Source organism: Dyella sp. AD56 (assembly GCF_002878475.1).
Lineage (GTDB): Bacteria > Pseudomonadota > Gammaproteobacteria > Xanthomonadales > Rhodanobacteraceae > Dyella.
This window is the reverse complement of sequence record NZ_NRDP01000011.1, coordinates 281,751-338,980: the sequence shown is the minus strand read 5'-3', so window position 1 is coordinate 338,980 and position 57,230 is coordinate 281,751. Positions and strand designations below refer to the sequence as shown.

The 57,230-nt window shown below is 62.9% G+C and carries 51 protein-coding genes (2 of these 51 cut by a window edge); 36 read left to right on the top strand and 15 right to left on the bottom strand.

Annotated features, from left to right (window positions below):
- Positions 1–2,490, bottom strand: partial view of a TonB-dependent receptor gene (locus DyAD56_RS09815; protein WP_102302563.1) — the 5' portion only. It extends 99 nt beyond the left edge of the window; the window shows 2,490 of its 2,589 coding nt (coding positions 1–2,490); the start codon lies at positions 2,488–2,490; its stop codon lies beyond the left edge, outside the window.
- Between the two features lie 686 nt (positions 2,491–3,176).
- Here DyAD56_RS09815 and DyAD56_RS09810 point away from each other — a divergent pair.
- From DyAD56_RS09810 to DyAD56_RS09800, 3 genes are read left to right on the top strand one after another with little or no spacing between them, the layout of a single operon-like run.
- Positions 3,177–3,827: a rhomboid family intramembrane serine protease gene (locus DyAD56_RS09810; RefSeq protein ID WP_102302562.1), complete on the top strand. Its 651-nt coding sequence runs from the start codon at positions 3,177–3,179 to the stop codon at positions 3,825–3,827.
- Positions 3,828–3,852: 25 nt separating this feature from the next.
- Positions 3,853–5,238, top strand: coding sequence for an amino acid permease (locus DyAD56_RS09805; protein ID WP_102302561.1), 1,386 nt, complete (start codon positions 3,853–3,855; stop codon positions 5,236–5,238).
- Between the two features lie 52 nt (positions 5,239–5,290).
- Positions 5,291–5,992, top strand: coding sequence for an aspartate/glutamate racemase family protein (locus DyAD56_RS09800; RefSeq protein WP_102302560.1), 702 nt, complete (start codon positions 5,291–5,293; stop codon positions 5,990–5,992).
- A 27-nt stretch (positions 5,993–6,019) separates the two neighbouring features.
- Here the strand turns inward: DyAD56_RS09800 and DyAD56_RS09795 are convergent, their stop codons facing one another.
- Together DyAD56_RS09795 and rapA are read right to left on the bottom strand one after the other, a co-directional pair.
- Complete coding sequence (locus DyAD56_RS09795) at positions 6,020–6,457, bottom strand: GFA family protein (RefSeq protein WP_233202361.1); 438 nt, start codon at positions 6,455–6,457, stop codon at positions 6,020–6,022.
- 69 nt (positions 6,458–6,526) lie between these two features.
- A complete protein-coding gene (rapA, locus tag DyAD56_RS09790; protein ID WP_102302558.1) occupies positions 6,527–9,364 on the bottom strand; it encodes an RNA polymerase-associated protein RapA in 2,838 nt (945 codons plus the stop codon).
- 347 nt (positions 9,365–9,711) lie between these two features.
- Between rapA and DyAD56_RS09785 the strand changes: the two genes are divergently transcribed.
- From DyAD56_RS09785 to DyAD56_RS09760, 6 genes are all read left to right on the top strand, one after another.
- On the top strand, positions 9,712–10,275 hold the full coding sequence (locus DyAD56_RS09785; protein ID WP_102302557.1) for a GspH/FimT family pseudopilin: 564 nt from the start codon (positions 9,712–9,714) through the stop codon (positions 10,273–10,275).
- A complete protein-coding gene (gene pilV, locus DyAD56_RS09780; protein WP_233202360.1) occupies positions 10,272–10,787 on the top strand; it encodes a type IV pilus modification protein PilV in 516 nt (171 codons plus the stop codon). Before DyAD56_RS09785 ends, pilV begins: the two co-directional genes overlap by 4 nt.
- Positions 10,784–11,830 (top strand): PilW family protein, encoded by a 1,047-nt coding sequence (locus DyAD56_RS09775; protein WP_102302555.1) that lies wholly within the window; start codon positions 10,784–10,786, stop codon positions 11,828–11,830. The genes pilV and DyAD56_RS09775 overlap by 4 nt, the downstream gene beginning before the upstream one ends.
- Before the next feature lies 1 nt (position 11,831).
- Positions 11,832–12,422: a PilX N-terminal domain-containing pilus assembly protein gene (locus tag DyAD56_RS09770; RefSeq protein ID WP_233202359.1), complete on the top strand. Its 591-nt coding sequence runs from the start codon at positions 11,832–11,834 to the stop codon at positions 12,420–12,422.
- A 97-nt stretch (positions 12,423–12,519) separates the two neighbouring features.
- A complete protein-coding gene (locus DyAD56_RS09765) occupies positions 12,520–16,275 on the top strand; it encodes a PilC/PilY family type IV pilus protein (protein WP_102302554.1) in 3,756 nt (1,251 codons plus the stop codon).
- A 2-nt stretch (positions 16,276–16,277) separates the two neighbouring features.
- Positions 16,278–16,769 carry a type IV pilin protein gene (locus tag DyAD56_RS09760; protein ID WP_102302553.1) on the top strand — a complete coding sequence of 164 codons (492 nt, stop codon included), beginning with the start codon at positions 16,278–16,280 and terminating at the stop codon, positions 16,767–16,769.
- Positions 16,770–16,772: 3 nt separating this feature from the next.
- On the opposite strand, the gene DyAD56_RS09755 is transcribed toward DyAD56_RS09760, so the two are convergent.
- Together DyAD56_RS09755 and DyAD56_RS09750 are read right to left on the bottom strand one after the other, a co-directional pair.
- Positions 16,773–17,450: a Fe2+-dependent dioxygenase gene (locus DyAD56_RS09755; RefSeq protein WP_102302552.1), complete on the bottom strand. Its 678-nt coding sequence runs from the start codon at positions 17,448–17,450 to the stop codon at positions 16,773–16,775.
- A 62-nt stretch (positions 17,451–17,512) separates the two neighbouring features.
- Positions 17,513–19,831 (bottom strand): catecholate siderophore receptor Fiu, encoded by a 2,319-nt coding sequence (locus tag DyAD56_RS09750; RefSeq protein WP_102302551.1) that lies wholly within the window; start codon positions 19,829–19,831, stop codon positions 17,513–17,515.
- Between the two features lie 307 nt (positions 19,832–20,138).
- Between DyAD56_RS09750 and panE the strand changes: the two genes are divergently transcribed.
- Positions 20,139–21,068, top strand: coding sequence for a 2-dehydropantoate 2-reductase (gene panE / locus DyAD56_RS09745; protein ID WP_102302550.1), 930 nt, complete (start codon positions 20,139–20,141; stop codon positions 21,066–21,068).
- 79 nt (positions 21,069–21,147) lie between these two features.
- Here the strand turns inward: panE and DyAD56_RS09740 are convergent, their stop codons facing one another.
- Positions 21,148–23,274, bottom strand: coding sequence for a M13-type metalloendopeptidase (locus DyAD56_RS09740; RefSeq protein ID WP_102302549.1), 2,127 nt, complete (start codon positions 23,272–23,274; stop codon positions 21,148–21,150).
- 219 nt (positions 23,275–23,493) lie between these two features.
- Positions 23,494–23,712 carry a hypothetical protein gene (locus DyAD56_RS09735; protein WP_102302548.1) on the bottom strand — a complete coding sequence of 73 codons (219 nt, stop codon included), beginning with the start codon at positions 23,710–23,712 and terminating at the stop codon, positions 23,494–23,496.
- A gap of 47 nt (positions 23,713–23,759) precedes the next feature.
- Between DyAD56_RS09735 and DyAD56_RS24500 the strand changes: the two genes are divergently transcribed.
- The 3 genes from DyAD56_RS24500 to DyAD56_RS09720 all read left to right on the top strand — a co-directional run bounded on the left by DyAD56_RS24500 (position 23,760) and on the right by DyAD56_RS09720 (position 27,425).
- Positions 23,760–23,924 carry an LrgB family protein gene (locus DyAD56_RS24500; protein ID WP_343125297.1) on the top strand — a complete coding sequence of 55 codons (165 nt, stop codon included), beginning with the start codon at positions 23,760–23,762 and terminating at the stop codon, positions 23,922–23,924.
- Between the two features lie 128 nt (positions 23,925–24,052).
- Positions 24,053–25,744, top strand: coding sequence for an alkaline phosphatase family protein (locus DyAD56_RS09725; protein ID WP_102302547.1), 1,692 nt, complete (start codon positions 24,053–24,055; stop codon positions 25,742–25,744).
- A 70-nt stretch (positions 25,745–25,814) separates the two neighbouring features.
- The gene (locus DyAD56_RS09720; RefSeq protein WP_233202358.1) at positions 25,815–27,425 is read left to right on the top strand and encodes a multicopper oxidase domain-containing protein; all 1,611 of its coding nucleotides are present in this window, start codon (positions 25,815–25,817) and stop codon (positions 27,423–27,425) included.
- A 12-nt stretch (positions 27,426–27,437) separates the two neighbouring features.
- On the opposite strand, the gene DyAD56_RS09715 is transcribed toward DyAD56_RS09720, so the two are convergent.
- Positions 27,438–28,112: a DUF502 domain-containing protein gene (locus DyAD56_RS09715; protein ID WP_102302545.1), complete on the bottom strand. Its 675-nt coding sequence runs from the start codon at positions 28,110–28,112 to the stop codon at positions 27,438–27,440.
- A 123-nt stretch (positions 28,113–28,235) separates the two neighbouring features.
- On the opposite strand from DyAD56_RS09715, the gene DyAD56_RS09710 reads away from it, so the two are divergent.
- Positions 28,236–28,754, top strand: a complete 519-nt coding sequence (locus DyAD56_RS09710; RefSeq protein ID WP_102302544.1) for a sigma-70 family RNA polymerase sigma factor — start codon at positions 28,236–28,238, stop codon at positions 28,752–28,754.
- Positions 28,751–29,419 (top strand): hypothetical protein, encoded by a 669-nt coding sequence (locus DyAD56_RS09705; protein WP_233202357.1) that lies wholly within the window; start codon positions 28,751–28,753, stop codon positions 29,417–29,419. The genes DyAD56_RS09710 and DyAD56_RS09705 overlap by 4 nt, the downstream gene beginning before the upstream one ends.
- Before the next feature lie 18 nt (positions 29,420–29,437).
- On the opposite strand, the gene DyAD56_RS09700 is transcribed toward DyAD56_RS09705, so the two are convergent.
- Positions 29,438–29,890 (bottom strand): DUF4442 domain-containing protein, encoded by a 453-nt coding sequence (locus tag DyAD56_RS09700; RefSeq protein WP_102302615.1) that lies wholly within the window; start codon positions 29,888–29,890, stop codon positions 29,438–29,440.
- Positions 29,891–30,082: 192 nt separating this feature from the next.
- On the opposite strand from DyAD56_RS09700, the gene DyAD56_RS09695 reads away from it, so the two are divergent.
- A complete protein-coding gene (locus DyAD56_RS09695; protein ID WP_102302543.1) occupies positions 30,083–32,077 on the top strand; it encodes a S9 family peptidase in 1,995 nt (664 codons plus the stop codon).
- A 44-nt stretch (positions 32,078–32,121) separates the two neighbouring features.
- Here DyAD56_RS09695 and trxA read toward each other — a convergent pair whose 3' ends face one another.
- Positions 32,122–32,988, bottom strand: coding sequence for a thioredoxin (trxA, locus tag DyAD56_RS09690; RefSeq protein WP_102302542.1), 867 nt, complete (start codon positions 32,986–32,988; stop codon positions 32,122–32,124).
- A 141-nt stretch (positions 32,989–33,129) separates the two neighbouring features.
- Between trxA and DyAD56_RS09685 the strand changes: the two genes are divergently transcribed.
- The 8 genes from DyAD56_RS09685 to nadD all read left to right on the top strand — a co-directional run bounded on the left by DyAD56_RS09685 (position 33,130) and on the right by nadD (position 41,863).
- Positions 33,130–33,771 carry a paraquat-inducible protein A gene (locus DyAD56_RS09685; RefSeq protein ID WP_102302541.1) on the top strand — a complete coding sequence of 214 codons (642 nt, stop codon included), beginning with the start codon at positions 33,130–33,132 and terminating at the stop codon, positions 33,769–33,771.
- Positions 33,768–34,391, top strand: a complete 624-nt coding sequence (locus DyAD56_RS09680) for a paraquat-inducible protein A (RefSeq protein ID WP_102302540.1) — start codon at positions 33,768–33,770, stop codon at positions 34,389–34,391. The genes DyAD56_RS09685 and DyAD56_RS09680 overlap by 4 nt, the downstream gene beginning before the upstream one ends.
- Complete coding sequence (locus DyAD56_RS09675) at positions 34,384–36,063, top strand: MlaD family protein (RefSeq protein WP_102302539.1); 1,680 nt, start codon at positions 34,384–34,386, stop codon at positions 36,061–36,063. Before DyAD56_RS09680 ends, DyAD56_RS09675 begins: the two co-directional genes overlap by 8 nt.
- Positions 36,060–36,674 (top strand): PqiC family protein, encoded by a 615-nt coding sequence (locus DyAD56_RS09670; RefSeq protein WP_102302538.1) that lies wholly within the window; start codon positions 36,060–36,062, stop codon positions 36,672–36,674. Before DyAD56_RS09675 ends, DyAD56_RS09670 begins: the two co-directional genes overlap by 4 nt.
- 172 nt (positions 36,675–36,846) lie before the next feature.
- Entirely contained in the window at positions 36,847–39,606 is a 2,760-nt protein-coding gene (leuS, locus tag DyAD56_RS09665; RefSeq protein WP_102302537.1) for a leucine--tRNA ligase, read from the top strand.
- Positions 39,607–39,611: 5 nt separating this feature from the next.
- Entirely contained in the window at positions 39,612–40,196 is a 585-nt protein-coding gene (gene lptE / locus DyAD56_RS09660; protein ID WP_102302536.1) for an LPS assembly lipoprotein LptE, read from the top strand.
- 15 nt (positions 40,197–40,211) lie between these two features.
- Positions 40,212–41,222 (top strand): DNA polymerase III subunit delta, encoded by a 1,011-nt coding sequence (holA, locus tag DyAD56_RS09655; RefSeq protein WP_102302535.1) that lies wholly within the window; start codon positions 40,212–40,214, stop codon positions 41,220–41,222.
- Entirely contained in the window at positions 41,219–41,863 is a 645-nt protein-coding gene (gene nadD, locus DyAD56_RS09650; protein WP_102302534.1) for a nicotinate-nucleotide adenylyltransferase, read from the top strand. Before holA ends, nadD begins: the two co-directional genes overlap by 4 nt.
- A gap of 78 nt (positions 41,864–41,941) precedes the next feature.
- Here nadD and msrB read toward each other — a convergent pair whose 3' ends face one another.
- Positions 41,942–42,559 (bottom strand): peptide-methionine (R)-S-oxide reductase MsrB, encoded by a 618-nt coding sequence (gene msrB, locus DyAD56_RS09645; protein WP_102302533.1) that lies wholly within the window; start codon positions 42,557–42,559, stop codon positions 41,942–41,944.
- A 29-nt stretch (positions 42,560–42,588) separates the two neighbouring features.
- Positions 42,589–44,307 (bottom strand): cytochrome c biogenesis protein DipZ, encoded by a 1,719-nt coding sequence (locus DyAD56_RS09640; RefSeq protein ID WP_102302532.1) that lies wholly within the window; start codon positions 44,305–44,307, stop codon positions 42,589–42,591.
- A 904-nt stretch (positions 44,308–45,211) separates the two neighbouring features.
- Between DyAD56_RS09640 and DyAD56_RS09635 the strand changes: the two genes are divergently transcribed.
- Positions 45,212–45,832, top strand: coding sequence for a porin family protein (locus DyAD56_RS09635; protein WP_102302531.1), 621 nt, complete (start codon positions 45,212–45,214; stop codon positions 45,830–45,832).
- A 133-nt stretch (positions 45,833–45,965) separates the two neighbouring features.
- Here the strand turns inward: DyAD56_RS09635 and DyAD56_RS09630 are convergent, their stop codons facing one another.
- The gene (locus DyAD56_RS09630) at positions 45,966–46,613 is read right to left on the bottom strand and encodes an autotransporter outer membrane beta-barrel domain-containing protein (RefSeq protein ID WP_102302530.1); all 648 of its coding nucleotides are present in this window, start codon (positions 46,611–46,613) and stop codon (positions 45,966–45,968) included.
- Between the two features lie 362 nt (positions 46,614–46,975).
- Here DyAD56_RS09630 and DyAD56_RS09625 point away from each other — a divergent pair, with 362 nt between their 5' ends.
- From DyAD56_RS09625 to DyAD56_RS09590, 8 genes are all read left to right on the top strand, one after another.
- Positions 46,976–47,500, top strand: a complete 525-nt coding sequence (locus DyAD56_RS09625) for a sigma-70 family RNA polymerase sigma factor (RefSeq protein WP_102302614.1) — start codon at positions 46,976–46,978, stop codon at positions 47,498–47,500.
- Positions 47,501–47,505: 5 nt separating this feature from the next.
- Positions 47,506–48,165 (top strand): NrsF family protein, encoded by a 660-nt coding sequence (locus DyAD56_RS09620; RefSeq protein WP_102302529.1) that lies wholly within the window; start codon positions 47,506–47,508, stop codon positions 48,163–48,165.
- A gap of 518 nt (positions 48,166–48,683) precedes the next feature.
- Positions 48,684–48,968, top strand: a complete 285-nt coding sequence (locus tag DyAD56_RS09615) for a hypothetical protein (RefSeq protein ID WP_102302528.1) — start codon at positions 48,684–48,686, stop codon at positions 48,966–48,968.
- Positions 48,969–49,246: 278 nt separating this feature from the next.
- Positions 49,247–49,591 carry a ribosome silencing factor gene (rsfS, locus tag DyAD56_RS09610; protein WP_233202367.1) on the top strand — a complete coding sequence of 115 codons (345 nt, stop codon included), beginning with the start codon at positions 49,247–49,249 and terminating at the stop codon, positions 49,589–49,591.
- Between the two features lie 83 nt (positions 49,592–49,674).
- Positions 49,675–50,145, top strand: coding sequence for a 23S rRNA (pseudouridine(1915)-N(3))-methyltransferase RlmH (gene rlmH / locus DyAD56_RS09605; RefSeq protein WP_102302526.1), 471 nt, complete (start codon positions 49,675–49,677; stop codon positions 50,143–50,145).
- Positions 50,146–50,291: 146 nt separating this feature from the next.
- Positions 50,292–50,741, top strand: coding sequence for a GNAT family N-acetyltransferase (locus DyAD56_RS09600; RefSeq protein WP_102302525.1), 450 nt, complete (start codon positions 50,292–50,294; stop codon positions 50,739–50,741).
- Between the two features lie 78 nt (positions 50,742–50,819).
- On the top strand, positions 50,820–52,337 hold the full coding sequence (locus DyAD56_RS09595; protein WP_199178933.1) for an acetyl-CoA hydrolase/transferase family protein: 1,518 nt from the start codon (positions 50,820–50,822) through the stop codon (positions 52,335–52,337).
- Between the two features lie 28 nt (positions 52,338–52,365).
- Complete coding sequence (locus DyAD56_RS09590) at positions 52,366–52,935, top strand: Maf family protein (RefSeq protein WP_102302524.1); 570 nt, start codon at positions 52,366–52,368, stop codon at positions 52,933–52,935.
- A 24-nt stretch (positions 52,936–52,959) separates the two neighbouring features.
- Here the strand turns inward: DyAD56_RS09590 and DyAD56_RS09585 are convergent, their stop codons facing one another.
- Positions 52,960–53,769 carry a type II CAAX endopeptidase family protein gene (locus tag DyAD56_RS09585; protein WP_102302523.1) on the bottom strand — a complete coding sequence of 270 codons (810 nt, stop codon included), beginning with the start codon at positions 53,767–53,769 and terminating at the stop codon, positions 52,960–52,962.
- A gap of 208 nt (positions 53,770–53,977) precedes the next feature.
- On the opposite strand from DyAD56_RS09585, the gene DyAD56_RS09580 reads away from it, so the two are divergent.
- On the top strand, positions 53,978–55,534 hold the full coding sequence (locus tag DyAD56_RS09580; RefSeq protein WP_102302522.1) for a TerC family protein: 1,557 nt from the start codon (positions 53,978–53,980) through the stop codon (positions 55,532–55,534).
- 40 nt (positions 55,535–55,574) lie between these two features.
- Here the strand turns inward: DyAD56_RS09580 and DyAD56_RS09575 are convergent, their stop codons facing one another.
- Positions 55,575–55,970, bottom strand: a complete 396-nt coding sequence (locus DyAD56_RS09575; protein WP_102302521.1) for an MAPEG family protein — start codon at positions 55,968–55,970, stop codon at positions 55,575–55,577.
- A 106-nt stretch (positions 55,971–56,076) separates the two neighbouring features.
- On the opposite strand from DyAD56_RS09575, the gene DyAD56_RS09570 reads away from it, so the two are divergent.
- Positions 56,077–56,940 carry a neutral zinc metallopeptidase gene (locus tag DyAD56_RS09570; protein WP_102302520.1) on the top strand — a complete coding sequence of 288 codons (864 nt, stop codon included), beginning with the start codon at positions 56,077–56,079 and terminating at the stop codon, positions 56,938–56,940.
- A 113-nt stretch (positions 56,941–57,053) separates the two neighbouring features.
- A protein-coding gene (locus DyAD56_RS09565) for a YkgJ family cysteine cluster protein (RefSeq protein WP_102302519.1) crosses the window boundary here: on the top strand, positions 57,054–57,230 show its start. It continues 186 nt past the right edge of the window; the window shows 177 of its 363 coding nt (coding positions 1–177); the start codon lies at positions 57,054–57,056; its stop codon lies off the right edge, out of view.

Sequence of the window (57,230 nt, the reverse complement as noted above, 5' to 3'; positions counted from 1 at the left end):
GTTTTGCAGGTTCTGTACCGCGAGCGTGATCGTGGTTTTTGCAAGTCCGGTGTAAGCCACGGAAAGGTCGAACGTGCTCCAGTTCTTCACGCGGGTGGGGTAGTCGGGCGTAAGGAGGTTCTCCGGATTCTGCTTGTAGCCATCGACGTAGTACCAAGTCAGCGTGCTAGCCACGTCGCCGATCGACCAGGTGAGCCCGGTGGTGCCGCGCCACTTGGGCAACGAGCCGAAGATGTTGGTGCCCGCGCCGTTCACCGGCGCATCGCCCGCCACCAGTGGCTGGCTGTACTTGAGCAGTCGCGTGATCGAGCTGTCGAGCGAGAAGTCACCCCAGCCCTGCGTGCGCAGTGCCTGATGGAAATCGATGTCCACGCCGTCCGTGGTGAGACTCTGCTGGTTCTGATACTGGTTGTAGATGGTGATGATGCGTCCCTGCGCATCGCGTTGCACGCGCGGGTCTTTGCGCTGTACCAGTGCTGCGTCGTTGTCGGGCCCGATGATGCCGTCCTGCACGATGTGGTAGTAGTCCATGCCAATGCTGGTGTCGGCGCTTGGCGATACGACAAAGCCGGCGTTGTAGTTGGTCGATCGCTCGGGACGCAAATGTGGGTTTGCGGTAAAGACGTCCGTATAGCCACGACGCTGCCCGGGCGTGACCGGATCGTACGGGTCGATCACGGTGCTGTAGCTCACGGCGGTGCTATTGGTGATCTCCGGCAGCGACGGTGCGCGGAAACCACGCGAATACGAGCCGCGTAGCAGCAGCCAGTCCAGCGGCTGGTAGCGCAGGCTGAACTTGGGTGCGAACGCGTTGCCGAAGTCGCTGTAGTGATCCAGTCGTCCCGCAACGTTGGCTTCCAGCGTGGTCAGCACAGGAATATTGAATTCCGCATAGGCGGCATTGACGCTGCGCGAGCCTTGGATGATGTCGATGGCGGGTCGCAGTTCCGACCCGGAAAGCACCGCCTGCGACGTGCGCGAGTTCATCGCTTCATGGCGAAACTGGTAGCCCGTCGCGAAACCTACGGCGCCGGCGGGAAGATCGAACAACTGCGTACTCGCCGTGGCATCCACCGTACTCAGTCGGGAGACGGCCGGTCGAATGGTGGAAAGGCGCAGGGCATCGACCGCGGATGCTGGGTTGTCGTTGCTGGCCAGATCGTAGCCGCCATCGGCCAGTAGCGATTGGAACGCGTAGCGGTTGCCGAAGTCGGTAACGTATTCCTTGAGGCTGCTCTCGGAGTGCTGTGCCGACACATCCCAGTCCCAGGCGCCCGTTTGGCCTTTTACTCCCGCCAGGAAGCGCGTGAAGATGGTGCGGTCGCGCTTGTTGCGTTGACCAACGTCCCACAGGTTGGTGTTCACCGGCGTCGGCACGCCGTAGGGGTTGGCGGGATTGCCCACCGGCAGGGTGGTATCGATGTTCACCAGCCGCTGGTTGGTGTTGTCCCACGCGCGCAAGCCACTGCCGATGGACAGCGGCGCCCCGAAGACGAAGGACGCGTGGCTGCGGCTGTAGATCGCTTCGCCATAACCCTCGATGTTGTCTGTCAACTTCACGGTGGCGCGCAGTACAGCGTGGTATCGCTCCACGCCGGGAATCACCGAGTCGTACTGCGCGGGGTTGTATGCCCAAACCTCGCCGGTTTTGCCTGGGGTAATGGCGCCGTATGGCACTTTCTGTACCGGCCCGACAGCGTTGGCGAAGCCCTGAGTGGGGTCGTTGTTGTAGTAGTTGGTGGGAACCCAGTTGAGCTGTCCACCGGGCTTGTTACGGAAATCGTTGTTGCGCAGCCAGCTCACGTCACTGGCGTTGAGCTGGTTGCTGCGCGTGCCGTCGAGCGCGAAGAACACGTTATAGCCGTCCTTCTTCACGTCGCCGTGGCCGAGCAGCAGGTGAAAGTTGTTCTGCGTCTGCCCGGTGCCTTCCGTGCTCGTACCAAAACTGGCGCCGGCTTCGGCTCCTTGATAGTTCTGGCGCAGGATGATGTTGACCACGCCCGCGATGGCGTCGGAGCCATACACTGCCGACGCGCCGTCCTTCAGCACTTCGATGCGCTCGACCGCGGCGAGCGGAAGGGAGTTGAGGTCGACGAACGTGTCTTGCAGTTGGTAGGCCGTGGCGTAGTTGGCCACGCGTTTGCCATCGACGAGGATCAACGTGTTTTTCTGGCCGAGGCCACGCAACGACATGCCCGCCGTGCCCGCGGAGAAGCTGCCCGTGAGCTGTTCGTTGACGCTATTGCCCGTGTTGGCCGAGATGCCGCGGAGGAAATCGGGAAGCGTGGTTTTACCGCTGACCTTGATCTGGTCTGCGGTGATGACTTGTACGGGGCTGGGGCCTTCGGTGTCGGTGGTCTTGATGTTGGAGCCGGTCACTGTCACCGCTTCCAACTGGGTCGGTTTACCGTCCGTGGTTTCTTCCGCGTGTAGGGCGGGAATCGCCAGCGCTGCAGCGATGGCGAGGGGGAGCAAGCCTGGTTTGAACATGGGGAGCAGTAGTCCTTGTGCGCATGCCCGTCCCTGCTCATGGCCAGGTGGAGGTATGCAGATGAGGACAGCGGGGGAGCTGTCTTGGAATGGCCGTGGGGACGGCTAAAAGGAGAGCGTGGGGACGCTCAGAGCTGAGGGATCAGCCGATCCGACACATTCGACAGCGGCAACAGCACGTCGCGGTATGCGAGCGCGTGCGAATCGTGGTCGAAGCGAGGGTGTGGACGTTGTGCATGTGAATCACCGGAAAGACGGAGTCTTGCGGGTGCGGCGGAGCGCCGCGCGGAGTATCTGCTAGGTCGCGGTCAACAGCCGCAACACATCGCCGCGAGGCGGTGTGCGGTGTCGATGGCCATGCAGAAACTCCGGATGTTCACGATGCAATGTATCCCTGGAAGAACTCGAAGGCCGGTTGGGTTGGCCGTCTGGACGTCCATTTGTCCATCAAGTTTTCACGATGTCAACACAATCGGAGAGGGCGGATGGGGTTTCGCACCGGGTAAACCTTACGATCGGGGCGAAATCCCTTACGGTTGTGCGGCCCGCCCGTTGTCGAGGGAGGTATGCGGCGTATTGTCGCACCTTGCCGGCGTCGAGCCGATTGTCAGCCGCAAGCAAGCGTGGCGGCGCCGAGCCGGTCCAGCTAGGCTTGGGGAGATTCGCTTCGCGGAATAGCGCCCGATATGCCGTTCGACCTGCCTACCGTCACCCGTAACCTGTTGATCGCCAACGTAGCGGTGTTCCTGCTGCAGCAGTTCATGGGCGAAACTCTGTTGACCTATTTCGCGCTGTGGCCGTGGGGGCCCGACCAGGTGGCGCAGGGCGCCCAGGGTCTGGTGTCCGTCGGGTTCCGGCCCTGGCAGCTGGTGACCTACGCCTTCATGCATGGCAGCGTGCTGCACCTGTTTTCGAACATGTTGGCGCTCTATATGTTCGGCGGCCAGATCGAGCGTGTGTTCGGCACGCGCAATTTCGTCATCTATTACTTCGTCTGCCTGATCGTCGCCGCGCTGGCGCAACTGGTGGTGGTGAACTGGTTCACCGGTGGGTTCTACCCGACACTGGGCGCGTCGGGTGCCATCTTCGGCATCCTGCTGGCGTTTGGCATGTTGTTCCCGCACGACAAGATGATGCTGATCTTCCTGCCCATCCCGATCTCGGCCTGGCTGTTCGTCACCCTCTATGCGCTGGCCGAGCTCTACATGGGCGTGACCGGCACGGCAGCGGGCATCGCGCACTTCGCCCACTTGGGTGGCATGTTGGGCGGCTTTGTACTCATCCAATACTGGCGGGGCAAGCTCCCCATCAAGCCGCAGCGCCAGCTCAGGCGTTGATTCTTTCCGTTCTTCGGCTGTTCCCATGACTCAGCACCTCCAGCGCCGCCTGACGCCGCGCCATATCACCTTCATGGCGCTTGGCATGGCCATCGGCGCGGGCCTGTTCCTGGGCTCCGCCGATGCGATCAAGCTGGCCGGTCCGTCCGTGTTGTTCGCCTACATGGTTGGCGGCGTGATGATTTTCATCATCATGCGCGCGCTGGGCGAGATGACCGTACGCGACCCGGTGCCCGGTTCCTTTGCCGTGTATGCGCAGCGTTACCTGGGGTCCTTCGCCGGCTACGTCACCGGCTGGAACTACTGGCTGCTGATGGTGGGTGTGGGCATGGCCGAGGCCACGGCCGTGGGTGCCTACATGCAGGCGTGGTTCCCCGACTGGCCGCGTTGGATTTGGGTGCTCGCCAGCGTGGTGATGATCGGCGGCTTGAACCTGCTCACCGTGAAGATCTACGGCGAGATGGAATTCTGGTTCACCCTGATCAAGGTGGTCACGGTACTGGCGATGATCGCCTGTGGCTTGGCCATCATCTTTCTGGGTTGGGGCAATGGCGGCCAGCCGACGGGTCTGTCGAACCTGTGGTCGCATGGCGGATGGTTTCCGCATGGCGTGCTGGGCATGGTGATGGCGCTGCCCGTGGTGGTGTTCTCGTTCGGCGGCGTGGAAACCGTCGGCATCGCGGCGGGCGAAGCCGCCCAGCCGGAGCGCACCATCCCCCGCGCGGTGAACTCGGTGCTGTGGCGCATCCTGATCTTCTACGTCGGCGCGTTGTTCGTGATCATGGCGATCTATCCGTGGACAGGCCTGGGCGAGCATGGCAGCCCGTTCGTCACCACGTTCGCCAAGCTAGGCATTCCGCAGGCTGCGGGCTTGATCAACTTCGTGGTGATCACGGCGGCGCTGTCGGGTTTCAATAGCACCACCTTCAGCGGAAGCCGCATGCTCTATAGCCTGGCCTGCAAGGGGCAGGCGCCCGCGGGGTTGGGCGGTGTGAACGGGCAGGGCGTGCCGGTGCGCGCCATTCTCGCCACGCTGGCGGTGCTGTTGCTGGCCGTGCTGCTGAACTACCTTGTGCCGGCCAAGGTGTTTGGCATGATGATGTCCATCCTCTCGTTCAATACCGTGTGGACATGGACGATGGTGTTGCTGGCGCACTACAGCTTTCGCCGTCAGATGCGCTTGAACGGTGAGGAGCCGTCCGGCTTCCGCCTGCGCTGGTGGCCGTTCAGTGGCATCGTCTGTCTGGCGTTCTTTGCCTTCGTGGTGGTGATGCTGGGCGTGAACCCGGATACGCGCGTGGCGCTCTATGTCGGTGCGGCGTGGATCGCACTGCTCAGCATCACGTACTACCTCTGTGGCGTGCGTGATCGCATGCTGCGCGTCGAGAAGACGGTCGCCGAAGCTGCCTGACGAGTAGGTAGACTCCCATAAGTCAGGTCGGTCCGCGGCCAAGGGAGTTTGCATGCGCACGATCGGTGTCATCGGCGGCATGAGTTGGGAATCCAGCGCGCTCTACTATCAGTGGATCAACCGCGCCGTAAGGGATCGCTGTGGGCCACTGCATTCGGCGCGCTTGCTGCTCGATAGCCTGGACTTCAGTGAGATCGCCCGCTGGCAGCGCGACGGTGACTGGGATGCCGCAGGCCAGGCGCTCGCCGCATCGGCGCAAAGGCTGGAGGCAGGTGGCGCCGAGTGCATCGTTCTGGCGACGAATACCATGCACAAGGTCGCCGATGCGATAACGGCCACTACCCGCCTGCCGTTCATTCACATTGCTGATCCGACCGGTGAAGCTATTCGGCGGCAGGGCATGGGCAACGTACTGCTGCTGGGTACCGCGTTCACCATGAACGAAGATTTCTATCGGTCGCGCTTGCAGGAAAAGCATGGCGTGCACTGCCTGTTGCCCAACGAGCACGATCGGGGGCAGGTGCATCGCATCATCTACGACGAGCTGTGTGCGGGCGTGATCAACGACGCGTCGCGCGAGATCTATCAAGGCATCGTGGCGAAGGCGCATACCGAAGGCGCGCAGGGCGTGATCCTAGGCTGCACGGAAATCGGCTTGCTGCTGCGGCAGGAAGACAGCCCTTTGCCCTTGTTCGATACCGCAGCGCTGCACGCCAAGGCCGCTGTGGACTTTGCATTGGGCGACGCGGCATAACGCGTCACGCATGCAACGCGGCGGGCATTACGCGTAAAGCGGGCCGTCCCAGCCTTCCAGGTACTTCGGAAGCGCGTCGACGATATCGAATGCGCGCGACGCGTAGAACAGATGCATGGTCGGCGCCAGCCGCTCGGGTAGCTGGCCTGCGTGATGGCGGGCAAAGCGCGCGTTGGGTATGACGATCATGCCTAGCCGGTTCTGCCCATGGACCAGTTCGCCACAGTGGCGGCAGCTGTAACGATGCATGGCGCGCAGCGGATGCGGATAGTCGAGTAGCGCTTCGGGATCGCCATCATGCGTGACCCGCTCCGGCTGCCACGCGGTGGCGGTCAAGAGCGTCGAGCCGTAGAGATCGCGACAGGCGTGGCAGTGGCAGATGGCGCGGGCGACGGGGTCGCCCTGTATCGTCATCACGATGGCGCCACAGTCGCAGCGCAGTGTTTCCGTTCCGGTGTCCGGCATGACTGTTTCCTGTTCCATGGAAAACGTTGTGCTTAGGGCCGCTACGTTTCGTTAGCGGCCCTTATTGCCTTATCGCAGGGCCAGAAAGTCCGGACTCACCACAAAGCGCACGGCGTCCAGTCGCAGGCGTGCCCCTGGCAGCGCCTTCAGCATGGCGGTACGTTCGTCGGCAACAGTGGAGATCTCCGCTTCGCTGATCGCGGGGTTCACTGCGCGCAACGCCAGCAGGCGGGACAGCTCTGCATCGAGCGTGTCGGTGGCCTGCGCCACCGCCTCGTCGACGTGCACCTTGGCGCGTTCGCTGGCGATGGCTTCTGCCTTCTCAAGCATCGGCGGTACCAGCTTGCCGAGGAACTTGCGATAGCGCGCCACTTCAATGGTGCGATCAGCGGCCTTGCGCAAGCCAATGTCACTCGGACGGAAATCCGCGCGCTCGGCCAGGCGTGTGTCGATGGTCACCACGATGGGCTGCGGCGGCAGGAAGCGTTCGGCATCCAGCTTGCGGTCGGCCACGCATTCGATCAGGAACACGGCCTGCAGCAAGGCGCTGCGGGGCGGCAGCACGTCATCGACGAGGAAGGCTGCGTTGCCCTGTTCGTTGGACAACGTGAGATCCAGTGCACCCATCACCATCGGGTGATCCAGCCGCAGCAGCGGCAACTCTTCGCGGGCCAGTGCCACGTCACGCGCGAACGTGACGGCCTGCGGGCCCTCCGAGAAGCCGGGCAGGGCATCGGTGGAGAGGTATTGCGGATCGAGCAGGAGCACCTTGCCACCCAGCTCCTCGGCGTGGATGCCGAAGCGCTCCAGCAGACTCTGGATGAAGGCGTCGCGGCTCGGGTCATTGTCTTCGCGGGTAAACGCCTGCTGCAGTTCATCGGCATGCAAGTCGCGGCTGGCGGCGAGTTCCAGCAGGTGGTCGCGGCCATCGCGGATCAGTGCGGCCATTTCTTCATGGGCGCCACGCGTTTCGGCCAGCAGTACGTCCAGTTCCTGGTCGCGGTTGTCATCGCCACGTGCGTGTTCGTCGGCAAGGCGCGCCAGCGGCTCGCCGAAGCGGCGCAGCAATTCGCGGCCGTCCGCCGGGCTGACGCGGAATGCATCGATGCCCTCGTCGTACCACCGCGCCAGTACGTGTTGCGCGCTGTCCGCGATAGCCAGCACGTGGATGCTGATGTCGTGTTTCTGGCCGATGCGATCGAGGCGGCCGATGCGCTGTTCCAGCAAGTCGGGGTCGAGCGGCAAGTCCCACAACACCAAGCGGTGTGCGAACTGGAAGTTGCGACCTTCCGAGCCAATCTCCGAGCACAGCAGCAGACGCGCGCCATCGGGCTGCGCGAAATACGCCGCATTGCGGTCGCGCTGCACGATGCCCAAGCCCTCGTGGAAGCGGGCCAGACCCACGCCACTCTTGGTGCGCAGGGCCTCCTCCAGTGCGAGCACCTTGGCTTGGCTGCGACAGATCAGCAGGAATTTGTCCTGCGGATGGGCTTCGAGCAGAGCGACTAGCGTGTCGATGCGCGGATCGTTGCCGTAGTCGATTTCAATGGCCGGTGCCGGCTGCTGCATGTCTGCGTGGAACTCCGCCAGCAAGGCCTGGCGGCCGTTGTCGCTCAGCGTGTCCTTGTCGATCAGGTGCCACACCGGAATGCGCTTGGGGAAGCCGCCGATGCTGGCGCGTCGGTTGCGGAACATGGCGCGGCCGGTGCCGTGGCGGTCAATCAGTGCGGCCAGGATTTCGTGGGCGTTTTCCGGTTTGGCCGTGTCGGCGAGGCGAGCAAGCAGCGTCTCGTCGCCAGCGAAGGCGTCGCGCAGCGTGGCTCGTTGCGCGTCGTCGAGCGGCTGACTTTCCAGCAGGCGGTCGGCAATCTTCGACAGGTTATGGAAGGTGTCCGACTCGGACAGGTAGGCGTCCAGGTCGTGGTAGCGCTGCGGATCCAGCAGGCGTAGGCGTGCAAAGTGGCCGCTGCGACCCAGCTGTTCTGGCGTGGCGGTGAGCAGGATCACGCCCGGCGTAGCGGCGGCAAGCTGGTCTACCAGCGTATATCGCGGGCTGGCGGCCTCGGGTGTCCAGGCGAGGTGATGGGCTTCATCCACCACTAGCAGGTCCCAGCGAGCATCGAGCAACTGCTGCGCACGCTTGGGTGACTGCTCCAGGAAGGTGAAGTCGGCGATGACCAACTGTTCGTCTTCAAACGGGTTGGCGCCGTCGCTCTGCTCCAGCGCCTCGCAGCGCTCCTCGTCGTAGATCGCAAAGCTGAGGTTGAAGCGCCGCAGCAGCTCCACAAACCACTGGTAGACCAATGTGTCGGGCAGGAGCAGTAGCACCCGGCCAGCGCGGCCGGTGGCGAGTTGGCGGGCGATGATCATGCCCGCTTCGATGGTCTTGCCCAGACCCACTTCGTCCGCAAGCAGCACGCGGGGAGGGCGGCGCGAGGCGGCGATGCCGGCCACGCGCAGCTGGTGTGGCACCAGACCGATGCGCGCGGCGCCAAGGCCCCATGCGGGCGACCGGCGCGCCTCGGCACGGCGCTTCAGGCCTTCCAGACGCAATTCAAAGTGGGAAACGGGGTCGGTGCGGCCGCCAATCAGGCGGTCGTCGGCCTGGCTCACGCTCTGCTCGTCGTCGAGCTGGCCTTCCTCCAGTTCACGGCCTTCGCCGCGGTACACCAGCAGCTCCTCGCGAACTTCCACCCGCTCGACCAGAAAGGCGATGCCCTTGCCAGCCACGCGTTGTCCGGGGCGGAACTCCGCACGCACCAGCGGCGCCGAGTCGATCGCGTAGGGGCGCAGCACGCCGGCCTTGGCGAACAGCACTTGCACGCCGCGTCCCTCGACGCGAAGCACGGTGCCAAGGCCAAGCTCGGGCTCGGCGGTGGATATCCAACGTTGACCAGGAACAAACATCGGTAAGTGGGACCGGAGGTTACAAGGGGCGCCAATTATCCGCTCTGTGGTTGTGGATGCCTAGCGAAACCCTGGGAGACGGGCCCAATGTCAGTGATGGCCGTCACTTACGGAGGGTGAGAGCTGACCGCTTGTCGGGTAAATCCTTCCAGTAGTCGGCTGCTGACTGGTGGGGTGGAAACGGCTAGGTAGAGTTCGCCCCAAGAGGACCGGCATAGCTCAAGTCGGTCTCGTCACGTCAGCGGGTGGAGCGCTGGCGGCTCTTTAGTCAGGGGGTAACGGTGAATCAGGTGCTAGTTGGCAGCTTTGCCAGTCGATGGCGTGTGCCCCGCGGGCGGCATGTGCCCATGCGCCGTGAACAAGGGTTCACCTTGGTCGAGCTGACGATCACGCTGGCCGTGGCGGCGGTGCTGTTAGTGATTGCCGTACCGAACTTCAGCAACATGATCAACAGCAACCGGCTCACAACGGCGACCAACACCATGATCGGCGCGCTGAACACCGCACGGATGGAGGCGATCAAGCGCAACGGCTCCGTCCAGTTCTGCAGCAATGTGGCCGCTACCAATGCCACTGGCACCACCGACGTGCTGGGCACGGCCTGCGGTACGAATGCCGGAGCAGTTCTGGCGCTCACGGTCGCATCCACTAGCACGGTGCAGGCACCGCCTGTGGCGCTGTCGATTTCTTCGGTGCACGTAAAAGGAACTATCGCGGCGATCCGCTTCAACGGGAGCGGCCTTGGTTACGCCCCGGGACCGATGACCGCTCCGTTTGGTACCGGTGCGAACGGCAGTACGGTCGTGGAGCTTTGTTCGTCAGCACTCAGCAGTAACAACGACCTCCAGATCAACATGGCCGCCGGCAGCATCATCACTTCATCGGCGCCCAGCACGGTGACCTGCCCATGACGCGGCGTATGCAAATTCCCTGCACTGGTCGGCGCGTGGGTTGGCGCCCGGTGGTGGCTCGCCAATCCGGCGTGGGCCTGATCGAGGTATTGGTGGCCGTACTCGTCCTGTCCATCGGTTTTGTCGGCATTGCCGCGCTGCAGGTGCGCTCGCTGTCGATGAACAACAGTTCGATGACGCGCAGCGTGGCGACCATGGACACTTATTCGATCCTCGATGCCATGCGCGCGGATCTGGTCAACGCGCAGAGTGGCGCCTACAACACCAGCACCCCGATCACAGCCAATGCCTGCCCCACCGCCACCGGCTCGTTGGCCAATACGCAGCTCACCCAATGGTGCAACCAACTGGCTGCCGGTCTCGGCGCATCCGCCAGTACCACCGGCAATATCAACTGCGTCAGCTCCCTGGGCTCCTGCACGATCACCGTGAGCTACGACGACAGCAAGTCCAAGTCCACGGCGACTGACACCACCGGCACGCAGACCGTCACCACGCAGGCCATGCTATGAGCCGCTGCACCGCGAAAGCCGCATCCGGCTTCACCCTGATCGAACTGATGGTGGCCATGGTGCTGGGCCTGATCGTCATCGGCGGCGTCATCAGCGTGTTCCTCGCCAACCAGCAGGTCTATCGCACCAATGCCGCGTTGGGCGACGTGCAGGACGGCACGCGCATGTCGTTCGAGATGCTGGCGCAGAACATCCGCGAAGCCGGTCTGCTTGGATGCGGTAACAACGGCCAGGTGGCGAACGTGCTGCCGCAGAGCCCCAAGAACGGCGGTACCGCCTGGTGGGCCGACTGGGATCACAACACCCTGATGGGCTACGGCGCGGGCAGCGCGACGGCCAATCCGGCACTCACCACCGGCTCCGCTGTCGGCAATCAGGTGTCCAACACCGATTCGCTGATGATCCTGAGCGCGGCGGATGGCGGCCTGAGCGTCAACACCCAAACCGCTTCGAGCACCACGTTCACGCTCAATGGCAGCAGCAGCGACCTGGCCGTCAACAAGGTCATGATGGTGTGCGACCCGTGGGAAGCCGCCATCTTCCGTGCCAGCAGCTACACGGCGGGCACCACGCCTGTCATCGGTTACGCGCTGGCGTCGGGTAGCACCACGCTCAATGTCTCCACCAATCTGCGCCCCTACAACACGGTGGGCGGCTTGGCCGCCACCTACGCAGCCAACTCGCCCGTTGCGACGCTCGCAGCGGGCGTCTGGTACATCGGCAACAACCCCGTCAGCGGCAAGTCGCTGTACTTGGCCAGCGTGGACACCACCACCGGCACTGTCACGAATCAGGAGATGGTGCGCGGCGTCACCGCCATGAGCATCTCTTACAACATGCTCAACCAGGCCAGTTTCGTGTCGGCTGCCAGCGTCACCGACTGGTCTGCGGTGGCGGCGGTGCAGGTGAGCTTGACAGTTCAGCAGACCAGTACGGCGAATGCGGGTGTCAGCACGAATGCGGGCGTGGGCAGCACGGCTGCTGGCGCGCCGATTTATCGCAACTACACCGTTACTTCCACCGTGCGCAACCGGGTGAATTGAGATGAGCCGACGACTCCCCATGCGTGTTCCGTCCAACCGATTCCAGCCGAACTCCCGCCAGCGTGGCGTGGCGTTGGCCGTGGCCTTGATCCTGCTGGTGGTGGTCACACTCGTCGGCCTTGCCGCCGTCAGCGGCACGCTGATGCAGCAGAAGATGTCGGGCAATTTCTACGACCGCCAGGTCGCCTTTCAGTCCACCGAGGCGGCCATGCGCCAGGCCGCGCTGGCCATCCAGGCCACCACGACGGCGGCGCCCGCCGGGTTTTACGACTGCAGCACGGCTGCCGCCAACAACTGCCAGTCCAACCCGTTCAACGACACCAATGTGCCGGCCAGCAAAATCACGAACCTGACGAACAATTCCAATTACACCGCCGGCAGCAACATAGCCAGCCAGCCGCAGTACATCGTGCAGTACATGGGCAATTTCCCGTTGCCCGTGCCCCCGGTGAAGCAGACCAGCCACACCTCGTACGGCGGCTCGTCGACCAAGCCGACGGCGGATTTCTACCGCATCACAGCGCGCAGCGGCGACCCCACCGCCACTAATGGCCGCGCCTACGTGGTGCTGCAATCGATGTTCCGCAACTGATCGACGCAAACCATCTGCCGTGGCGGGAACCGCCTGGGCATAGCACGAACGAATCCACGCGCATCGCGCGCCGGAAAGTCTGGAAAGGGGCAAATCCGTGAACAAATCCATCAGCCTGGCCCTGCTTTCGTTGGCCGTCATGTCGGTCAGCGGCAACGCATCCGCCAGCCCCGCTCCCGCAACCACGAACTCCACCTGCGGGCAGGCGGGTGGCACGTGCAGTGAAGACTTCACGGGCGCATCGGCCAGCCTGCAATGGACGACGCTGGGGACGAGCGGCAGCTCGACCGCACAAAATGCCTGCCTCACGGCAGGTAGTGGCACTGGATCCATTCAACAGTGTCCCAGCAGTCTCAGCTACACGAGCGGAGGCACCACGACCAGCTATTCGATTCCTGCGAATGAAACGACGGCTGGCCAGGGCGCCTTGCTGCTCACGCCACCCTTGGGCTACCAAACCGGCGCCATCCTGTCGGGGTTCACTCCGTTTCCATTGAGCCAGGGCGTCAATATCACCTTCACCACCTATACCTTCGGCGGTGATAGCGGTGGTACGGCCAAGAACGGCGCGGACGGCATCACGTTTATCCTCACTGACGGCACCCAGAGCAGCCCAACCACAACGGGCGGCAATGGTGGCGCCATGGGTTACGGTTGCTCCAACGCCAATGCCGGCACTTACCAGGGTATTGCGTACGGTTATCTTGGTCTGGGCATCGATGAATTCGGCAACTTCCTCAACAGCGGCAATTGGGTTGCTGCAAATTCGGATGGTAGTGCCCCGAGCAACGCCATTGTCCCGAATTTCACCCAAAAAGTCGGTGGCACGACGTATTACTGGGTATACGGCGACAACAGCAGTGGTGGCATTTACAACTCCAACGACACCTTCAATAGCGAAGGGTCAAAAAGCAACGGCACCAACAAGTGGGGTGGGTCGGGAAGTTCGCAATACCAGCCCGAGCGCATTGGCTTGCGTGGCTCGGGCAATACGACTTGGTCGGCGCTGAAGTCGCTGAATTCAACCTACTATTCGGGGACGTCGCCCAATTCGAGCAAGATCTATGCAGCTTGCCGATCCGGGCAATACGTTTCGGCGGGCAGCTCAGGCAATTACACATACACCGCGCTTCCTGCCGGCAATTACACCGCCATTCCCGGTGGTTACGCGGTGTTGCCAACTGCGAACCTGATTGCGAACGAGGCGGCGGGTGTTACGCGCAACGCCACGACGTCGTCATCTGGAACCGCGAACCCGATGGCTTGGCCGATTACTTATCAGTTGAAGATTTCAGCCGCGGGTTTGCTTAGTCTTTCCTACAGTTACAACGGCGGTGCCATGAATCAGGTGATGAGCAATACCGACATCACCAAGAGCAATGGCGCCTTGCCTACTTCGCTGCGCTTTGGCTTCTCTGCAGGTACCGGCGGCGACAACAATGTGCACGAGATCACTTGTTTTAAGGCTTCGCCACTGACCTCCACCAGCAGCGCGGCAGCCAACACCATCCAGTCCGGCCAGTACAAGACGGGCACGCAGATCTATCTGGCGAGCTATTCCGCCAGCCCTTGGTGGGGCAGCATGAAGGCCATTCCGCTGGTGGTGACCAGCGGCAGCCTCGCGGCAGCCAGCACGGCGACCTGGGACGGCAAGTGCACGCTCACCAGTGGTCTCTGCGACAGCATGGGTACCAACAGCAGCGGCACCCCGACCACGTCGGTCACCACAACCAACGGATTCGTGACGCCCGAAAACCGTGTACTGGTAACCGCGACGGGCAACGACGTGACCACTAGCGGGTCTGGCGTGGGCTTCTCGATGCAGCAGGCGTTGACCAGTTATCCCTCGGCCGTGCAAACGGCGTTTGCCGCGGGAGGCACCACCGACAGCACTAGCACCATCACCATGACCGGCCAGAACCTGCTGGGCTGGCTGCTTGGTCAGCGCTGCAACGAGCAGTTGTTCAGCACCACGCAATCCACCAGCGGCCCGGGGGAGTACTACACCGACTGCACCAACACCACGGCCACGGGCAACCTGAACCCGCGCACCTATGTGCTGGGTGACATCGTGGACTCCAGCCCCACCTGGGTGGGTGCGCCGGTGACGGGCCAGTACAACGATGCCTTCACTGACGGCCTGTACGGCAGCACGGCTACGACACCGGAAAACAAGACCGGTGCACAAACCTACGGCACGTTCGCTAGCAACAACGCGTCCCGCCTCAACGTGGTGTACGTAGGCAGCAACGACGGCTACCTGCATGGTTTCGAGGCCGGCAGCTTCACTGCCAGCGGCGCCTTCAGCGACCCCACCGGCACCGGTGTCGGCAGCAACGATGGCAAGGAAGTGGTCGGCTACATGCCGTACAACGTGCTGCTCAATCAGGCGGCCCAGCTCACCAACCCGCTTGGCTCGCACCAGTACATGGTGGACGCCACGCCGGGCGTGGGCGACCTGTTTTATAACAACCTTTGGCACACCTGGCTTGTAGGTGGCGTGGGCACCAACGGCCAGGAGATCTATGCGCTGGACGTCACCAATCCGTCCAACTTCACCACCGCCAAGGCGGGCTCGCTGGTGATGGGCGACTGGACCGCTGCCACTCTGCCCCATCTCGGTAACACGATGGGTACGCCTGGCGTGGTGCGCATGCACAATGGCAGTTGGGCGATCATCTTCGGCAACGGCTTGAACAGCGGCATGAGCGCTGGCGTCTACATTGGCTTGGTGGACTCAAGCAAAGGTACGGTGACATTCCTGTTCCTGGATACCGGCGTAGGCTCGAACACCGTCCAAAACGGCATTGCCTATGTCACGCCGGTGGACCTGGATGATGATGGCATCATGGATTACCTCTATGCCGGCGACCTGCAGGGCAACGTGTGGCGCTTTGACGTGACTGGCAGCACCGCAGCCAGTTGGAGTGTCTCCAACTTCCCCGGCAGCACGACATCGACTTGCAGCAACAGTAAAAATATCCAGAGTGGGGCTGTAGTCACCACTACCTGCTCCCCTTTGTTCACGGCAACGACCACGACGACCACTGGCAGTACGACCACCACCATTCCGCAGCCGATCGCCACGGGCATCGTCACTGCAACCATTCAGACCAATGGGGTGAGCCGCAACATGTTGTATTTCGGCACCGGCCAGCAGACGCCGCAAACCGGTAGCTCGGCCGCAACGTACGCGCCCACGGCCAGCGGCTCCAGCGCTGCCAGCCAGCAACAGACGTTCTATGGCATCTGGGATTGGAACATGTCGAACTGGAACACTCTGTCCGGCACGCAATTCGCGGTGCAAACGGGCAGCCCGGTCATTTCGACCAGCAACCTGCAGGTGGTCACTTCCACAAACACGACGGTGACCGGTCAGGGCTCGATCATCGGGTATCGCACCTTGTCCGCCGGCACTACTATTTGCTGGGCCGGTAGCAGTACCTGTTCACCTTCTACGAGCAACACGCTCTACGGCTGGATGTACAACCTGCCGAGCACCAACGAGCAGATCATCTACAGCCCCAGCATCATCAATGGCGCGGTAGTGGTGAATACAGCCATTCCGCCTGCTACGTCCACCACCCAGTGCTTGGCGAACACTCAGACCGGCTGGACGATGGCTTTCGATGCGACCAGCGGCGGCGCCTATGGGCAGAACTTCTTCTCGAGTGTCAACAACGCCGCCAGCGGTGTGCAGGCCAACGCCGTGGGTACGCCTACCGCCGTGACCTACAACGGCCAGGTTTACCTGGTGTCGCAGACCGTCACGGGCGGCGCGTTCGTGCAACGCGTGACCCCGCCGAACGACAACAACCCGGCTCGCGTTTCGTGGCGCGAGATCAGGAATTGAATATGAGCATCCAGCGCCCCTCCAAATTGCATCGCATCGCTTCGTTCGGCTTCACTCTGATTGAGCTGATGATCGTGGTGGCGATCATCGCCATTCTCGCGGCGATCGCGATTCCCTCTTATACGAAGTACGTGGCCAAGACGAACCGCTCGGCGGCCGAGGGCTGCCTGTCCGAGTATGCGAACTACATGGAGCGCTACTACGTCACCAACCTGAGCTACGCCCAGGACACCGAAAGCACGCCAGTGGCGAATCCGGCCATCGGCTCGCCGTCGCCGCTGGTTCTGGACTGCGCGGCGAACTCGCAAACCGGCAGCAACTACCAGTACAGCGTGTCGGCATCCACTGCGACCCCCACTGCGTACACGCTCACCGCGACATCGATCAACGCGCAGCTCACACGTGACACGCAATGCGGCACGTTGACGTTGAACCAGATCGGCACGCGCACCAATTCCGGCACTGGCACGCTAGCGCAGTGCTGGGGCGGTTGATGCTCAGCTCTCCGCCCATTGCCGCAGCAGGTTGTGGTAGGTGCCGGTAAGCTGCAGTACGGCGTCGTTGTCGGCGCCGGTGGCGACAAGGCGTTGGATCGAGGTGTCGAGCTCGAATAGCAGGCGCCGCTTGCCGTCGTCGCGGATCAGGCTCTGTATCCAGAAGAACGCAGCGACGCGTGCGCCACGCGTCACCGGCGCCACGCGATGCAGGCTGCTGGAAGGGTAGAGGATGGCATCGCCAGCGGGCAGCTTCACCTCGTGCTCGCCGTAGGTGTCACTGATGATCAGTTCACCGCCGTCGTATTCCTCGGGTTCGGCAAGGAATAGCGTGCAGGAGACGTCACTGCGCAGTTGTTCGCCGCCGGGCAGGGACATCACCGCGCCATCCACGTGAAAGCCGTACTGGCCACCGCCTTCATAGCGGTTGAAGCGCGGCGTCAGCGTGCGCAGCGGCAAGGTGGCGGCGTGATAGAGCGGCTGTCGCGACAGCGCGTCGAGCACGACGCGGCCCAGTTCTTCGCGTAGCGGCGAAGCGTCGGGCAATTGCTGGTTACGCTTCACCTTGGCGCCCTGATGGCCTACGGTCTCACGCCCGTCCGTCCACATGGCCTCATCCAGCGCCTGCCGCATGGTGCGGATCTGTGTCTGGTCGAGAACATTGGGAAGGTGCAGCAGCATGGTGTGGGAGCCTTGGCCTTGGCACCGTCCCGCGGGCTAGCGGAACGGTGCCCTGTGTCGCGTCAGAAGCGAATATTCGCCGTGATCATGGCCGAGCGCGGCGTGCCTGGCGTGTAACGGTAGCCGCTCTTGTTGATCGCTGCGACATAGTCCTTGTCGAACAGGTTGTACACGTTGAGGCGCAGATCGAAGTTCTTGCTGATGGGATAGGACGCCATGGCGTCGACCACCCAGTACGCTTTCGTGTACGCGGGCGTGCCGATGGCGCTGTCGGTGCCACGTTGCATGTCGCCGTTGTAGCGCGCGCCGCCGCCGATGGTCAGGCCAAACGGCAGCAGGTAACTGGTCCAACTGGTGAAAGCCTTTTTCGGCGTATAGGCGAGATCGGAGGAGCCATCCTCGGCCACGGCCGTGCCCGAGAGCACGCTGGCATTCATGGTGGTGAAGCCTGCGCTTACCCCCCAGTTTTCGGTGAGCTTGCCGACGGCGCTCAATTCCACACCCTGCACACGCTTCTGGCCGATCTGGTAGTAGAGCAGGGTTACCGGATCCTGCACGAGATCGTTGCTTACTGTCGTCTGGTACAGCGCGCCGGTGAGCAGGAGCTTCTCATCGAGCAGTTCCCACTTGGTGCCTACTTCGTAGGTACGGGCGCGCTCAGGCTGTAGGTTGGGGTTGTCCTGGCTGTTGGCGGAGCCCGACAGCGTGAGCGTGTTACCGCCCGGCGGCTCGGCCGACACGGCGTAGTTGAGGTAGAAAGAACCGTTCGGCATCGGCTTGTAGAGCACACCGAGCTTCCAGTTCCAGAGGTTGTCTCCCGCTTTCGTATCCAGACCCTGCACGACGCTACCAGTCGGCAACGTGCCGCACACCGGTCCATTCTTCGCTCCACACTGCACCATGCTGGAGTAGTCGGTGTCGTAGTGATCCATGCGCACGCCGGCATTGACCTGCCAGTGCTCGGCGAACTTCAGCGTGTCGAACACGTACGCCGATGCGGTATTGGTCTTGGCGTTGCTGTACGCGCCGGTCTGACCGTAGTTGAGTCCGCTGACATCCCAGTTGGGGTCGTACAGGTTGGCCGCGGGCCAAGTGGTGCCGTTGAGCGCGGCGAGGCCGACGGTGGTGGCCTTCTCCTGCGTCAATTCGATGCCGGTGCTGAGGTTGTGGGTGATCGCGCCCGTCTCGAAGGTGGCAGTGAGGTTGGCCTGATCGGTGATGATGCGATTGGCCTGATGCTTGAAGGTCGGGTTGCTGCGCGCGATGGTCCAGGTCGACGGATCGGTCGGGTTCGGCGTGAGCAGGTTCGCTGCGGTGCCCATGAACGAGGTGAGCAGGTAGTCCTCAGCAGTGCGCCCCCAACGGAACGTGTTGTGGAACGCGAGCTGGTCGTTGAAGTCGTGCTCGATACGCGTGGTGAACATATCGGCGGTGACGTGATCGTGGTCCGCCGTGGTGCCGTAGAAATTCGACGAATCCACTTCCGGCGCATTGCCGAGGAAGGGGCGCTTCGGATCAGGGCTGCTGTAGCCGGGCAGGCCGATGGTGGGCACGCCGCCGTCGGGCACGTTGTTCTGCCTGACGTGCATGTAGTCGACGTACACGCGCGTGGCGGTGCCCAGGCCGAACGCAAAGCTCGGCGCGACGCCCCAGCGGTTGTTCTCCACTTGGTCGCGACCCGGTACGCCGCTGTCCTGTCCCATCACGTTGAGGCGGAACGCGGATGTGTTGGAAACGGCCTGGTTCCAGTCTGCAGTGACACGGCGTTGGTCGGCGCTGCCATACGACAACGATGCGCTGACGCTATTAGCCAGTTCCGGCTGCTTGCTCACCATGTTGATCGCGCCGGTCGGTGCGGTGCGGCCGTTATCGGTGCTGGCCGGGCCCTTGATCACTTCCACCGACTCAGTATTGAACACGTCGCGCGAAATGGTACCGAGATCGCGCGCGCCATCGACAAAGATGCTGCCCGAGGTATCGAAGCCACGCATGTAGATTGAGTCACCCGTCGAGGTGGTGCCGTTCTCACCGACGTAGAACGTGCCCACGCCCGGGCTGTTACGCAGCGCTTCGGTCAGCGTGGTGGCGCCCTGCTGCAGGAACAGATCCTTGCTGATCACGCTGATGGTCTGCGTGGTGTCGAGGATGGGCTGCGTGTACTTGGGCGAAGACAGGTTGTCGACCTTGTAGTCGCTCGTGGTGGATGCCTGCACCTGCACGCCATCCAGATTCTTTGCGTTTGTGGTGGTCGTGGTGGTGTCGGCAGGTGCATCGGCCGCCAGCGCCGGTTGCGTGAGGGCCATGCCGGTCATCAGGGTGGCAGTAGCCGCGCTCAACGCATGGCGGGTAACAGGGTGCTTGCGGCTGGAGATGTAGGCCATGAAGTGCTCGTCGTAATGGTGGAAGTCCGGTCAGCCGAAGCAACACCGGGCGATTCGACGAGTAGCGGCGGCTGGCGTCGATCGCTGCAATGACTGGAAAAGGGGTTTGGTAGGGCGTTGCCTGATCGGGTGATCCGTTACCTGTGAAAACCCGCCAGCAAGATCTTTTTTTAATGTTATTGCCAATGAGAATGAGTTGCAATTAATCGCAAGTTCTTGCTCTTATTGGCTTTCCATCTTTGGTCGATAGGGCACAGGTATCTGCTTGGCGTACGCTCTCTCGCTTGTGATCAAGGAGAGTTGAACCATGCGCATTCTGGTGATCGGTGCGGGCGCCACAGGCGGCTATTTCGGTGGAGGCCTGTTGGAAAGCGGGGGGGACGTGACTTTTCTCGTACGCGAGAAGCGCGCCGCGCAACTGGCCGAGCATGGCCTGATGATTCGCAGCAGTCTGGGCGACGTCACGTTGCCAGCTCCCTCCACCGTGCAAGCTGGCGATCTGCGCGAAACCTATGACCTGATTCTGCTGAGCTGTAAGGCTTACCACCTTCCACAGGTGATCGAAGACATGGCGCCGGCAGTGGGGTCCAGCACAGTCATCCTCCCCGTGCTCAACGGCATGCGTCATCTCGATCTGCTGGATGCCCGGTTCGGCAAGGAGCGAGTGCTGGGTGGTCAGTGCGTTATTGCCGCCACCCTGGATGCGCAGGGCACGGTGCGCCATCTCAACCAGTCGCACAGCGTCACCTTCGGCGAGCGTGACGGTTCGCGTTCGGAGCGCGTGGAAGGGATTCTCGCGTCCATGTCGAAAGCGAAGTTCGAGCCGCGCCTGAGCACCACCATCCTGCAGGACATGTGGGACAAATGGGTGTTTCTGGCCTCGCTGGCCGGTATCACCTGTCTGATGCGCGCACCGGTAGGTGACATCATGGCTGCGTCCGGTGGCGAGCAAGCCACGCTCCAACTGCTGGAGGATTGCCGCAGCGTGGCCGAACACAACGGGCATGCGCCGAGCGAGACAGTGCTGGCGCGTGCGCGCGGCGTGCTGACCGAGAAAGGCTCTGCGTTGAGTGCCTCGATGATGCGAGATCTGGAGCAGGGTGGCCTGATCGAAGCGGACCACGTGGTTGGCGATCTGCTGACGCGGTCGAAAGCGATGGCAGCCGAGCTACCGATGTTGCGCACCGCGTATGCGCATCTGAAGGCGTACGAAGCGCGCCGCGCACGAGGCAAGTAGTCACTCTCTCGCAAAAGAAAAGGGCGCTGCATGATGCAGCGCCCTTTGTCGTTACGGACGTCTAAACGTCAGCGACGTGTTACCAGATCTTCACCTGCTTGTCGCCCGAACGCACCATGGTGTCGCCCGGCTTGCACTGGTACGCCGTGGCGAAGGCTTCCATGTTGGACGGGGCGCCAATCGCACGCAGCGAGGCCGGTGCATGCGGGTCGGTGTTGAGGTACAGCAGGGCCTGCTTTTCACGCACGCTACCGCGCCACACGCGAGCCCAGCTCAGGAAGAAGCGCTGGTCTTCGGAGTAACCGTCGATCTTCTCGCCGGCTTCCTGCGGGTTCTTCTTCAGTGCATCCTGCAGGGCGTCGTACGCCACGTTCAGGCCGCCCAGGTCGGCGATGTTCTCGCCCAGGGTCAGCTTGCCGTTGACGTGCGCATCCGGCTTGTCCTTGATCGGCGCGTAGTCGTTGAACTGCGCCACCAGGCGATCGGTGCGCTGGTCGAACTTCTCGCGATCTTCCTTCGTCCACCAGTTGACGTTGTTGCCTTCGCCGTCGAACTGGCTGCCTTCGTCGTCGAAGCCGTGGCTGGCTTCGTGGCCGATCACGGCGCCGATACCGCCGTAGTTGATCGCGTCGTCACCGTTGGCATAGAAGAACGGCGGCTGCAGGATCGCGGCCGGGAAGTTGATCGTGTTGTCGGTCGGGTTGTAGTACGCGTTGACCGTCTGCGGGGTCATGCCCCACTCCTTACGGTCGGTCGGCTTGCCGATCTTGTTCAGGTCGTACTGGTAGTTGAACTTGGCGGCGGCCATCACGTTGCCGTAGTAGTCGCCCGACTTGACGTCCAGGCCCGACCAGTCACGCCACTTGTCCGGGTAGCCGATTTTGGGCAGGAAGGTGCTCCACTTGGCGATGGCCTTTTCCTTGGTGGCGTCGCTCATCCAGTCGAGGTTCTGGATGCGTGCCTTCAGCGCGTTGCGCACGTTGTCCACCAGCACCTGCGCACGTTCCTTGGCTTCCGGCGTGAACACCTTGGCCACGTACAGCTGGCCCAGTGCTTCACCCATCGACTCGTTCACGCCGCTGAGCACGCGCTTCCAGCGCGGCTTCTGCTCCGGCTGGCCGGCGAGGGTCTTGCCGTAGAAGTCGAAGCGGTTGTCCTGGAAGGTCTTGCTGAGCAACGGCGAGGCGTCGTCGATGGTGTGGAAGCGCAGGTAAGCCTGCCACTGGTCCGCCGGTGCGCTGGTGAGCAGCTTGTCAAACGCGGCGAAGAACTTCGGCTGTGACAGCGAGAAGCCCTTGTCGACGGTCACGCCCTGCGCCTTGAAGAAATCTTCCCAGCTGAAGTGCGGGGTGACCTTGTCGGCTTCCTTGATGGTGACGAAGTGATACTGGTTTTCCGGGGCGCGCAGTTCCACCGGCGCCAGCGAGGCCTTGGCCAGCTCGGTTTCGAACGAGAGCACCTGGTCGGCCTGCTTCTTCGCATCGGCTTCGGACACGCCGGTCAGCTCGAGCGTCTTGACGATGTGGGCCACGTACGCGTCGCGGATGTCCTTGTACTTCGCGTCGCTGTAGTAATCCTTGGTCGGCAGGCCCAGACCGGCCTGCTGGGTGAAGCCGATCTGCATCTTGGCGTCCTTGAAGTCGGCGCCGGAGCCGAACTGGAACACCTGCATGTCACCCGTGGTGAAGTTCTGCGTGATGTAGCTGGCGACATCCTTGCCCGACTTCAGCGCAGCGATGGCGTCAAGCTTGGGCTTGATCGGGTCGAAGCCAGCCTTCTCGATGGCGGCCTCGTCCATGCCCGAGGCGTACAGGTAGCCGATTTTCTGTTCGATCGAACCGGCCTTGGCGTTGGCGGGGTCCTTGGAGGCGGCATCGACGATGTCGTGCTGGGTGTTGAGGCTGTCCTCGGCCAGCTTGTCGAAAGCGCCCCAACGGGTGCGATCGTTCGGGATCGGGTTGGCTGCGACCCACTTGCTGTTGACGAAACCGTTGAAGTCCTGGCACGCCTGGATGTTGCTATCCAGTTCGCTGATGTCGAACACGCTCTTGGGCGCAGCGGCTGCGGTGGCAGCGGTGCTGGCGGGCGCAGGCGCGGTGCTGCTGGCGGCGGGGGCCTTCTCGGCGTCCTCATGCTTGCCGCAGGCGCTAAGCGACAGGGCGAGGCTCACGGCGAGCGCGATGGGCTTCATATACGGTTTGGTCATGGAACTCCCTCTGTGGATTCGTTGGCTGCGGGGCAGCCAGGGGTGGTAGCGACGCCTGAGGTCCCTGACGTTACCCGGCATCGCGTGAATGACTTTTCAGGCTAGGCCGCAAGTCATGGTCCAGACAGTGTCAAAGGTCAGGGGGCTTGCCTGCAACCCGGGCGAGCCAGGCGCGGGCAGCGGGGGATGGGGCGATGCCCTGCCGTCAGGCCAGCACCATCAGCGCGGGTCGTTACCGGCCAGTGGCCGCGCGGCAAGGCCAGCCAGGGAGCGCTCGTCCACCACCCGTTGCGGGAGCAGAGAGGCGCCGCCGGCATCCAGGGCCAGGACGAAATCCACCTGCGCGTAGCGCACGGTTTCCTTGGGGACTACGGCTCGGCGGGCACAAGCCTCACGGATCAGCCGGTTCAGCGCAAAGCCTTCTTCGAGCAGGATCATCGGCGAGTCGTGCAGTCATTTCAGCCGGAACCGCTTAGCACTGGCGCGTGGATGCATCAGCGGGAGCAGGGCGACCATCGGTTCGTCGCGCAGGCACAGCGAAGGCTTGCGACATCGGCTTAGGAGAGGGCAGTGTCGCCTGCCTCGCCATGGTGTTGGCGGGCTTGCTCAATGTGTTGCTCGCGCCAGCGCCTGCGGCGCTTTTGCGGTAAGCGTCTCATCGCGAAAATCGCAGGAAAATGCGATGATTTTTGTTATTCGCCTGTCACCTTGCACGCCTATCGTCCGCGGCATCAGCGCTTGAGGGGAAGCGCACCACCGCGACCGTAGGGAGCTCTTCATGCGAAACAATCTCGCAGTCTGCATTGCCGCGTGCGTTCTCAGTCTTTCCGCCGTATCCCTTGCCCAGATTCCTGTTCACGCCGAGACGCTGGCCGATGCGAGCTGGCATCACGGTGGGGACGTCCATACGTCCACGCCGATCAAGCATCTGGTCGTGATCTTCCAGGAGAACGTCTCCTTCGATCATTACTTCGCTACGTACCCGAACGCGGCGAACGGTCAGGGCGAGCCGTCCTTCTACGCGCGTCCGTTCACGCCGAAGGTCAATGGCTTGAGCAATGCGTTGCTGACCAACAACCCCAACAAGAACAACAGCGCAAACGGAACCGGTGCGATCAATCCGTTCCGCTTGTCGCGCGCGCAAGCCGCCACGGCCGACCAGGATCACGATTACGGCCCGGAACAGCAGGCATTCAATGGCGGCGCGATGGATCTGTTCCCGAAGTACACCGGTTCGGGTGAAGCCCTGCCGGGCGCGTCTGCCGACGAGGAAGGCAACGGGCAGGTGATGGGCTACTACGACGGCAACACCGTCACCGCCATGTGGAACTACGCGCAGTGGTTCGCACTGAACGACAACAGCTACGGCAGCACGTTCGGTCCGTCCACGCCGGGCGCGATCAACCTCGTTTCCGGCCAGACCAACGGCGTGACGCAGTCGCTCAATGGCAGCTCAGCGCTGGTGAACGACGGCCAGGGCGGCCAGACCCTGGTCAGCGACGCCGACCCGATCGGCGACGTGTGCTCCTCGCCCAGCGGCAGTCAAGTGCAACTCGGCGGCAAGAACGTCGGCGACCTGCTGAATAGCGCCGGCGTAACGTGGGGCTTCTTCGAGGGCGGTTTCGACCTCGCGACGGTGAACACCAACGGCACCACCGGCTGCAAGCGCAGCACGGTGTCGACCGTGACGCAAACCAACAAGGCGGATTACATCCCGCATCACCAGCCGTTCCAGTACTACCCGTCCACCGCCAACCCGACCCACGTGCGCCCGACCTCGGTCGCTATGATCGGCCACCAAGGCGATGCGGCGAACCACCAGTACGATACGAACGACTTCTACGCGGCCGTGGAAGCGGGCAACTTCCCGGCGGTGAGCTTCCTCAAGGCGCCCGGCTATCAGGACGGCCACGCTGGTTATTCCGATCCGCTGGACGAACAGCAGTTCATCGTGCACGTGATCAACTTCCTGCAGAAGAGTCCGGAATGGCGCGACACCGCGGTGGTGATCGCCTATGACGACTCCGACGGCTGGTACGACCACCAGGCTGCGCCGCGTGTGAATGCCTCGAGCACGTCATCCGATGCGCTGGATGGCACCGGCATCTGCAATGCCCGCGGTACGCTGCCGGGCGTCAACAGCAACGGCCAGCCCGTGCAGGGCCGCTGCGGCTTTGGTCCCCGCCTACCGCTGCTGGTGATCTCGCCGTGGGCGCGCAGCAATCACGTGGACCACACGCTGACGGACCAGACCTCGGTGACTCGCTTCATCGAAGACAACTGGCTGCGTGGCGAGCGTCTTGGCGGCGGTTCGTTCGATGCCGTGTCCGGTTCGCTGGAGCACATGTTCGACTTCTTCCAGCCCTTCCCGGAACACCGCAAGCTGATCCTGGACGAACAGACCGGTCAGCCGGTGAAGCAGCCCAAGCCGTGGCCCTGGGCCAGCCAGCCGCATTCGCCGCGCGGTTGATCTGATAGCTTGTTTCAACGCCCCGGACATCGGTCCGGGGCGTTTCCTTTTTCTACAGAGGCGGTGAACCTTGCATCCCTCGCGTCGTCGTTTTCTCCAGGGCATGGGGCTTGTGGCAGGTACGGGTGCGTTGCGCGCGTTCGGTGCACCCATGCACATGGCCATGCATGCCGCGAAGTCAGGCGGTCTTTGCAAGCATGCCGTGGCCGACCAGACCAGCGTGCCTAAGTTGCTCGACCCCTCGCGTCTGACACCGTTCGTCGATCCCTTGCCGGTGCCGGAAGTGCTTCGTCCCAAGGCGGGCACGCCGCTGCGCATCGCGATGCGCGAAAGCACGCAGCGCCTGCATCGCGATCTGCCGCCGACGCGGTTATGGACCTACGGCAACACCATGCCGGGACCCACCATCGAAGCGCGCAGTGGAGAAGCGGTGCATGTGGAGTGGACCAACAGCCTGCCGCAGCATCACTTCCTGCCCATCGACCACCACATCTGCGGTGCCGAGCCGGACAAGCCGGAAGTGCGAGGCGTGGTGCATGTGCACGGTGCGCGTGTTCCGCCAACGGACGATGGCTATCCCACGGACTGGTTCGTGCCAGGGCAATCGCGCAAACAGACTTATCCCAACCGCCAGGACGCGGCGACGCTGTGGTACCACGACCACACCATGGGCATCGAACGATTGAACCTCTATGCGGGTCTGTTCGGCATGTATCTGCTGCGCGACGCGCATGAGCTGTCACTGGGCCTGCCCCATGGCGAGCAGGAGTTGCCGCTGGTGCTCACGGATCGTCTGCTGACCGAGGACGGGCAGCTCTACTACCCGGTATCCGGCGTGAGCGATTCGCCATGGGTGCCCGAGGTATTTGGCAACGTGATGCTGGTGAACGGCGCGCTGATGCCGCGCCTTGACGTGCAGGCCCGTCGCTACCGCTTCCGCGTGCTCAATGCGGCGAATGGCCGCTTCTTCCGGTTGAGCCTGCACGGACAGAAACCGTTCTTGCAGATTGGTAGCGATCAGGGCTTGCTTGCCGCACCGGTGCAGCAGACCAGCCTGTTTCTCGCGCCGGGCGAGCGGGCGGATCTGGTGATGGATTTCGCCGGCATGGGCGACAGCGTCATCGAACTGATGACCGACGCCTTGCCGTTGATGCAGTTCAAAGTGGCGGCGGGGCAGGTCGATGACGACAGCCACGTGCCGCCGGTGCTGCGCGACGTGCCGCGCATGACGGAAGCGAGCGCGACGAATACCCGTGTGCTGACCATCGACGAATATGCCGATTGCGTCGCCGAGCCCATGTTGATGTTGCTGGACGGCAAGCATTGGCATGACCCGGTGAGCGAGAAGCCCCGGCTGAACAGCACGGAGATCTGGAGCTTCCTCAACCTCACCGAGGATACGCATCCGATCCATCTGCATCTGGTGCGCTTTCAGATTCTCGATCGGCGCCCGTTCGATGTGGATCAGTACCTGGAGTCGAAGACCGTCCGCTATACCGGCCCGGCGCAACCGCCGCCGCCGCACGAAGCAGGCTGGAAGGACACCGCGCAGGTCTTCCCGGGCATGGTGACGCGCTACATCATCACCTTCGAGGGCTACACGGGCCGATATGTGTGGCACTGCCATCTGCTGGAGCATGCATCGAACGAGATGATGCGGCCGTTCGAGGTGGTGGCCTGAGGCGGCGTAGATTTACTCCGCGTCCTGAGAAGCATTGCGCAATGCGGCCGGCGAAGCTGGCAAGGTATCAGGGGCAACCGCGCCGCCGGAAATGATGAAAGCCATGGCTTGATCCATGGTCCAGTCGGTGGGCGTCAGTTCGTCCACCGCCACCACTTCCAGGTATCCGCCGGTCGGGTTGGGTGTGGTGGGGATATAGACGGCGGCCATTTCGCGGCCCGTGCCTTCTTCAATCATCACTCGCGTGACAAAGCCCACCACCTTCATGCCACGGCGAGGAAAGTCGATCAGTACCACGCGCTGCACGCCCGACGGCTTCTGCTGTAGCACGGCCATGAGCTTCTTGGTGCCGCCGTAGATGGTTTGCACCAGCGGGATGCGTGCCAGCACTGCATCGAAACCGTCGATCAGTCGCTGACCGATCACACGGTTAGCCAGCCAGCCCAGCAGATACAGCACGCCCAGCGTCAGCAGTAGCGCCACCACAAAGGTGAGCCATGCATTGTTGAGCGCTATGCCCGCCCACGGCGAGGCGGACGATAAGGTGGCCAACAGCGCGGAGGCCAGTGGCGTGCCGATGCCCGCGAGCATGCTCAGCACAAACTTGAACACCACCCACGTCACCCACAGAGGGATGAACGTGAGCAGGCCGGTGAACAGATAGCGTTTGATGCGCAGGCGTTTCATGGGGGAGGGGCCAGGTGAGGGACGCCGCATTGTAGGGCAGCCCGCGCCGCCCGCCCGTTTCGCCTTGGGTGTGATTTTTTTTGCGCGCAGGCGAATCATGGAAGGACATCCGGGGGCGAGTGCATGGCAGGCGATCATCGACATCAGGCATTTGAGGCGCTGCTGCGGGAGCACCGCGGCATCGTGCTGAAGGTTGCCAGCCTCTATGCCAGGAGCGCGGACGACCGAAACGACCTGGTGCAGGAGATCTGCGTGCAGTTGTGGCGTTCGTTTGCCAGCTACGACCCTGGGCGGGCTCGGTTCTCGACTTGGCTGTATCGCATCGCACTGAACGTGGCGATCTCTAGTTTGCGCCGCATGGATGGTGCCGAGCGGCTTGAGCCGCTGCAGTCGCACCACCTGGACACCATCGGCGGCGAGCCGTCACCCGAGCCAGACGAGCGCCTGGTGTTGCTTTATCGCGTCATCGGCGAGCTGGATGCGCTGAACCGCGCGCTCATCCTCCTGTACCTGGAAGACCGCAGCTACGCCGAGATGGCCGAGATTCTCGGCATCAGTGAAACCAACGTAGCCACCAAGCTGGGCCGCATCAAGCAAACCCTGCGCAGCCATATGGCCAGCGCACCGAAGGCGAGGACATGAGCATGGAACTGGAAGAACTGAAAGCCGCCTGGCGTGAGCTGGATCGACGCGTGGTGGATCAGCAGGCGTTGCAGTGGCAGATCCTGCGCGATCAACGCATGGACCGCTTGCGCCGGGGCCTGGGTCCGATGCGCTGGTGGCAATCGGTGCAACTGGCGCTGGGCATTGCGTTGCTGTTGTGGGGCGTGAGCGTGTGGAGCTCGCATCTGCACACGCCGGTGGCTTTCGGCAGCGGCATCGCGCTGCAGGTGTTTGGCACGCTTGCGGCGATCTTCGCGGGGCGGCTGCTGGGCCTGCTGAACGGGATCGACTATGCCTCACCCGTGCTTGATATTCAGCGTCGGTTGGCGGAGCTGCGGCGCTGGCGCGTGCGGGTGGAGGCGCCGGTGTTCGCAGTGCTGGGCAGTGTCATCTGGATTCCGGTGATGCTGATCCTGATCCAGTACGACTTTGATCGCGAGGGGCATGACTATTGGGATCACGCGCACGGCTTGGTGCCATGGATGGCATTGAGCGGTGGCGTGTCCCTGGCGATTGTCGCGCTGGTCTACGTGGTGCTGCGTCGGCTGGGTAAGCGGCGCTGGATGGAAGACCAGTTTGCCGGCACCAGCGTGCGGCGCGCCGAGCGCATGCTCGAGGATATTGCTCGCTTCGAACGCGAATGAAACCGGGCGATGGGGCCCTCAGCGCGCCTTCGGCTTGAGCCTGACGTACAACTGCTTGCGCACGCGAGCCACCACTTCACCGCTACGTGTGACGACGTCCACATCGAACCAGCGCAATACCTTGTCACCGCCTGCCGCCGCCGCGCGCAGTTCGTCGACTACCGTTGGCTCCAATTTGAAGTGGGCGTAGACGTCCTCGCGCCCCGGCGCGACAAAGTCGATCGCCCCGGCCTTGTCCCACACGAAGTAGTCGTTGCCCAACTGATGCATGGCCAGCAGCATCCAGAAAGGATCGGTCATGGCGAACAGGTTGCCGCCGAACTGCGTGCGCACGTAGTTGCGGTTCCAGGGACGCAAGCGCAGCACCACGCGCAGCTCTGACCAGTCTTCCGATACGTGCTGGACGCGGATGCTGTTGAACAGGAACGGCGGCCATAGGTTCATCAGGCGGCGGAAGGTGGAGGCGCGCATGGGCATAGTGGGGCGATGACGGGAGGCTAACTATAGCCGAAACATACGCATGCGTATGGCATGCGTGAGGGTTCACTGATCAAGCCGAAGGAAAGCACGGAAATGCCGTGTTCTGCTTTCACCTCGGCGGAATTCCGTGCCTATACTTCCGCCGGCGACGCGAGGGGTGTCGCCGCACAGGAGAGGGGACAAATGAAAAACGGAATTCGGCGCGCAGCCTTCTGCGCGCTCAGTGTCTTGTCGTACCCGGTGTTTGCCTCAGGCGTCGCGTTCGAAGACCTTGCGCGCCACCTGCAATACAGCGAGGTGAAGATCTCGCCCGATGGTCATCACATCGCGGCGGCAACGGTGGTCAAGGACAAACCATTGTTGGCGCTGTTTGATCTCGACACCATGAAAGGCGGCATGGTCACGCCGCGCGAGGGTAATCAGATCGTCAACTTCTGGTGGGCTAGCGACAACCGCGTGGTCTATACAGAAGGTACCAAGGTATCCGGCTGGGATCGTCCATTCAGCACCGGCGAGATCTTCGCTGTCGACGCCGACGGCACCAATCCGAAACTCTTGTTTGGTTATCGCGCAGGGGGCGACGTTAGGGGCGGCAGCCATATCCAGCATGCGGAGTCCGAGCGTGCCAGCGCGCAGGTCATTGCTACGGTGCAGGACGATCCCAAGCACATCCTGATCGCCGTTACACCGTGGGAAACCGGTGCCGAAGGCGCTTTCGAAGACATTTACCTGCTCGATGTCAATGACGGTTCCAAGCGGCCGTTGGGCAAGGCGCCGTTACGCAACGCGAGGTTCGTCACCGACAACCATGGGAATGTGCGTTTCGCGGAAGGCTATGACAGTCACGCCTACCCGGCGGTGTATTACCGTGAGGGAGATGGCAAGCCGTGGACCCTGCTGTTCCAGGGCTCGACCGAAAAATCCGTGCCGTTGCCTATCGATTTCAGCCGCGACGATAGCAAGGTGTACATGACCTGCGCGGCCCCCGGCAAGGTGGCCGCGCTCTGTCTGTGGGATATCGCCACCCAGAAGTTGGGCGAGCCGGTATGGAGCAGCGCCACTACCGAAATGACGCGGCTCATTTATACGCTCGACGGCATGGATGTGGTCGGCGCGTATTCCGATCCGGATGCGCCAACGGCCGAGGCGTTCGTTCCCGGCTCCGACACCATGAAGGCGATGGGTTTGCTGTCCCGCTCGATGCCGGGCGAGAGTGTTCGCTTCGTGTCGCATTCGCGCGATGGCAGCAAGGCGATCGCGCTGGCGTACTCGTCCATGGATCCGGGTACGTTTTACCTATGGGACAACACCACCGGTCAGGCGAAAGCACTACTGCAGCGAGCAAGCTGGATCAAGCCCAACCAGATGGCGGCCATGCAGCCGATTGAGTTCAAGGCGCGTGACGGGCTCACCATCCACGGCTACCTCAGCATGCCGCCCGGCAAGGAAGAGGCGAAGCATCTCCCCTTGGTGATGTTTATCCATGGTGGACCTTTCGGTATTCGCGACTACTGGGAGTACGACCCCACGGTGCAGGCGCTGGCCACGCACGGTTATGCCGTGCTGCAGGTGAATTACCGGGGCTCGGGCGGCTACGGTGACGGATTCATGGCGGCTGGCTATCGCGAGTGGGGCGGCAAAATGCAGGACGACGTCACCGATGCCACGCAATGGGCGATCAAGCAGGGGATCACCACGCAAGGTCATGTCTGCATCTTTGGCGGCAGCTATGGCGGCTATGCGGCGCTCGAAGGTGTCATGAAGGAGCCCGATCTTTACCGTTGCGCGATCGGCTACGTTGGCGTGTATGACCTGCCACTGATGCTTACGCAGGGCGATGGTTCGGAAAACACATCGGCACGGAGCTTCTGGCGCTCAAGACTGGGTAACGACGAGCAGGCCTTGTCTGCCGCGTCACCGGTGAATCAGGTGGATCGCCTGAAAGCCAGCGTTCTGCTTATCGCCGGTGGCAAAGATGTACGCGTCCCACCGATACATGCCCAGCACATGCGTGCCGCACTGGATAAGCGCAGCATTGCTTATGAGTGGCTGTACAAGGCCGATGAAGGGCACGGGTTCTACGACGAAAAGAACAACGCGGAGTTGCTCCAGCGTGTCACGCAGTTCCTGGACCGCAACATTGGAACAGGTGGTTCGGTGGCCGCCGGCTCGCCGTGAGGGGAGGGGCCGGTATCACCCAGCGGTGATGCCGGCCCGGAGGTTCAGAACAACAAGGACGCCATGCGACGGCGGTAGCTACCCACCAGCTCGGCGTCATCGAGGGTAGTGAACGCAGCCAGCAGGCGCTTCTTGGCCTGGCCATCATTCCAGTCGCGTGCTTTCCCAAGGATGGCAAGGAACTGATCCAGACCGGCAGCGGCGTCACCCTCCAGCAGCAGGCGCACGCCCAGCAGATCGCGGGCGGCCCAGTCACCGGCATCGGCCTGCACACGTTGCTGCAATTCGGGCAGTGACGGTGCGCCGGCCAACGCACGGGCCAGGTCGAGCTGGCTGCGCAGGCGCACGGCGCGAGCGTCGGTGGCAAGGTTGGCAGGCAGCGAGCTCAGCTCTGCCTCGGCCGCATCCGCATGGCCCGCGCGCATCAACGCCAGCGCGAGATCCAGCTTCAGTTCGGCCTGCTCGGGTTCGGCGGCAATGGCCTGTTGCAGGCGATTGATGGCCTCTTCCGGCGATTCCGGTACAACTTCCACGTCATGGTCATTGGCCGCGCCGTCGAGCGCCTGTACATGCCGTTGCAGGAATTCACGCAACTGGCCTTCGGGCAGAGCGCCTGCAAAGCCATCGACGATCTGGCCATCTTTGACCAGCATCACCGTGGGAATGCTGCGGATGCCGAACATGGCCGCCAATTGCTGCGACTTGTCCACGTCCACCTTGGCCAGCCGGAACGCGCCGTTGAACTCGCCAGCGAGCTTCTCCAGCATCGGGCCCAATGTCTTACACGGGCCGCACCATTCCGCCCAGAAGTCCACCAGGATCGGCGTGGTCAGCGAGGCCTGCAGCACCTCGGTTTCGAAATTGTCCTCGCGCACGTCAAAAACATGCGTATCGGCGGTTGTGGCACTCACTGGGAACTCCCGTTGACGGATGCCCTCCACATCAGGGCACCGACCAGCATATCAAGGTTGCGAACCCCCGCCGCTGGCCCGCTGGAGGCCATCTGACCGAACCCTATCGGCGAAAGCTCGGATATTTGCGAAAATCACCACATGACCATGCCACCGCAAGGCATCAAGCCCGCCATCGCCCCACCCACTCTGTGGATCTGCGAGCACTGCGACACGGTATACCGTCGTCGCAAGCTGGCCCGTGGCGAAGTGGCACGTTGCGCGCGCTGCGACGCCATCCTCGCCCGGCATCACAGCCTGAATGTGAACGGCATGCTGGCACTGGTGATCACGGCGATGATCGCTTTCGTGCAGGCCAACATCTGGCCCATCGTGACGCTGGGGCTCAACGGCCAGTTGATCAGCGCCACGCTGTGGGGCTGCATCACGATGATGTGGCAGGAGCATTCGCAAGTAGTGGCGGTCATTGCCGCGCTGACCTTGTTCTTCTTTCCCATCTTGAAAATGAGCTTGTTGTTCTGGGTCTTGCTGTTTGCCCGCCAGCGACGGCGCGCGCCCGGGTTCCGTGCGGTGATGGTGCTGCTTTACCGCATCGGCCCATGGACCATGAGCGAAGTGTTCGTGCTCGGCGCTCTGGTGGCCATCGTCAAGGCCCATATGTATTTCGACGTGCTGCCCAACCCGGGCATCTTCGCCTATGGTGTGCTGATGCTCATCATCACCGCGTTCTCCAGCATCGACGTGCGCCGCCTGTGGGATCTCACTGAGGAGACGCCGGCATGACCGATTTGCCCCGCGCCAGCGACCTCGGCTTGATCGGTTGCCATGTCTGCCGGCTGGTCTGCCGGGACGTCAAGGGCGACAACGCCGTGTGTCCGCGTTGTGGCTCGGTACTGCACAAGCGCAAGTCGAGCAGCTATACCCGAACCTGGGCACTGTTGATCGCGGCCTTTATGTTCTACGTGCCCGCCAACGTGCTGCCCATCATGCGCACGGTGAGCTTGGGCGATGTCGATGACAACACCATTCTTAGCGGGATCATTGAATTGTGGGTCAAGGGATCGCCCGATCTCGCCATTATCGTCTTCACCGCAAGCATCATGGTGCCGGTGCTGAAATTCTTCGCGCTGAGCCTGCTGCTGATCAGTTCGCAGCGGGGCAGTAAGTGGGCGCAGCGTCAGCGGTCCAAGCTCTACCGGCTGGTGGAGTTCATCGGCTACTGGTCGATGTTGGACGTATTCGTGGTGGCGCTGCTTACCGCGCTGGTGCAGTTCGGTTTCTTCAGCCAGGTGGAACCCCTGCCTGGTGTAGTGTTCTTCGGCCTCACCGTGGTGATTACCATGATCGCCTCGATGACGTTCGATCCGCGTTTGATCTGGGATGGCAGAGACTTCGATGACTGATGACAAGAATATCGCCGAAGGCCTGCCCGAGCCCGTAGTACAGCGGCCGCGCATCAACGCCTCATTGGTTTGGCTGGTGCCGATCATCGCGGCGCTGGTGGGCCTTTCGCTGGTGATCCACGCATGGTCCGATGCAGGCCCCACCATCAGCGTGAGCTTCCAGAGCGCAGAGGGGCTGGACCCTGGCAAGACGCCGGTCAAATACAAAAGCGTGGTGATCGGCAAGGTCACCACTGTGCGGCTGAGCGAGGATCGCACCCACGTGGTGGCCAAGGTGGCGCTGGAAAAGAGCGCCAAGAGCTTCGCTACGGCGGATTCGCGCTTCTGGGTGGTGCGTCCGCGGATTGGCCTGGGTGGCGTCTCCGGCATCGACACGCTGCTGTCCGGTGCGTTCATCGGCGCGGACGTGGGCCAGTCACAGGAACCCAAGGACGACTTCGTCGGCCTGGAATCCCCTCCACCGGTGACGCATGGGGCGCCGGGCAAAACCTTCGACTTGCATGCCGACGACCTCGGCTCGCTGGATATCGGCTCGCCCATCTACTTCCGCCGCATCCAGGTGGGCCGGGTGTCGTCTTACCACCTCAACAAGGATGGCAAGGGCGTCACGCTGCAGATTTTCATTGATGCGCCCAGCGACCAATTCGTCACCACCTCCTCGCGCTTCTGGAACGCCAGCGGCGTGGATGTGTCGCTGGGAGCCGATGGCCTGAAGGTGAACACGCAGTCACTCGCCACCGTGCTGGCGGGCGGCGTGGCGTTCCAGGATCCGCCGGGGCCGCATGATGCCTCGCCTGCGCAGGAGAACGACGCCTTCACCTTGTTCAATAACATGGCGACGGCCATGGCACCGCCGGACGGGGAGCCGCGCTACATCCGCATGCGCTTCAGCCAATCGCTGCGCGGTCTGACCGTGGACGCGCCGGTGGAGTTCCTGGGCGTGCCGTTTGGCCGGGTGGTGTCGATCAACCTCGACTTCGACGAGAAGACCCAGACTTTCCCGACCATTGTGGGCGCGGTGGTGTACCCCGCACGCCTCGGCAAGGCGCATGACAAGTTGATGGCCTTGGCAAAGGCGCAGGGTGACGACGAGCAGATGTCGCAGATGATGGGGCGCCTGGTCGACCATGGCCTGCGTGCGCAGGCCCGCACCGGCAACCTGCTCACGGGACAGCTCTATATCGCCATGGACTTCCTGCCCAAGGCGCCGAAGGTTGAGTTCGACGGTCGCGCCAAGCCGCTGGAAATTCCGACGGCACCGGGTGACTTCGATAAGATCCAGCAGCAGATCGCCGACATCGTCAGCAAGATCCAGAAGGTGCCGTTCGACAGCATCGGCAACAACCTCAACGACACGCTGAGCGAGTTGCACAAGACGCTGCAACAGGTCAACGGCAGCGTATTGCCTGAAGTGAAAACCACGCTGCAAGGTGCGCAGAAGACCCTGGGCAATGCCAACAACGCGTTCGCGCCCGACTCGCAGTTGCAGCAGAACCTCGGCGGTAGCCTGCAGGAGCTGCAGCGCGCCGCGCGTTCGCTGCGCGTGCTGACCGATTATCTGGGCGACCACCCGGACGCGCTGCTGCGCGGCCGCCGCGCCGACGACAAGCCATTGCAGGCACCGCTGCCGCCTCCGCCGCAGGACGCGCCATCACAAGGGAGCAAGCCATGACCCGCTGGGGAACTCTGAACCTGGCCATCGCCGGACTGGCGCTGGTGCTGGGGGCCTGCGGTTCGGTGCCGCCCGTGCGCTACTACACGCTGGTGCCTCCGGCCGCTGGTGATGCTACGTCGGCGCCTTCCGCCCGGCCATTCCAGTTCGAACTGCTTCCCGTCACCGTGCCGGCGCAGGTTGATCAGCCACAAATGGTGGTGCGTCAGGGCGGGCAGGGCGTGGCCGTGTTGCAGGGGCAGCGCTGGATTGCGCCACTCGGCGACGAGGTACGCGGGGCGCTGTCCGCCGACCTCACCCGGGATTTCCGCGCCCAGGATGTCACCGGCCTGCCCAGCGAGGGCCAGTCCACCGTGCGCATCAAGCTCGATGTGCGGCGCTTCGACTCCGTGCCGGGCAGCTACGCGTATATCGATGCGGCTTGGAGCGTGCGCCCGTTGAAGGGCGGTGATCCGCTGGCCTGCACCAGCCGCATCAATGAAACGGTGGGCGAGGGGTATGACGCCTTGGTGCAAGGCCATCAGCAGGCGATCAACCGTCTCGCCAGCCAGATCGGCGCCGTGGCCGGCGCGGTTGCAGCTGGGCAGTCGGCCCGCTGCCCCGAGGGCTGAGCCTCTGCACCTGCAGGAGCGCATCCGTGCACTCCTGCAGAAGATCTTGTTCTGGCGCCGTTTTGCCACCGTTTGGCGATGAACGGACCCCAATTCTGCTAGTCTGCCCCGTTCACAGCTGACCGCCGGAAAGGCCGGTGGCAGCCCGCAAAACTTACGGCGCCGGACACACATGCAGGACATTCAGGACCAAGGCAACCAGGACCAGGCCAACGAGCACGGCTACCAGCCGCAGGCGGTGGAAACCGCCGCTCAGACGTATTGGCGCGATCACCGCGCCTACGAGGTGAAGGAAGACGCCTCGCGGCCCAAGTTCTATTGCCTTTCCATGCTCCCGTATCCGTCGGGCGCGCTGCATATGGGCCACGTGCGCAACTACACCATCGGCGACGTGATCAGTCGTTACCAGCGCATGCAGGGCAAAAACGTGCTGCAGCCGATGGGCTGGGATGCGTTCGGCCTTCCCGCCGAAAACGCCGCGATCAAGAACAAGACTGCGCCGGCCAAGTGGACCTATCAGAACATCGAACACATGCGCGCCCAGTTGCAGCGCATGGGCTTTGCGTATGACTGGACGCGCGAGTTCGCCACCTGCCGTCCTGACTACTACCGTTGGGAACAGTTGATGTTCACGCGGTTGATGAAGAAGGGTATGGCCTACCGCAAGAACGCGGTGGTGAACTGGGATCCGGTGGACCAGACCGTGCTCGCCAATGAGCAGGTGGTGGATGGCCGCGGCTGGCGCTCCGGCGCATTGGTCGAGAAGCGCGAAATCCCGCAGTGGTTCCTCAAGATCACCGACTACGCGCAGGAACTGCTCGACGGTCTGGATACGCTGCCCGGCTGGCCCGATGCAGTGAAGACCATGCAGCGCAACTGGGTGGGTCGCTCCGAGGGTCTGGAAATCCATTTCGACGTGGAAGGCGAGAGCGAACCGCTCACCGTCTTCACCACGCGCCCCGATACGCTGATGGGCGTGACCTTCGTGTCCATTGCGGGTGAGCATCCGCTGGCCATCAAGGCCGCGCAGGACAACGCGAAACTGGCTGCCTTCCTGGAAGAGCTCAAGCACGGCGGCGTGTCCGAAGCCGAGCTGGAGACGCAGGAAAAGCGCGGCATGGATACCGGCATCGAAGCCATCCATCCGCTCACCGGTGAGAAGATCCCGGTGTTCGTCGCCAACTTTGTGTTGTGGGGATACGGCACCGGCGCAGTGATGGCCGTGCCCGGTCATGACCAGCGCGACTGGGAGTTCGCCCAGAAGTACAGCCTGCCGATCCGCATGGTGGTGGTCGATCGCGCTGTGCTCGATGCGGTGGCCGAGATCCAGCACGACCTGTCCAAGGGCGTGGGCGCTGACCCGATGCGCGCAGCGCTGGGTGGCGGCAACATCGACGCCTATGAAACCTCCGCAGCGGTGCAACTGATCGAATCGTTCGAAGCGAGCATCCAGGAAGACAGCGCTTTCACCGAGCGCGGCTATTTGGTCAACTCCGGCGAATTCGATGGCATGGATTACAGCCAGGCCTTCGAAGCCATGGCCGCGCGCTTCGAGCGCGAAGGCAAGGGCGTGCGCCGCGTGAACTGGCGCCTGCGTGACTGGGGTGTGAGCCGCCAGCGTTACTGGGGCTGCCCGATTCCCGTCATCTACTGTCCTACGTGCGATGCCGTGCCGGTGCCGGAAGATCAACTGCCGGTGGTGCTGCCGGAAGATGTCGCTTTCTCCGGCGTGCAGTCGCCGATCAAGGCCGATCCGGAATGGCGCAAGACCACCTGCCCGCAGTGCGGTGGTCCGGCCGAGCGCGAAACCGACACCTTCGACACCTTCATGGAGTCGAGCTGGTACTACGCGCGCTACACCAGCCCCGGTGCAAACGATCAGGTCGACGAACGCGCCAACTACTGGCTGCCGGTCGACCAGTACATCGGTGGCATCGAGCACGCCATCCTGCACCTGCTGTACTTCCGCTTCTATCACAAGCTGATGCGTGACGCGGGCCTGGTGCAGACGGACGAGCCGGCCACCAACCTGTTGTGCCAGGGCATGGTGATTGCTGAGACGTTCTACCGCGACAACGCCGATGGCTCGAAGGACTGGATCAATCCGGCCGACGTGGAGATCGAGCGCGACGACAAGGCTCGCGTGATCGGTGCGCGCTCCAAGAGCGACGGCCAGCCGGTGAAGATCGGCGGTACCGAGAAGATGTCCAAGTCCAAGAACAATGGCATCGACCCGCAGGCGATGGTGGACAAGTTCGGTGCCGACACGGTGCGCCTGTTCTCCATGTTCGCTGCACCGCCGGAGCAATCGCTGGAATGGAGCGAAGCGGGCGTCGAGGGCATGGCGCGTTTCCTGCGTCGCTTCTGGCGCGAAGTGACCACGCATGCGTCGCAGCCGGATCATCCGGTGGTCGACCCGACAGCGCTGGACGCAGGGCAAAAGACGCTGCGCCGCCAGTTGCACGAAACCATCCAGAAGGTCAGCGACGACATCGGTCGCCGCCACTCCTTCAACACGGCCATCGCCGCGCTGATGGAACTACTCAACGCACTGAACAAGTTCAACGACCAGAGCGAGCAGGGCCGCGCCGTGCGCCATGAGGCGCTGGAAGCTATGGTGCTGCTACTCAACCCGGTGGTGCCGCACGTCAGCCACACCTTGTGGCAGGTGCTGGGCCATCCAGAGTCCGTGCTGGAAGACCAGCCGTGGCCGAAGGTGGATAGCGTCGCGCTGGTGCGCGACTCGCTCACGCTTGCGGTTCAGGTCAACGGCAAATTGCGCGGTACCATCGAAGTCGCCGCCAACGCCTCGAAGGAAGAGGCAGAGGCGCTGGCGCTGGTACAGCCGAACGTGGCGGCCTTCCTGGAAGGCCAGACCGTGTGCAAGGTGATCGTGGTGCCGGGCAAGATCGTCAACATCGTCGCAGGATGAAATCCATGAGCCGTGTGTTCAAAGCTTCGCTGCTGTTGATGTCCGTCCTCTCGCTGGCAGCGTGCGGATTCCATCTGCGCCAGAACGTGGCGTTGCCGCCTGCCATGCAGCGCGTGCATGTAACGGTGAATAACAACAACAACCTGCTGCGTGGCCTGGAGCGCACATTGGCGGCTTCCGGCATCACGGTGGAAGAGAAGGCCGGTGTCGACATTGCCGAACTCAATGTTCCCGCTGCCTACTTCAGCACCGATACGCTGACAGTGAACGGCGCCGCCCGCGTCACCGAATACACGGTGCGCTACCAGGTGCAGTTTGAAGTGCATGACGGCGCGGGCCAGCCTTTGGTGCCACGCCAGCGCATCGACCTGCAGCGTGATTTCAGCTACGACCCTACCAATACCATCGGTACGTCGGCTCAGGTCGAAGCGATCCAGGGCAGCCTTAACGACGACATGGTTACGGCCATCTTGCTCCGACTGCAGGCCGCCGGGCGCCATCCTGGCCAGACGGCCGCCGCGGCCGCTGCGCAGGAAGCCGCACCGCCCGCTCAATCCACGCAGCCGGCTTCGTCCAGCAGCACTCACTAAGTACGCCACCGGACCATGCCGCTCAACGCCACGCAATGGCAGAAATCGCTAGCCGCTGATCACCTGTTGCCGGTGTATCTGCTGGCGGGCGAGGAGCTGCTGGTGCTGGAGGCCGCGGATGCCCTCCGTGCCCAGGCGCGCAAGCTCGGCTATGCCGAGCGCGAGGTGCTGGACGTAGGCAACCACTTCGATTGGGACGACTTGGCGCGTGCTGCGGCAGGCATGTCCTTGTTCGCCACCCGTCGCCTGCTGGATCTGCGGCTGCCTACCGGCCGTCCCGGTACCGAGGGCGCCAAGGCCATCAACGAGTTCTGTGCCAACCCGCCGCCGGATGTCACCTTGCTGATCACCGCGATGGACTGGAGCAGCAAGCACGAAGGCGCCTGGACCAAGAACCTCGATGCGGCCGGTGCATTGGTGGTGTTCAATTCACCCCGGCCAAACGAATGGGCGTCATGGATTGGCGCACGCCTCACCTCGCGTGGGCTGTCGGCCACACCGGACGCAGCGATGCTGCTAGCCGAGCGCGTCGAGGGCAATTTGTTGGCGGCGGCGCAGGAAATCGACAAGCTGGTCGTGCTGCACGGCCAAGGCAAGATCGATGCGAAGGAAATGGAAAACCTTGTCGCCGATAGTGCCCGCTACGATGCGTTCAAACTCACCGATGCGGCCTTCGCGGGCGACGGCGGGCGCGCGCTGCACATTCTCGCTGGCCTGCATGCAGAGGGCGAAGAGTTGATCGGCCTGATGGGCTGGTTGGTCAACCAATTGCAGCTCGCGCTTCGGCTTGCCAACGCGCGCGATTTCGCTGCGCAGGCGCGCGCCGAGCGCCTTTGGCCCGCACGCGAGCAGTTGTTCCGCAAGGCACTGCGTCGTGCACCGCGCGAGCACTGGTTGCAGTGCCTCGCGCGCGCGGCACGTATCGACCGTATGGCAAAAGGGCGTGAGCAGGGCAATGCCTGGCTGGAAGCCGAGCGCCTGATCGCCGCCATCGCCGAACCACGGGCGGCCGGCGCGTTGGCATGAAGCCGCTCGCGCTCTTTGGTGGCACCTTTGATCCGGTGCACCTGGGCCATCTCAGCGTGGCCTGGGAGGCCTCCGAACTGCTCGATGCCGACGTGCGCCTGATGCCCGCGCACGTGCCTCCACATCGCAACGCGCCCACCGCATCGCCGGCACAGCGCGTGGCGATGCTGAAGGCGGCATTGCAAGGGCAGGACCGCCTCACCTTGGATACGCGCGAACTGCGCCGCGAAGGCCCGTCCTACACCATCGACACCTTGCGCGAGCTACGCGATGAGCTGGGCGATCGACCGCTTGTCCTGCTGCTTGGCGCCGATGCTTTCGCCGGCCTGCCGAGCTGGCAGAGCTGGCGCGATCTGTTCGACTATGCCCATATCGGCGTACTCAATCGCCCCGGTATCGATGCCAAGTGGTCCGTGGATCTGGCCGTGGAGATACTCCCTCGTCGCACGACCGATACGAGGGAGCTGCACGAATTGCCAGCAGGCAAAGTCATCGAACTGGCAGTTACGCCGCTGGAGATTTCCGCAACACGCATCCGCGAGTTGCTCGCGGAAGGTCGCGACCCACGTTATTTGCTGCCCTGCGGCTTGTTCGAGGACGCATCCGTCCTCGCCCCCTATCGGGCAAAGCCAACACAGTAAAAACGCGCTCGCGTATACCTGATGGAGAGGGCAGTGATGCTGCCCTCTAACGGCGGCTGCTCATCTCTTAAGCGCGTTCTACGATGCCCTGGGCACAAACCGCATCGCTACCGAATTCATGCAATAACGCAGCCCTGTCGGCGGCGGGCCATCGTCGAACACATGCCCGAGATGGCTATCGCAGCCCGCACACGTCACCGCGATGCGTTCCATGCCAAACGTGCTGTCGTGGATCTCGATCACATTCTGCTTGGCGATGGGCTGCCAGAAACTCGGCCAGCCTGTGCCGGAATCGAACTGAGTTGCGGCGTCGAACAACGCAGTGTCGCATGCGGGACAACGATACAGGCCGGGCCCTGTTTTTTCGTGCGGGCCGCTGAAGGCGCGCTCGGTACCCGCATGGCGCATCACGTAGTACGCGTCATCGCTTAGCCGTTCGTGCCATTGGGCATCGTTGAGCACGAGCTTGCGCACATGGCATACGCCCAGCTTGTGGCCGTCGTCGGCAAAGCAGGCCAGCAATACGTCTGCGCCGGTGGCTGCAGGTGTGGCCGCCATCGCCTCACCGCTCATCGCGCCACGCTTGAATAGCGCTGGAAGTGCAAAGCCTCCGATGGCAGCAACCGCTCCTCCTGTGAGCGCCGCGCGCAGAAAACGGCGGCGCTCCAGCTTCACGATGTCCTGTGTACGGGACATGGCAACCTCCACGAGGTGTGTGATGTCGATCAGCCAAAAGTGAAGGCGTAGGCCTGAACTCCGGGATCGAGGAAGGTGATTTCGAAAGTGCGTTCGCCGGTGCCGTTGGCCTGGCGGATCAGTTGATAAAGACGTTGCGACGTCACCGTGCCGTTGCCGTCGGTATCGATATCCATGCCGTGGTCCGCGTCTGGCGCCTTGCCATCGATGGTGACGCGGAAGCGCACCGGCTTGCCGTCCTTGCCTGGGCCCAGCACCAGATGCAGGTCGCGTCCGCGGAAGCGATACACGATGCGACCGTTTGCGTTATCCAGTCGCGCATTCTCGTCGCGCACGGTCCAGCGGCCATTCAGCGCCCACTGGTTGACCATCAACGTATCGGGCGCGTGATAGGTCCATGCATCGTCATGAGCCACCTTGCCGCCTGCGAAATTCGCCGCGCGTGCGTAGCCGACGTAGGTTTCCGGCGAGCGCATCGCGTCGCCCGATCCGACTGCTTCCGCACCCTGCGCGCCGGACTGTACGTAACCGCCCGGAAGATCTTTCTGTCCGGCTTCGGTAAGCAACTGGCGGATCACATCCTCGCTCTGCGCGTACTCACCCTCACCAAAGTGGTGATGACGGATGCGACCCTGTGTGTCGATGAAGTAGTGCGCAGGCCAGTACTCGTTGTGGAAGCCCTTCCAGATCGCGTAGTCGTTATCGAGTGCCACCGGATAATCAACGCCGAGATCCTTGATCGCCTTGCTCACGTTCTGCGGATCTTTTTCAAAGGCGAACTCCGGCGCGTGCACGCCGATCACCACCAAGCCGTGATCCTTGTACTTGTCGGCCCAGCCGCGCACGTAGGGTAGCGAGCGGATGCAGTTGATGCAGGAGTAGGTCCAGAAATCGACCAGCACCACCTTGCCGCGCAACGACTGTGCTGACAGCGGCGGCGTGTTGAACCACTGCGTGGCGCCTTCCAGCGAGGGCAGATCCCCTTCCACCGGCAAAGGCTCACCTTGTTTCACCACTGGCTGCGGTGCCGGGGGAGGGCGCGTGGCGTTGATCAGTGTTTGCTCGATGCCGCCCGTACTGGCCAGCGATACGCGCGTCAGCACGCCGGTATCCAGCCCCAGCGCAATGGCGGCCACGCCGGCGAGCACCAGCACACCCAGGGCGCGGCGTACCCACTCTCCAGCGCCGAGCGAACGCTTCATCACGGAAAAGACCTTGCCGCCGATCACCAGAGCCAGCGCCAGCGAGGTAGCAGCCCCCAGCGCATAGGTGAGCAACAGCAGCGAGGTCTGCACGCTCGCCCCGTTGAGGGCCGCGCCAGTCAGCAGAAAGCCCAAGATCGGGCCGGCACACGGTGCCCACAGGAGTCCCGTCGCCACGCCCAGCCCAGCCGCCGACCAGACGGAATCGTTCTCGTCCGAATGCCGGGATAGGCGATTACCCAGCGCCACAAACGGGCGGCTGATCCACTCTGCGAGTCGCGTCGACAACAGGGTAAGCCCCAATATCGCCAGCACCACCAAGGCCACGATACGGCCGTATTGGTTCGCCTGGATGGCCCAGCTCCCGCCCACGGCCGCCAGCGTAGCCACCAGCGCAAAGGTCAGGGCCATGCCCACCAGCATGGGCAGGCCGTTGCGCAGAAAGGGGCGATCCGCCCGGGCAAACACAAACGGCAGCACAGGCAGGATGCACGGGCTGAGGATGGTCAGTACGCCGCCAAGGTAGGCAAGGAACAGCACAAGCATGGGTGCGAGGTCCGCTGGGGTGTCAGCGGATTATTCGCCTGATAGGGCACCGAAGTTACCTTGTCTTTCGAAAAAGATTGATCAGGCGTCGAGGAGTATTGGTAGGCCGGTCCACAGGACTTTGGAGTCACGGTGGCAAGCGCCAGCCGGCGCTTGCCACCGTGACTCCATGGCCACCGCGCTGGCGGTGCTCACGCATGGGCGTAGGCGCTTCGAACGTCGGCAGTGGATGGCGATTCCTGAGGCTTACCGGGCGAGCCAGTGGCCGGGTCGTTGACCCGTGAAATGGTGGCGGTACTGGATGTCGCCGTGAACTGCATCGAGCAAGCTGCGGGTGGGGCCTTCCTACAGCCCACCGTAACCGCTTGAACGCCGTCCGATGATGGTCCCCGTGGTGCATCGGCTCACGGGTCGATGCGCCACAGTTCGACATGGAGTTCGATCGACGCTTGTACGGGCCCGGTGAGAGGGCGAGTTGTGATGTTGCTGTCGACGCGCCTGCTCTGATGCTATCGCAAAGCGAATGTCGCACCTCATCGCTGCGGTCGTGTCGGCGAAGTAAACGAGTTGCTCTCTGCGGTAGCACATGTTGCGCGCGATAAGCCGGTAGGGGATGCGTCCGAACGGATGGCTAGACATCGTGTACAGCGCGACAACGCAATGGGGCATTTGGATGGGCGCTATACGAGATCGCTCTCAATAACAATGTGCCTGCAGGGTTTCAGTTCATTCCGATAGCTACAGATGTGACTTTGCGGGCCCAATGGACGGCGGCAGGTAATTCGACGGACCACCGTCGGTGCGAAAGATTGTGAAGTGTTCTACGCACAGTGCGTGCCGATCTGCTCGATAGCGTTTGCGTCTTATCTGCGTGCCCCATTTTCACAAAAATAGGAATAGCTTCATGAAGAAACTCATTTCCATTGTCGCGTTGTCGGCAGCGCTGGTGTCTCCGTTGACGGCCGCATTGGCAGCGGATCAGAACGATGGCGGCTTTTTCGTCCGCGGTAACGCTGGTCAGTCCGATTACCGCATCAACAGCAACTACTTCTCCAACAACAATGATTTCGGATGGGGCCTCGGTGCTGGCTATCGCTGGGCTACATCGTCGGGCAACTGGGGTGTCGATGGCGGTTACGTCGATCTTGGCCAGTCCAATCCGAACAAGAATCTCCTGAGCGACCAGTTCGGTCTGAATGCGAAGATCACCGGTAAGGTGGCGAGCCACGGCTGGTCGCTCGGTGGCAACTATATCTACGAGTTCAACGACAATTGGAATGTGCAAGCGCGCACGGGCATTCTGTTCTCCACGAGCCGGTTGGACCTCAACGTTTATGGTCCCTTGGGTAGCCTGACTAGCCGAGAAAGCTCCTCGAACACGAGTTGGTATGGTGGCGTGGGCATGGGCTACGATTTCACGCGCAATATCAGCATGAACCTAAGCTACGACTACTATCGCATCGGCTTTGACGGTGGTCACGGTCATGCCAGTCTGCTGTCCCTGGGTGCGGAGTATCGCTTCTAAGAGTTGACCGCGCGGGATGGGGCAAAACACAGGTATTCAACTTTTGTCTGTTCCATCTCGCCGCTTCTCCGACAAACGGCGATAAAAAAGCCCGGCATTGGCCGGGCTTTTTTATTCTTAAGTATTCTGCCGATCAGAAGCTGGCGCGAATACCGACGTTGAAGATGTCGTTGCTGTTGTTGCTAACACGCACGCCGCCTTCCACTGCCCACATGGGGGTGAAGTTGTAAACCAGTCCGAACTGACCAAACAGGTTGCCATCGCCATGGGTGCTCACGCCGTGGTCGTAGCCGAGATAGGCGTTGGCCGTCAGCTTGTCGGTGACGCGACCCATGACGCCGGTGTTGACGGTCCAGAAATTATTGCTGCCGTTGAAGCGGACGCAGTAGTCATTCAGGCACATGTGATTGCTGTTCTTGTCGTGCTGGTAGGCGGCCTGGGTCACCCAGTCGGCGCGGCTGCCGATGCTGAAGGCATAGCCCATGCCGATGGACCAGGGCTTGACCTTCGGAGTCCAAGAGAAATGGCCGATGATCGGATCGTAATCAGATACCTTGTTGAAGTTCAGCGCGCTGTAGCTTCCGAACATCTGGAAGTTGTCGTGGAAACCATAGGAGCCGGTGAGCATGCCACCCTGCGCAACGCCTGTGTTGCCGGCCTGGGTGATGTTGACGTAGTCCAACTGCAGGTACGTGTAGTCAATGCCGTTGCTCTGCGTGGCCTGAGCTGCGATCGGGGCGACGATGGCGGCGAACGCCAATGCGATCAGAGTCTTCTTCATAGGGCTTTCCTTGCGGTAGGTAATAGAACGTCGTGCCGCTAAAGCGGACCGGTGGCGGATTAGGCCAGCCGCAAGCAAAAGGTGGCTATCGGAGCGCTCTGAAAAGTCCGGTGTAAGTGCGGTATCCGGAGAACTTCTGCGCGGTTTCGTACAAACCCGACGGCTGGTGGATGTAACCCAGACTCGATGGCTGGCGAATAGGCGAAGAGGACCTATGAGGCCCCGATATGACCGTGAGCTTGACCGCGCCCTGCACGATGGGTCTAGATAGCGTCCTTTCCCGGCGGGATTGGACCCCATCCATCGTGAGCGACACCGCAGCCCCTCTCGGCGACATGCAGGAGCGCGAGCGTGCTGCGTGGATGGCGGCGGCGCAGGGTGGCGATCGCCGGTCATATGAGCGTGTGCTGGCGGCATCGGTGCCGCTGATCCGATCCGTGGCACGGCGTCGGGGCGTGGTAGTGGATCTGCTCGATGACGTGGTGCAGGAAACGCTGCTCACGGTGCATCGGGTGCGTCATACCTACGACCCCTCACGTTCCTATGACGCTTGGCTGGCAGCCCTGGCCGGCCGGCGCGCCATTGATGCGCTGCGCAGCCAGGGGCGTCGTGGGTCCAGGGAGGTGCATGACGAGCACGCCTATGACACGCACGCGGATATCGATGACGCCACCGCGGCAACTGAGCGCGAACAAGAGGCCCGGCGTCTGCGTGAGGCTATTGCGGCACTGCCGCCGGGGCAGCGTGAGGCGGTCGAGCAACTGGGCCTGAAGGAACAATCGCTCGCTGAGGCCGCAGCGCAGACGGGGCGCCAGACCGGCGCGCTGAAGGTCAACCTGCATCGCGCGATGAAAGCATTGCGCTCGCGTTTTCACGGAGAACCCTGAGCATCATGACCGAGCCGCGACTCCCTGAGTCACTGATCCAGTCGCTGGGCGATCAGCTCACGCCGGTGCGGCGCCTGCCGCCCCCGTGGCTGCGTACGCTCGGCTGGCTGCTGGTGGTGGCGGCTATCGCGGTGGGTCTTTTTGCGCACTATGGCGTCAGCCACATGATCCAGCGCTGGGTTGCCGAGCCAGATATAGCCGTGGCCGGGGTGGGGGCGGTGATGACTGCGGTATGCGCGGCCTGGGCGGCCTTCTCGCTGGGGGTGCCGGGTCGGTCGTGGCGATGGACCCTGCTGCCGCTGCCCTGGTTGTTGGTCTGGGTGGGTGCCAGCGGGCTGGGTTGCATGCACGACTGGTTGGGTCCTTCCGCGCACGTCGCCAAGTTCAACGAGGCGAGCGACTGTCTGGTCTTCATCATCAGTTTTTCGGTGCCGTTGTCCGCCTTGCTGATCTGGCTGCTGCGACGGGCGTATCCGTTGCGCCCGGTGTTGGCGGCAATCATGGTCGGGCTGGCGTCGGCGGCGGCCTCCGCGGCGCTACTGGAGATCTGTCACGCCTTTGCCGTGGCTGCGACTGACCTGCTTACACATGCCATGGCCGTAGGCATCGTGGTGGTGCTGAATGCGCTGATGGGCGGGCGTTTGCTGCAGCCCGCGCTGAAGTGAAGCTGTCGCTTTCGTCATGGCGTTGAAGCCCCGCGTGGCTGCGTAGCTTAGAGATGCTTCACGATGGAAAGGATGTTGCGCCGCAGCGCGATGACACGGTTGGACACGCCTGCAAAGGACATCTGCGATGGCGGGCGTGCCGCAACAGCATGCTAAGGCACGGTCCACGGCGATGATCCCGGTGATGCACAGATGCAGTGCAGCAATCGCAACTTATTGCAAGCTCGCAGTCCGTATTGCAACTGAATGGACGTGTCACTACGCCACATTCCGTGTGCACGCATAGGTATAGGCTTCCCCCGAGAAGGGCGCGCGGGTTGCTGTTGCGACCCGGCGAAATGGTTTCACGGACCAGGGATGGGCCGTTCGCATCGCGCAGGAATGCTGATGCGGCGTGGCCGGTGTGGATCTATCCGCCACCGGGTTGCCGAGGTTGTCCAGGACGGGCGACGGCGGCTGTTCCATGGAAGTGCGGCACGGCCGCACGGTTACCTCACCGCTTTTGGAGATACCTGACCATGAAAGTTTCCCGTTACGCCGTACTCGCCTTTGCGACCGCCGTTGTGTTCGGTCTTGCCATGTCCCCGGTCATGGCTCAGAGCACCACGCCGCAGTCGACCCAGGACGCCAGCAAGGACGCGATGAAGTCCAGCTCGGATGCCATGCAATCCAACTCTGATGCGATGAAGTCGTCTAGCGACTCGATGAAGAGCGATGCCACCCAGCAGACGCATCACAAGAAGCAGCACAGCGGTAAGAAGAGCACCGCGCCTGCCGCTTCGTCCACCGCCGCGGGCCATTGATTCGCTGAGCGGGATGTGTCCAGAGGCCCCCTCCGGTCGGAGGGGGCCTTTTTATTTGGCCTGGGGCCTCGCCTGGCAAGGGGCTGCCTTACAGGCCAGGGCTTTCCCAGGGGCGGGCGAGATAGCCCCGCAGGTGCCGCAGAAACGCCGTTTGACATGGGCTTGAGGGTGGTCCGTTATACTGGCGCCGCGCCATCCCGCGCATCGATCCCGCATCGAGGCAAACGCACTTGAGTCAGACCGCCAAGCGCAGCACCAAATCCGCCACCACGGCGGTCATTCGTCAGCAAGTTCTCAACGCGCTAGACGAACTGAAGGCCAAGGACATTCGTGAAATCGACGTCCGCGGCAAAACCTCCATCGCCGATCTACTGGTCGTCGCCTCCGGCACCTCCGCGCGCCACGTCAAATCCATTGCCGACGAAGTCGTCAAGTTCGCCAAGCAGGCGGGCGTGATGCCTCTTGGCGTGGAAGGCGAGCGGGAAGCCGAATGGGTACTGGTGGACCTGGGTGACGTGATCGTTCACGTCATGCTGCCGCGCATCCGCGAGTTCTATGGCCTGGAGAGGCTGTGGACCGTGGGTGATCGCGAAGTCGACACCGAAGTCGCCAGCGCGGGCTAATGGCCCGCTTTCTGGCGGTACGGGCCGCGCGCTGCTTCGGCGCGCGGCGCCCCCGCTGTTTCCTCGAATTTGGGTGGTGACGCGTGCGTGCTCGCCTGATTGCCGTCGGTGAACGCATGCCGGCCTGGGTGGCGGAGGGCTTCGCGGAGTACCGCAAGCGACTCTCGCATGAGCTGCCACTGGAACTGATCGAACTGAAGCCCGGCCTGCGCGGCAAAGGGCGCGATGACGTGCGCGCGATCCAGGACGAAGGTGCCGCGATACTTGCCGCGCTGCCGCGGGATATCCACGTGGTGGCGCTCGATGGTCGCGGCAAGACATGGTCGAGTGAAGACCTCGCTGCGCAGCTGTCCAAATGGCGCATGTCCGGGCGCGATATCGCCTTCCTCATCGGTGGCCCTGACGGACACGCACCGGAGGTGCTTGCGCGGGCGGACCAGTCATGGTCGCTCGGGCCGCTGACGTTGCCGCACATGCTGGTGCGATTGGTATTGGCTGAGCAGATCTATCGCGCCACGACGTTGCTCTCGGGTCACCCGTACCATCGCGCCTGAGGCGCGCCAGCGACACGCTGCGCTGCCATCACAAAATCGCTGATGTTGCACGTGCCAGCGCGCGGCGTTTTCTCCCGGAAGTGGTCATAGGCGGAGTAGCGCCAGATACTCATACTGGCTGCAACATCACCGATGCGGGGACGCGCATGTCGATCACGGTACGTCAGGCCACCATTCACGACCTGGATCTTGTCGCGCCACTGTTCGATGCGTACCGGGTTTTCTATCGACAGCCGACCGATCTCGATGCCTCGACGCGTTTTCTGCGCGAACGATTCCAGCACCATGACTCGGTGGTGATGCTGGCGATCGATGGTGAAGGGGAGGGCGTGGGCTTCGTCCAGTTGTATCCCTTGTTTACGTCGGTGCGCCTTGCACGGCTTTATCTGCTCAACGACCTGTTTGTCGCACCGCAAGCGCGCCGGCATGGGGTGGCTGCGGCATTGATGCACGAGGCGGCAGACTTCGCGCGAGCGGTCGGTGCCGCTGGCATGGCGCTTTCCACCGCGCATACGAATGGGCCCGCGCAGCGGCTCTACGAATCGTTGGGCTGGACGCGCGATGAGGAATTCCGCGAGTACACCCTACGGTTTTGACGTACCCGACCATCGTCTACCTTGCCAAGAGTTTGACGTTTCCGCGCGCTACCATTCGTCGATTGGAGTGCAGGAGACATCCTCGTGGACAAGCGTATCGGCCATGCTGGCCTGGCCGCTAAGGTCATGACGGCCACCCGGGCAGCAGAACTCGTCGATCACGGCATGACGATCGGTATGAGTGGTTTTACCGGTGCGGGCTATCCCAAGGCCGTGCCGCAGGCGTTGGCGGCGCGCATGGTCGCCACGCACGAACGCGGCGATCCGTTCCGTGTGCGCGTGCTCACGGGGGCATCCACGGCACCCGAACTGGACGGCGCGTTGGCGCGTGCGGATGGCATCGATCTTCGCCTGCCTTACCAGTCCGACCCGGAGTTGCGCGCCCGCATCAACCGCGGCGAGATGAACTATCTGGACATCCACCTCAGCCATGTCGCGCAGTACGCGTGGTTCGGTTTTTTCGGCAAGATCGATCTTGCCGTGATCGAGGCGACGGCGATCATGCCCGATGGCAGCTTGCTGGCATCGTCTTCGGTGGGCAACAACAAGACGTGGCTGGACCTGGCCGACAAGGTGATCGTCGAGGTGAACCACTGGCAGCCGCTCGAAATGGACGGTATGCATGACATCTACTACGGCACGGCCTTGCCGCCACACCGCAAGCCGATTCCGTTGCTCAAGCCGGACGATCGCATCGGTGAGCCGTACCTTCGGCTCGATCCCGACAAGGTTATTGCGGTGGTGGAAACCAACGCGCCCGACCGCAACAGCGCCTTTGCGCCGTTGGACGATACCTCGCGGCAGATCGCCGGCAATCTCATCGACTTCTTCCGCCACGAGATCGCCAAGGGCCGTCTGGGACCGCAACTGCTGCCGCTGCAGTCCGGCGTGGGCAATATCGCAAACGCTGTGCTGGCGGGGCTGCGCGAAGGTGGCTTCAGCGGCCTGAGCGCGTTCACCGAAGTGATCCAGGACGGCATGCTCGATCTGCTGGAGCACGATGTGCTGTCGGTAGCATCCGCTACGTCGTTCTCGCTGAGCCCGGCGGGCATCGAGCGTTTCCTCGACAAGATCGATTTCTTCCGCAGGCGGATCATTCTGCGCACGCAGGAGATATCCAATCATCCGGAGCTGGTGCGCCGACTCGGCTGCATCGCGATGAACGGCATGGTGGAGGCGGATATTTACGGCAATATCAACTCCACGCATGTGGCTGGCACCAGCATCATCAACGGTATCGGTGGTTCGGGCGATTTCGCGCGTAACGGGTTCCTCTCGTGCTTCCTCACACCCAGCACGGCGAAGAACGGTGCCGTGTCCTGCATCGTGCCGATGGTGAGCCACGTGGACCACACCGAGCACGACGTAGCGGTGGTTGTTACCGAGCAGGGCCTTGCCGACCTACGCGGCCTGTCGCCGCGTCAGCGTGCCAATGTGGTGATTGAGCGTTGTGCTCACCCGAGCTATCGCCCCATGTTGCAGGATTATTTCGACAGGGCATTGCACAACAGCCGCGGCAAGCACACGCCGCACCTACTGCAGGAGGCCTTGTCCTGGCACCAGCGTTTCCTTGATACCGGGGATATGCGAACGTAAGGGCCCCGCTGCCCACGGAATGGCCCCCATGCTCTATCTCGCTTCGCAATCGCCGCGTCGTCACCAGTTGCTTGAACAGATCGGCGTGGATTTCCGCGTCGTCGACGTCGATGTGCCCGAACAGCGTGCGCTTGGCGAATCGCCACGGGATTACGTGAGCCGCGTGGCACGCGAGAAAGCACGCGCAGGGCTTGTGATGCTGGAAGATGTCAACGTGGCCGTGCTTGGGGCGGATACCGAAGTGGTGTTGGGCGACCAGGTTTTCGGCAAGCCGGATGATGCCGATGATGCCGCCGGCATGCTGGGGCGGCTGTCGGGTCGGGTACACGAAGTGATCTCCACCGTATGGCTGGTCACCCGTTCGGGCGAGTGGTCAGACACCAGCCTGTCGCGTGTGACCATGCCGGTGCTGGATAAGGCCACCATCGCCGCCTACATCGCTACGGGTGAGCCGTTCGGCAAGGCCGGCGCTTATGCGATCCAAGGGCACGGCGCGAAGCTGATCGAGCATCTCGATGGCAGCCATTCCGGCGTGATGGGCCTGCCTGTATTCGAGACGGCGCGCCTGTTGCGTGCGCATTCGCTAATCCGCGTCTGAGCATCGCGCCCCGTGATGATTCGGCTATTGCTGGGTCATCACAAACCACGACACCACGGCCAGCAAGTTGTTCATGCCGTGGGCGATCACGGCGGGCCAGATGGATTCGGACTGCACGCGCAGCCAGCCGAGGATCAGGCCGAGCAGTGCCAGATTGGGCAGTGCGTACCAGAGGAAGGACAGATCGGGCAGATGCACGCAGGCAAATAGCAGGGCCGACAGCACGATGGCCATGCCATTGCCGGTATAGCGCGCGATAGCGGAAAGCAGGACGCCCCGGAACAACAGTTCCTCCACCACGGGCCCGACGCTGACCACCAGCAGAGCAAGCGGCAACCGCAGCGCGAGCGACGTGTTGGCACCCAGTTGCTTGATGTCCTGGCTTACCTCGTGGCCTTGCGCGAGCCATGTGGTCAACAAGCCGCCGACGATGGGCATCATCACACCCGCGGCGAGGGCGGCGACGTAGAAAGCGATATGTGGAGACGGGGTGAAACCTAGGCCCGGTGGGGTGCCCTCCGTCCATCGCTGCGGCCACGCGCGCCGCACCAGGCGCATGATCACTGTCGCGGAGATCAGCAGCGTGACGATCACGGCTGCCGCCGTCATGTCCGACTGGCCCAGCCAGCGGCGCCCCAGCGGGATGATGGCGCTGAGTCCGCCACCTTCGTGCAAGGTAGCCACCAAGCCAGCCACCAGTGTCATCAGGCTGCCAACGGCCAGCTGCAGCATGAAATAGAGAGCGATCAGCGCGACGGCCTGCCAGGGCGTGGGAATGCCGGCGTTTTGGTTCGGTGGCGAAACGGGCAGGTCGGTCAGTCGGTTCGCATCCATCGAAAACAATCCAGGGCACTCGCGTGCAGGGTGGGTGCACAGGCCGGCCGCGCGGCGCCGGCAGACGTGTTCACGCTAGTCCCTGCCGACGTGCGTGCCAATCCTGTCCTTTGGCAGGGTGCGCGCAGGGTGGCCGCTGCGTTCACAGCCGCGCCCTGTATAGTAAATAGACGATCCAAGGAGGAATTCGGCGCCCAGGCGCCAGCCTATGTTTGCATTCGACTGGCTGTCCGACCCGACCGCTTGGGCGGGTCTCCTCACCCTGGTGGTGCTGGAGATCGTGCTCGGCATCGACAATCTCGTCTTCATCGCCATCCTCGCCGACAAGCTGCACGCGAAGGAGCGCGACAAGGCACGCGTGCTCGGCCTCTCGCTGGCGTTGATCATGCGACTCGCGCTGCTGGGCGCGATGTCATGGATGGTGAAGCTCACCACGCCGATCATCCAGCTGGGCTCCATTTCGTTCTCGTGGCGCGACATCATCCTGCTGCTGGGTGGCGCGTTCCTGCTGTTCAAGGCGACCGTTGAGCTGCACGAGCGGCTGGAGGCGAGCGACCACGATGATGCTTCCAAGCGTGCGCCTGCGCGCTTCTGGCTGGTGGTGGCGCAGATCGTGGCGCTGGACGCGGTGTTCTCGCTCGATTCCGTGATCACTGCGGTCGGCATGGTCGACCATCTCTCGGTGATGATGATTGCGGTTGTGGTGGCGATGGTGCTGATGATCAGCGCGAGCAAGCCGCTGACCAACTTCGTCAACGCGCGACCGACAGTGGTGATTCTGTGCCTGTCGTTTCTGTTAATGATCGGCTTCAGCCTGGTCGCGGAAGGCTTTGGTTTCCACATTCCGAAGGGCTACCTGTACGCGGCGATCGGCTTCTCGATCTTGATCGAGGCCTTCAACCAGGCCATGCGCCGCAATCGCCAGCGCAGCCTGTTGGGTAGTGCGCGTACGTTGCGGGACCGCACGGCGCTTGCCGTGCTGAATCTGCTGGGCGGCGCGGGCGGCGACGACGAGGACGCGGCGCCCAAGGCGGCGACGGCCAGCAGCGAGGGCAGTGTCGCCGTGTTCGGTAAGGATGAGCTGGCGATGGTGCAGGGCGTGCTCGATCTCGCGCATCGTCCGGTGCGTTCGATCATGACGCCGCGCCCCGAGATCAACTGGATCGATCCGCGCGAAAGTACCGAACAGCTTCGCGCCGAGCTCAACGCGTCCAGTCACGCGTGGCTACCGGTGGCGGGCGACGATCTGGATCAACTGGTTGGCGTGGCCTCGTCGCGTGATTTGCTGGCGAGCTTGCTGGAGCATGGTCGCATCGAGGTTGAGCAGGTGGTGCGCAAACCGCTCACCGTATTGGAGTCGTTGAGCGTGTTGCGCCTGATCGAGGAATTCCGGCGCCAATCGCTGCAGGTGGCGCTGGTGGTGGACGAGTACGGCAGCGTGCTCGGCCTGGTCACGCCGACTGACGTGCTGGAAGTGATCGCCGGCGAATTCCCCGATGAAGACAGCGGCGATCCTTCCGCGCTGCAGGAGCCGGATGGCAGCTGGCTGATCGACGCCAGCCTGGACCTGCGTCGTGTCGAACACTTGCTGGGTTACAAGCTGAGCGGCGAGGATAGTTTTTCGACACTGGCCGGTTACGTGCTGGAACAACTGGGGCGGTTGCCCAGCGTGGGCGACACGTTCGTTAGCGAGGGGCTGCGCTTCGAGGTCGTGGCGATGGACGGCGCGCGCATCGATCGGTTGAAAGTGAATCCCGTGGAATAAGTGATGCAGGTCGCGCGCAGGGCGCGCGACCTGCATCGCCTTAGCCGGCTATCAGCGCGCGGACCAAGCCCGTCACACCTAGTACCACCGTGGCCGCCCAGCCGACCATGGACACCATGAAACCGGGGCCGCGCTTGGCGGCATCCTGCAGATAGCTCACCGCGTACCACGCCCGCCCGAACACCCACACCAGACCTGCCACACCGCCCCACAGCGCATAGCCATATTGCACGGCCAGCCATAGCGCGGGAAGGAACATCATGGTGGATTCCAGCGTGTTCATCTGCACACGCCAGGCCCGTTCGAACCCAGCGTGACCGGTGATGGCCGGCGCCTTGATGCCGTATTTGCCACGCGCGTGGCCGGTGGCCCACATGGTGCCGAACTGCAGCAGGACGGTAAGCAGGACGACGATGGCGGGTAGGTGCTGGGTCATTGGGGGATCTCTCCGAAAATGAGCACTGTAGCTATCGTGTGACGATGGCGGGAGGGGGCGTGAGGCGCTATCGTCATATGACCGTAGGGCATGCGAGGGCCGTCATATGGATTGGCAGAAGGGCGAACGCAGTCAGAACGTTGAGGTCGACAGCGGCGGTGGCGGTGGTCCCCGTTTCGGCGGAGGCCGCGGACTGGGGCTGGGCGGCATCGTGATTCTGGCCATCCTGGGCTTGGTGTTCTTCAAGGACCCCACGGCCCTGCTCGGACAGGCAGGCAACGGCGGCCAGCAAGTGGCTGCGCCGAGCGGACCGCCCGCCGACGTCGACCCGCAAACCAAGGATTTCGTCAGCGCCATTCTCGGCTCGACCGAGAAGACCTGGGGCGACATCTTTGCCGCGCACGGGCGCCAGTACGTGGACCCCAAGCTGGACTTGTTCAGTGGGGGCGTGAATACCGCCTGCGGGGCGGCCTCGACGGCAGTGGGGCCGTTCTATTGCCCCGGTGACCAGAAGGTGTACCTGGACGTGGCGTTCTTCCAGGAGCTGCAGAACCGCTTTCATGCGTCGGGTGACTTTGCCCGGGCCTACGTGATTGCACACGAGGTGGGCCATCACGTGCAGAACCTGCTGGGCATCTTCGATCAGGTGGAACAGGCGCGCCGTCGCGGAGCACGGATGGAAGGTGCGGACGGGCTGTCTGTGCGCCAGGAATTGCAGGCCGACTGTTTCGCCGGCGTATGGGCCAACCACACCCAGCAACGCTTGCAGTGGCTACAGCCGGGCGATATCGAGTCGGCGCTCAATGCTGCCAGCAAGATCGGTGACGACGCGCTCCAGCAGCAGGCGCAGGGCAGGGTAGTGCCCGACTCGTTCACCCACGGCACCTCCGCGCAGCGCGTGAAATGGTTCAAGGCGGGTTTTGCGAGCGGTGATATGGCGAGCTGCAACACGTTCGCCGGGGAACCGTAAGAACGCACGCCAGCGGATGCAGCTACCCACTATCGAAGGCCCGCGCACGCGGGCCTTCGGCGTTCTAGAATTCCGCTGCTGCGCGCCAGGGGGTGCGCTCCCCGACATTCCGCATGGTCCATCCTTGCTTGAGCTGCGGCGCGTGCTGCGCCTATTTCCGCGTGGCCTTCCATTGGTCGGAGGCAGAGGCGTCGCTGGACGGCGTGGTGCCACCGGAACTCACGGAAACGCTCGATCCCCATCGTCTCGTTATGCGCGGAACGCAGGCCTCCCATCCGCGTTGCACCGCC

Excerpts from the sequence above, each read along its gene's own strand:
- DyAD56_RS09740 (WP_102302549.1), bottom strand. The coding sequence starts at position 23,274 with ATGACCAAACCGTATATGAAGCCCATCGCGCTCGCCGTGAGCCTCGCC.
- nadD (WP_102302534.1), top strand. The coding sequence starts at position 41,219 with ATGAAGCCGCTCGCGCTCTTTGGTGGCACCTTTGATCCGGTGCACCTG.
- DyAD56_RS09795 (WP_233202361.1), bottom strand. The coding sequence starts at position 6,457 with ATGCCGGACACCGGAACGGAAACACTGCGCTGCGACTGTGGCGCCATC.
- lptE (WP_102302536.1), top strand. The coding sequence starts at position 39,612 with ATGAGCCGTGTGTTCAAAGCTTCGCTGCTGTTGATGTCCGTCCTCTCG.
- DyAD56_RS09770 (WP_233202359.1), top strand. The coding sequence starts at position 11,832 with ATGAGCCGACGACTCCCCATGCGTGTTCCGTCCAACCGATTCCAGCCG.
- DyAD56_RS09590 (WP_102302524.1), top strand. The coding sequence starts at position 52,366 with ATGCTCTATCTCGCTTCGCAATCGCCGCGTCGTCACCAGTTGCTTGAA.
- DyAD56_RS09805 (WP_102302561.1), top strand. The coding sequence starts at position 3,853 with ATGACTCAGCACCTCCAGCGCCGCCTGACGCCGCGCCATATCACCTTC.
- leuS (WP_102302537.1), top strand. The coding sequence starts at position 36,847 with ATGCAGGACATTCAGGACCAAGGCAACCAGGACCAGGCCAACGAGCAC.
- panE (WP_102302550.1), top strand. The coding sequence starts at position 20,139 with ATGCGCATTCTGGTGATCGGTGCGGGCGCCACAGGCGGCTATTTCGGT.
- DyAD56_RS09785 (WP_102302557.1), top strand. The coding sequence starts at position 9,712 with ATGCGCCGTGAACAAGGGTTCACCTTGGTCGAGCTGACGATCACGCTG.
- DyAD56_RS09750 (WP_102302551.1), bottom strand. The coding sequence starts at position 19,831 with ATGGCCTACATCTCCAGCCGCAAGCACCCTGTTACCCGCCATGCGTTG.
- DyAD56_RS09705 (WP_233202357.1), top strand. The coding sequence starts at position 28,751 with ATGAGCATGGAACTGGAAGAACTGAAAGCCGCCTGGCGTGAGCTGGAT.
- DyAD56_RS09810 (WP_102302562.1), top strand. The coding sequence starts at position 3,177 with ATGCCGTTCGACCTGCCTACCGTCACCCGTAACCTGTTGATCGCCAAC.
- DyAD56_RS09620 (WP_102302529.1), top strand. The coding sequence starts at position 47,506 with ATGACCGAGCCGCGACTCCCTGAGTCACTGATCCAGTCGCTGGGCGAT.
- DyAD56_RS09685 (WP_102302541.1), top strand. The coding sequence starts at position 33,130 with ATGACCATGCCACCGCAAGGCATCAAGCCCGCCATCGCCCCACCCACT.
- DyAD56_RS09710 (WP_102302544.1), top strand. The coding sequence starts at position 28,236 with ATGGCAGGCGATCATCGACATCAGGCATTTGAGGCGCTGCTGCGGGAG.
- DyAD56_RS09715 (WP_102302545.1), bottom strand. The coding sequence starts at position 28,112 with ATGAAACGCCTGCGCATCAAACGCTATCTGTTCACCGGCCTGCTCACG.
- DyAD56_RS09630 (WP_102302530.1), bottom strand. The coding sequence starts at position 46,613 with ATGAAGAAGACTCTGATCGCATTGGCGTTCGCCGCCATCGTCGCCCCG.
- DyAD56_RS09700 (WP_102302615.1), bottom strand. The coding sequence starts at position 29,890 with ATGCGCGCCTCCACCTTCCGCCGCCTGATGAACCTATGGCCGCCGTTC.
- msrB (WP_102302533.1), bottom strand. The coding sequence starts at position 42,559 with ATGTCCCGTACACAGGACATCGTGAAGCTGGAGCGCCGCCGTTTTCTG.
- DyAD56_RS09800 (WP_102302560.1), top strand. The coding sequence starts at position 5,291 with ATGCGCACGATCGGTGTCATCGGCGGCATGAGTTGGGAATCCAGCGCG.
- DyAD56_RS09580 (WP_102302522.1), top strand. The coding sequence starts at position 53,978 with ATGTTTGCATTCGACTGGCTGTCCGACCCGACCGCTTGGGCGGGTCTC.
- DyAD56_RS09635 (WP_102302531.1), top strand. The coding sequence starts at position 45,212 with ATGAAGAAACTCATTTCCATTGTCGCGTTGTCGGCAGCGCTGGTGTCT.
- rapA (WP_102302558.1), bottom strand. The coding sequence starts at position 9,364 with ATGTTTGTTCCTGGTCAACGTTGGATATCCACCGCCGAGCCCGAGCTT.
- holA (WP_102302535.1), top strand. The coding sequence starts at position 40,212 with ATGCCGCTCAACGCCACGCAATGGCAGAAATCGCTAGCCGCTGATCAC.
- DyAD56_RS09675 (WP_102302539.1), top strand. The coding sequence starts at position 34,384 with ATGACTGATGACAAGAATATCGCCGAAGGCCTGCCCGAGCCCGTAGTA.
- DyAD56_RS09755 (WP_102302552.1), bottom strand. The coding sequence starts at position 17,450 with ATGCTGCTGCACCTTCCCAATGTTCTCGACCAGACACAGATCCGCACC.
- pilV (WP_233202360.1), top strand. The coding sequence starts at position 10,272 with ATGACGCGGCGTATGCAAATTCCCTGCACTGGTCGGCGCGTGGGTTGG.
- DyAD56_RS09760 (WP_102302553.1), top strand. The coding sequence starts at position 16,278 with ATGAGCATCCAGCGCCCCTCCAAATTGCATCGCATCGCTTCGTTCGGC.
- DyAD56_RS09625 (WP_102302614.1), top strand. The coding sequence starts at position 46,976 with ATGGCGGCGGCGCAGGGTGGCGATCGCCGGTCATATGAGCGTGTGCTG.
- DyAD56_RS09735 (WP_102302548.1), bottom strand. The coding sequence starts at position 23,712 with ATGATCCTGCTCGAAGAAGGCTTTGCGCTGAACCGGCTGATCCGTGAG.
- DyAD56_RS09680 (WP_102302540.1), top strand. The coding sequence starts at position 33,768 with ATGACCGATTTGCCCCGCGCCAGCGACCTCGGCTTGATCGGTTGCCAT.
- DyAD56_RS09695 (WP_102302543.1), top strand. The coding sequence starts at position 30,083 with ATGAAAAACGGAATTCGGCGCGCAGCCTTCTGCGCGCTCAGTGTCTTG.
- DyAD56_RS09615 (WP_102302528.1), top strand. The coding sequence starts at position 48,684 with ATGAAAGTTTCCCGTTACGCCGTACTCGCCTTTGCGACCGCCGTTGTG.
- DyAD56_RS09725 (WP_102302547.1), top strand. The coding sequence starts at position 24,053 with ATGCGAAACAATCTCGCAGTCTGCATTGCCGCGTGCGTTCTCAGTCTT.
- DyAD56_RS09670 (WP_102302538.1), top strand. The coding sequence starts at position 36,060 with ATGACCCGCTGGGGAACTCTGAACCTGGCCATCGCCGGACTGGCGCTG.
- DyAD56_RS09640 (WP_102302532.1), bottom strand. The coding sequence starts at position 44,307 with ATGCTTGTGCTGTTCCTTGCCTACCTTGGCGGCGTACTGACCATCCTC.
- DyAD56_RS09575 (WP_102302521.1), bottom strand. The coding sequence starts at position 55,970 with ATGACCCAGCACCTACCCGCCATCGTCGTCCTGCTTACCGTCCTGCTG.
- DyAD56_RS09775 (WP_102302555.1), top strand. The coding sequence starts at position 10,784 with ATGAGCCGCTGCACCGCGAAAGCCGCATCCGGCTTCACCCTGATCGAA.
- DyAD56_RS09585 (WP_102302523.1), bottom strand. The coding sequence starts at position 53,769 with ATGGATGCGAACCGACTGACCGACCTGCCCGTTTCGCCACCGAACCAA.
- DyAD56_RS09570 (WP_102302520.1), top strand. The coding sequence starts at position 56,077 with ATGGATTGGCAGAAGGGCGAACGCAGTCAGAACGTTGAGGTCGACAGC.
- DyAD56_RS09600 (WP_102302525.1), top strand. The coding sequence starts at position 50,292 with ATGTCGATCACGGTACGTCAGGCCACCATTCACGACCTGGATCTTGTC.